At 59.3% G+C, this 56,601-nt stretch carries 53 protein-coding genes (1 of these 53 only partly in view); 44 read left to right on the top strand and 9 right to left on the bottom strand.

Features of this window, described 5'->3' with window-relative positions:
- From acnD to prpD, 3 genes are all read left to right on the top strand, one after another.
- On the top strand, nt 1-1,323 hold the 3' portion of the coding sequence (gene acnD / locus AC1Q8Q_RS04655) for a Fe/S-dependent 2-methylisocitrate dehydratase AcnD (protein WP_020800451.1). Its footprint begins 1,272 nt before the window's first position; only the last 1,323 of its 2,595 coding nucleotides appear in the window; its start codon lies off the left edge, out of view; it ends in the stop codon at nt 1,321-1,323.
- A gap of 56 nt (nt 1,324-1,379) precedes the next feature.
- The gene (gene prpF / locus AC1Q8Q_RS04650) at nt 1,380-2,570 is read left to right on the top strand and encodes a 2-methylaconitate cis-trans isomerase PrpF (protein ID WP_020800449.1); all 1,191 of its coding nucleotides are present in this window, start codon (nt 1,380-1,382) and stop codon (nt 2,568-2,570) included.
- A 179-nt stretch (nt 2,571-2,749) separates the two neighbouring features.
- Entirely contained in the window at nt 2,750-4,234 is a 1,485-nt protein-coding gene (gene prpD / locus AC1Q8Q_RS04645) for a 2-methylcitrate dehydratase (protein WP_033044496.1), read from the top strand.
- 134 nt (nt 4,235-4,368) lie between these two features.
- On the opposite strand, the gene ppsR is transcribed toward prpD, so the two are convergent.
- Nucleotides 4,369-5,187: a posphoenolpyruvate synthetase regulatory kinase/phosphorylase PpsR gene (ppsR, locus tag AC1Q8Q_RS04640; protein WP_020801102.1), complete on the bottom strand. Its 819-nt coding sequence runs from the start codon at nt 5,185-5,187 to the stop codon at nt 4,369-4,371.
- A gap of 174 nt (nt 5,188-5,361) precedes the next feature.
- On the opposite strand from ppsR, the gene ppsA reads away from it, so the two are divergent.
- From ppsA to AC1Q8Q_RS04600, 8 genes are all read left to right on the top strand, one after another.
- Nucleotides 5,362-7,737, top strand: coding sequence for a phosphoenolpyruvate synthase (ppsA, locus tag AC1Q8Q_RS04635; protein ID WP_033039437.1), 2,376 nt, complete (start codon nt 5,362-5,364; stop codon nt 7,735-7,737).
- A 204-nt stretch (nt 7,738-7,941) separates the two neighbouring features.
- Nucleotides 7,942-8,931 carry an alpha/beta fold hydrolase gene (locus tag AC1Q8Q_RS04630; RefSeq protein WP_033043617.1) on the top strand — a complete coding sequence of 330 codons (990 nt, stop codon included), beginning with the start codon at nt 7,942-7,944 and terminating at the stop codon, nt 8,929-8,931.
- A 137-nt stretch (nt 8,932-9,068) separates the two neighbouring features.
- On the top strand, nt 9,069-9,560 hold the full coding sequence (gene rraA, locus AC1Q8Q_RS04625) for a ribonuclease E activity regulator RraA (protein ID WP_110749526.1): 492 nt from the start codon (nt 9,069-9,071) through the stop codon (nt 9,558-9,560).
- Nucleotides 9,561-9,594: 34 nt separating this feature from the next.
- Nucleotides 9,595-10,590 carry a zinc transporter ZntB gene (locus AC1Q8Q_RS04620; protein WP_020801097.1) on the top strand — a complete coding sequence of 332 codons (996 nt, stop codon included), beginning with the start codon at nt 9,595-9,597 and terminating at the stop codon, nt 10,588-10,590.
- 63 nt (nt 10,591-10,653) lie between these two features.
- Nucleotides 10,654-10,902, top strand: coding sequence for a hypothetical protein (locus AC1Q8Q_RS04615; RefSeq protein WP_020801096.1), 249 nt, complete (start codon nt 10,654-10,656; stop codon nt 10,900-10,902).
- Nucleotides 10,903-10,904: 2 nt separating this feature from the next.
- Nucleotides 10,905-11,729, top strand: coding sequence for a mechanosensitive ion channel family protein (locus AC1Q8Q_RS04610; RefSeq protein WP_008048604.1), 825 nt, complete (start codon nt 10,905-10,907; stop codon nt 11,727-11,729).
- 90 nt (nt 11,730-11,819) lie between these two features.
- Nucleotides 11,820-12,410, top strand: a complete 591-nt coding sequence (gene sigX, locus AC1Q8Q_RS04605) for an RNA polymerase sigma factor SigX (RefSeq protein ID WP_075949123.1) — start codon at nt 11,820-11,822, stop codon at nt 12,408-12,410.
- 107 nt (nt 12,411-12,517) lie between these two features.
- Nucleotides 12,518-13,549 (top strand): OmpA family protein, encoded by a 1,032-nt coding sequence (locus AC1Q8Q_RS04600; protein WP_020801095.1) that lies wholly within the window; start codon nt 12,518-12,520, stop codon nt 13,547-13,549.
- 104 nt (nt 13,550-13,653) lie between these two features.
- Here AC1Q8Q_RS04600 and cobA read toward each other — a convergent pair whose 3' ends face one another.
- From cobA to AC1Q8Q_RS04575, 5 genes are all read right to left on the bottom strand, one after another.
- On the bottom strand, nt 13,654-14,421 hold the full coding sequence (gene cobA / locus AC1Q8Q_RS04595) for a uroporphyrinogen-III C-methyltransferase (protein WP_151142973.1): 768 nt from the start codon (nt 14,419-14,421) through the stop codon (nt 13,654-13,656).
- Nucleotides 14,422-14,472: 51 nt separating this feature from the next.
- Nucleotides 14,473-16,143 carry a bifunctional protein-serine/threonine kinase/phosphatase gene (locus AC1Q8Q_RS04590; protein WP_168758733.1) on the bottom strand — a complete coding sequence of 557 codons (1,671 nt, stop codon included), beginning with the start codon at nt 16,141-16,143 and terminating at the stop codon, nt 14,473-14,475.
- Between the two features lie 7 nt (nt 16,144-16,150).
- Entirely contained in the window at nt 16,151-17,362 is a 1,212-nt protein-coding gene (locus tag AC1Q8Q_RS04585; RefSeq protein ID WP_020801092.1) for a nitrate/nitrite transporter, read from the bottom strand.
- A 275-nt stretch (nt 17,363-17,637) separates the two neighbouring features.
- A complete protein-coding gene (locus AC1Q8Q_RS04580) occupies nt 17,638-18,213 on the bottom strand; it encodes an ANTAR domain-containing response regulator (protein ID WP_008056396.1) in 576 nt (191 codons plus the stop codon).
- Between the two features lie 15 nt (nt 18,214-18,228).
- Complete coding sequence (locus tag AC1Q8Q_RS04575; RefSeq protein WP_492614860.1) at nt 18,229-19,440, bottom strand: CmpA/NrtA family ABC transporter substrate-binding protein; 1,212 nt, start codon at nt 19,438-19,440, stop codon at nt 18,229-18,231.
- 225 nt (nt 19,441-19,665) lie between these two features.
- Here AC1Q8Q_RS04575 and AC1Q8Q_RS04570 point away from each other — a divergent pair, with 225 nt between their 5' ends.
- The 29 genes from AC1Q8Q_RS04570 (at nt 19,666) to AC1Q8Q_RS04430 (ending at nt 46,036) form a co-directional block, all read left to right on the top strand.
- A complete protein-coding gene (locus tag AC1Q8Q_RS04570; RefSeq protein ID WP_033045170.1) occupies nt 19,666-20,400 on the top strand; it encodes a helix-turn-helix domain-containing protein in 735 nt (244 codons plus the stop codon).
- A 4-nt stretch (nt 20,401-20,404) separates the two neighbouring features.
- Entirely contained in the window at nt 20,405-22,060 is a 1,656-nt protein-coding gene (gene sctC / locus AC1Q8Q_RS04565; protein WP_492614859.1) for a type III secretion system outer membrane ring subunit SctC, read from the top strand.
- The gene (gene sctW, locus AC1Q8Q_RS04560) at nt 22,057-23,163 is read left to right on the top strand and encodes a type III secretion system gatekeeper subunit SctW (RefSeq protein WP_020795883.1); all 1,107 of its coding nucleotides are present in this window, start codon (nt 22,057-22,059) and stop codon (nt 23,161-23,163) included. Before sctC ends, sctW begins: the two co-directional genes overlap by 4 nt.
- A 23-nt stretch (nt 23,164-23,186) precedes the next feature.
- On the top strand, nt 23,187-25,238 hold the full coding sequence (locus AC1Q8Q_RS04555; RefSeq protein WP_033045165.1) for an EscV/YscV/HrcV family type III secretion system export apparatus protein: 2,052 nt from the start codon (nt 23,187-23,189) through the stop codon (nt 25,236-25,238).
- A gap of 11 nt (nt 25,239-25,249) precedes the next feature.
- Nucleotides 25,250-25,657, top strand: a complete 408-nt coding sequence (locus AC1Q8Q_RS04550; RefSeq protein ID WP_033045164.1) for an InvB/SpaK family type III secretion system chaperone — start codon at nt 25,250-25,252, stop codon at nt 25,655-25,657.
- Complete coding sequence (gene sctN, locus AC1Q8Q_RS04545) at nt 25,654-26,940, top strand: type III secretion system ATPase SctN (protein WP_033045163.1); 1,287 nt, start codon at nt 25,654-25,656, stop codon at nt 26,938-26,940. The genes AC1Q8Q_RS04550 and sctN overlap by 4 nt, the downstream gene beginning before the upstream one ends.
- Nucleotides 26,937-27,392 carry a SpaM family type III secretion system protein gene (locus tag AC1Q8Q_RS04540; protein WP_033045162.1) on the top strand — a complete coding sequence of 152 codons (456 nt, stop codon included), beginning with the start codon at nt 26,937-26,939 and terminating at the stop codon, nt 27,390-27,392. Before sctN ends, AC1Q8Q_RS04540 begins: the two co-directional genes overlap by 4 nt.
- Nucleotides 27,389-28,282, top strand: a complete 894-nt coding sequence (locus AC1Q8Q_RS04535; protein WP_492614858.1) for a SpaN/EivJ family type III secretion system needle length determinant — start codon at nt 27,389-27,391, stop codon at nt 28,280-28,282. Before AC1Q8Q_RS04540 ends, AC1Q8Q_RS04535 begins: the two co-directional genes overlap by 4 nt.
- Nucleotides 28,279-29,208 carry a FliM/FliN family flagellar motor switch protein gene (locus AC1Q8Q_RS04530; protein ID WP_168758729.1) on the top strand — a complete coding sequence of 310 codons (930 nt, stop codon included), beginning with the start codon at nt 28,279-28,281 and terminating at the stop codon, nt 29,206-29,208. Before AC1Q8Q_RS04535 ends, AC1Q8Q_RS04530 begins: the two co-directional genes overlap by 4 nt.
- The gene (locus AC1Q8Q_RS04525) at nt 29,205-29,864 is read left to right on the top strand and encodes an EscR/YscR/HrcR family type III secretion system export apparatus protein (protein WP_020795891.1); all 660 of its coding nucleotides are present in this window, start codon (nt 29,205-29,207) and stop codon (nt 29,862-29,864) included. Before AC1Q8Q_RS04530 ends, AC1Q8Q_RS04525 begins: the two co-directional genes overlap by 4 nt.
- Before the next feature lie 9 nt (nt 29,865-29,873).
- The gene (locus AC1Q8Q_RS04520; protein WP_168758728.1) at nt 29,874-30,128 is read left to right on the top strand and encodes an EscS/YscS/HrcS family type III secretion system export apparatus protein; all 255 of its coding nucleotides are present in this window, start codon (nt 29,874-29,876) and stop codon (nt 30,126-30,128) included.
- A gap of 4 nt (nt 30,129-30,132) precedes the next feature.
- Complete coding sequence (gene sctT, locus AC1Q8Q_RS04515) at nt 30,133-30,939, top strand: type III secretion system export apparatus subunit SctT (RefSeq protein WP_168759217.1); 807 nt, start codon at nt 30,133-30,135, stop codon at nt 30,937-30,939.
- Complete coding sequence (locus AC1Q8Q_RS04510; protein WP_168758727.1) at nt 30,914-31,948, top strand: EscU/YscU/HrcU family type III secretion system export apparatus switch protein; 1,035 nt, start codon at nt 30,914-30,916, stop codon at nt 31,946-31,948. Before sctT ends, AC1Q8Q_RS04510 begins: the two co-directional genes overlap by 26 nt.
- A 114-nt stretch (nt 31,949-32,062) precedes the next feature.
- Nucleotides 32,063-32,545 carry a type III secretion system translocator chaperone SicA gene (gene sicA / locus AC1Q8Q_RS04505; RefSeq protein ID WP_168758726.1) on the top strand — a complete coding sequence of 161 codons (483 nt, stop codon included), beginning with the start codon at nt 32,063-32,065 and terminating at the stop codon, nt 32,543-32,545.
- Between the two features lie 2 nt (nt 32,546-32,547).
- Complete coding sequence (sctE, locus tag AC1Q8Q_RS04500; protein ID WP_492614857.1) at nt 32,548-34,311, top strand: type III secretion system translocon subunit SseC family protein; 1,764 nt, start codon at nt 32,548-32,550, stop codon at nt 34,309-34,311.
- Nucleotides 34,312-34,336: 25 nt separating this feature from the next.
- Entirely contained in the window at nt 34,337-35,440 is a 1,104-nt protein-coding gene (locus AC1Q8Q_RS04495; protein WP_168759216.1) for an IpaC/SipC family type III secretion system effector, read from the top strand.
- Nucleotides 35,441-35,453: 13 nt separating this feature from the next.
- Nucleotides 35,454-36,551: an IpaD/SipD/SspD family type III secretion system needle tip protein gene (locus AC1Q8Q_RS04490; RefSeq protein WP_168758724.1), complete on the top strand. Its 1,098-nt coding sequence runs from the start codon at nt 35,454-35,456 to the stop codon at nt 36,549-36,551.
- Nucleotides 36,552-36,590: 39 nt separating this feature from the next.
- The gene (locus tag AC1Q8Q_RS04485) at nt 36,591-36,836 is read left to right on the top strand and encodes an acyl carrier protein (protein ID WP_168758723.1); all 246 of its coding nucleotides are present in this window, start codon (nt 36,591-36,593) and stop codon (nt 36,834-36,836) included.
- 127 nt (nt 36,837-36,963) lie between these two features.
- Nucleotides 36,964-38,667 carry a winged helix-turn-helix domain-containing protein gene (locus tag AC1Q8Q_RS04480; RefSeq protein WP_492614856.1) on the top strand — a complete coding sequence of 568 codons (1,704 nt, stop codon included), beginning with the start codon at nt 36,964-36,966 and terminating at the stop codon, nt 38,665-38,667.
- Nucleotides 38,664-39,116, top strand: a complete 453-nt coding sequence (locus AC1Q8Q_RS04475; RefSeq protein WP_033040152.1) for a transglycosylase SLT domain-containing protein — start codon at nt 38,664-38,666, stop codon at nt 39,114-39,116. Before AC1Q8Q_RS04480 ends, AC1Q8Q_RS04475 begins: the two co-directional genes overlap by 4 nt.
- A 126-nt stretch (nt 39,117-39,242) precedes the next feature.
- On the top strand, nt 39,243-40,415 hold the full coding sequence (locus AC1Q8Q_RS04470; protein WP_168758722.1) for a PrgH/EprH family type III secretion apparatus protein: 1,173 nt from the start codon (nt 39,243-39,245) through the stop codon (nt 40,413-40,415).
- Between the two features lie 10 nt (nt 40,416-40,425).
- Complete coding sequence (sctF, locus tag AC1Q8Q_RS04465; protein WP_168758721.1) at nt 40,426-40,686, top strand: type III secretion system needle filament subunit SctF; 261 nt, start codon at nt 40,426-40,428, stop codon at nt 40,684-40,686.
- A 60-nt stretch (nt 40,687-40,746) separates the two neighbouring features.
- Complete coding sequence (gene sctI, locus AC1Q8Q_RS04460; RefSeq protein ID WP_020795903.1) at nt 40,747-41,055, top strand: type III secretion system inner rod subunit SctI; 309 nt, start codon at nt 40,747-40,749, stop codon at nt 41,053-41,055.
- Nucleotides 41,052-41,774 (top strand): EscJ/YscJ/HrcJ family type III secretion inner membrane ring protein, encoded by a 723-nt coding sequence (locus tag AC1Q8Q_RS04455; RefSeq protein WP_020795904.1) that lies wholly within the window; start codon nt 41,052-41,054, stop codon nt 41,772-41,774. The genes sctI and AC1Q8Q_RS04455 overlap by 4 nt, the downstream gene beginning before the upstream one ends.
- 37 nt (nt 41,775-41,811) lie before the next feature.
- Nucleotides 41,812-42,327: a secretion system protein gene (locus tag AC1Q8Q_RS04450; protein ID WP_492614855.1), complete on the top strand. Its 516-nt coding sequence runs from the start codon at nt 41,812-41,814 to the stop codon at nt 42,325-42,327.
- On the top strand, nt 42,299-43,018 hold the full coding sequence (locus AC1Q8Q_RS04445) for an oxygen-regulated invasion protein OrgB (RefSeq protein ID WP_168758720.1): 720 nt from the start codon (nt 42,299-42,301) through the stop codon (nt 43,016-43,018). The genes AC1Q8Q_RS04450 and AC1Q8Q_RS04445 overlap by 29 nt, the downstream gene beginning before the upstream one ends.
- Nucleotides 43,008-43,445, top strand: coding sequence for a hypothetical protein (locus AC1Q8Q_RS04440; RefSeq protein WP_168758719.1), 438 nt, complete (start codon nt 43,008-43,010; stop codon nt 43,443-43,445). Before AC1Q8Q_RS04445 ends, AC1Q8Q_RS04440 begins: the two co-directional genes overlap by 11 nt.
- Before the next feature lie 53 nt (nt 43,446-43,498).
- Nucleotides 43,499-44,893, top strand: a complete 1,395-nt coding sequence (locus tag AC1Q8Q_RS04435; protein ID WP_168758718.1) for a hypothetical protein — start codon at nt 43,499-43,501, stop codon at nt 44,891-44,893.
- 123 nt (nt 44,894-45,016) lie between these two features.
- Nucleotides 45,017-46,036 carry a quinone-dependent dihydroorotate dehydrogenase gene (locus AC1Q8Q_RS04430; protein ID WP_020795909.1) on the top strand — a complete coding sequence of 340 codons (1,020 nt, stop codon included), beginning with the start codon at nt 45,017-45,019 and terminating at the stop codon, nt 46,034-46,036.
- Between the two features lie 247 nt (nt 46,037-46,283).
- Here AC1Q8Q_RS04430 and rmf read toward each other — a convergent pair whose 3' ends face one another.
- On the bottom strand, nt 46,284-46,499 hold the full coding sequence (gene rmf, locus AC1Q8Q_RS04425) for a ribosome modulation factor (protein WP_003223300.1): 216 nt from the start codon (nt 46,497-46,499) through the stop codon (nt 46,284-46,286).
- Nucleotides 46,500-47,026: 527 nt separating this feature from the next.
- Between rmf and rlmKL the strand changes: the two genes are divergently transcribed.
- Both rlmKL and AC1Q8Q_RS04415 read left to right on the top strand, forming a co-directional pair.
- Entirely contained in the window at nt 47,027-49,297 is a 2,271-nt protein-coding gene (rlmKL, locus tag AC1Q8Q_RS04420; RefSeq protein WP_492614854.1) for a bifunctional 23S rRNA (guanine(2069)-N(7))-methyltransferase RlmK/23S rRNA (guanine(2445)-N(2))-methyltransferase RlmL, read from the top strand.
- Nucleotides 49,298-49,576: 279 nt separating this feature from the next.
- Nucleotides 49,577-51,976 carry a sensor domain-containing diguanylate cyclase gene (locus tag AC1Q8Q_RS04415; RefSeq protein ID WP_083349573.1) on the top strand — a complete coding sequence of 800 codons (2,400 nt, stop codon included), beginning with the start codon at nt 49,577-49,579 and terminating at the stop codon, nt 51,974-51,976.
- 127 nt (nt 51,977-52,103) lie between these two features.
- Here the strand turns inward: AC1Q8Q_RS04415 and dacB are convergent, their stop codons facing one another.
- Entirely contained in the window at nt 52,104-53,564 is a 1,461-nt protein-coding gene (dacB, locus tag AC1Q8Q_RS04410; RefSeq protein WP_020795914.1) for a D-alanyl-D-alanine carboxypeptidase/D-alanyl-D-alanine endopeptidase, read from the bottom strand.
- Between the two features lie 232 nt (nt 53,565-53,796).
- Between dacB and AC1Q8Q_RS04405 the strand changes: the two genes are divergently transcribed.
- Entirely contained in the window at nt 53,797-54,141 is a 345-nt protein-coding gene (locus tag AC1Q8Q_RS04405) for a YggL family protein (RefSeq protein WP_008056407.1), read from the top strand.
- A 128-nt stretch (nt 54,142-54,269) separates the two neighbouring features.
- Here AC1Q8Q_RS04405 and AC1Q8Q_RS04400 read toward each other — a convergent pair whose 3' ends face one another.
- Nucleotides 54,270-55,460 carry a benzoate/H(+) symporter BenE family transporter gene (locus tag AC1Q8Q_RS04400; protein WP_033045248.1) on the bottom strand — a complete coding sequence of 397 codons (1,191 nt, stop codon included), beginning with the start codon at nt 55,458-55,460 and terminating at the stop codon, nt 54,270-54,272.
- A gap of 223 nt (nt 55,461-55,683) precedes the next feature.
- On the opposite strand from AC1Q8Q_RS04400, the gene AC1Q8Q_RS04395 reads away from it, so the two are divergent.
- Nucleotides 55,684-56,448 carry a GntR family transcriptional regulator gene (locus AC1Q8Q_RS04395; protein ID WP_007971481.1) on the top strand — a complete coding sequence of 255 codons (765 nt, stop codon included), beginning with the start codon at nt 55,684-55,686 and terminating at the stop codon, nt 56,446-56,448.
- Nucleotides 56,449-56,601 lie beyond the last annotated feature (153 nt).

The raw sequence follows: 56,601 nt of genomic DNA, 5'->3' as shown, positions 1-56,601 counted from the left end.
GCCAACAAGCTGGGCCTGACCCGCAAGCCATGGGTCAAGTCGTCCCTGGCACCGGGCTCGAAAACCGTCGCCCTGTACCTCGACGAAGCCGGCCTGACCGATGAGCTGGAGCAGCTTGGTTTCGGCGTCGTGGCCTTCGCCTGCACCACCTGTAATGGCATGTCCGGCGCACTGGACCCGGTGATCCAGCAAGAGATCATCGACCGCGACCTGTACGCCACCGCCGTGTTGTCCGGCAACCGCAACTTCGACGGGCGGATTCACCCATACGCCAAGCAAGCGTTCCTGGCTTCGCCGCCATTGGTGGTCGCTTACGCCATCGCTGGCACCATCCGCTTCGACATCGAAAAAGACGTGCTGGGCGTGGTCGATGGCAAGGAAATCCGCCTGAAAGACATTTGGCCGAGCGACGAAGAAATCGATGCCGTGGTGAAAGCCTCGGTGAAGCCGGAGCAGTTCCGCCAGGTCTACATCCCGATGTTCGCCATCCACGAAGACACCGGCCCGAAAGTCGCGCCGCTGTATGAATGGCGCGAGATGAGCACCTACATCCGCCGTCCGCCGTACTGGGAAGGCGCACTGGCCGGCGCGCGTCCGCTCAAGGGCATGCGCCCGCTGGCGGTGCTGCCGGACAACATCACCACCGATCACCTGTCGCCGTCGAACGCGATCATGCTCGACAGCGCCGCTGGCGAATACCTGGCGAAAATGGGCCTGCCGGAAGAGGACTTCAACTCCTACGCGACTCATCGGGGCGACCACCTGACCGCGCAGCGAGCGACCTTCGCCAACCCGAAACTGTTCAACGAAATGGTTGTGGAAAACGGCAAGGTCAAGCAGGGCTCCCTGGCCCGTGTTGAGCCGGAAGGCAAAGTGATGCGCATGTGGGAAGCCATTGAGACCTACATGGATCGCAAGCAGCCGCTGATTATTATCGCGGGTGCCGACTACGGTCAGGGTTCATCCCGCGACTGGGCAGCCAAAGGCGTGCGGCTGGCGGGTGTGGAAGCGATCGCGGCCGAAGGTTTCGAACGTATCCACCGCACCAACCTGGTGGGCATGGGCGTGTTGCCACTGGAGTTCAAACCGGGCACCAACCGTCACACCCTGGCCATCGACGGCAGCGAAACCTACGACGTGATCGGCGATCGCACCCCACGTGCCGAGCTGACGCTGGTGATCCATCGCAAGAACGGCGAGCGCGTCGATGTGCCGGTGACCTGCCGCCTCGACACCGCTGAGGAAGTGTCGATCTACGAGGCCGGTGGAGTGCTGCAACGCTTTGCCCAGGACTTCCTCGAAGAATCGGCGGTTGCCGTTTAACACACGCTGCATGGACACGGGACTTTGAGTCCCGTGTCTGTTTTGAAGGAGCACTCATGTCTCACGCACCGCAAATCAAAATTCCCGCCACCTACATGCGCGGCGGCACCAGCAAAGGCGTGTTCTTCAGCCTCAAGGACCTGCCCGAAGCGGCACAGGTCCCAGGCCCGGCTCGCGATGCATTGCTGCTGCGCGTGATCGGCAGCCCCGATCCCTACGACAAGCAAATCGACGGCATGGGCGGCGCGACGTCCAGTACCAGCAAAACCGTGATCCTGTCGAAAAGCACCAAGGCCGATCACGACGTCGACTACCTGTTCGGCCAAGTGTCGATCGACAAACCATTCGTCGACTGGAGTGGCAATTGCGGCAACCTGACCGCTGCAGTCGGCTCGTTCGCCATCAGCAATGGCCTGGTGGACGCCAGCCGCATCCCGCACAACGGCATCGCCGTGGTACGCGTATGGCAAGCCAACATCGGCAAGACCATCATCGCCCACGTGCCGATCACCAACGGTGAAGTGCAGGAAACCGGCGATTTCGAACTCGACGGCGTGACCTTTCCAGCGGCGGAAGTGCAGGTCGAATTCCTCGATCCGGCAGCAGAGGAAGAGGGCGGTGGGGGTTCGATGTTCCCTACCGGCAATCTGGTGGATGACCTGGAAGTGCCTGGCGTCGGGACCTTGAAGGCAACCCTGATCAACGCGGGCATCCCGACCATTTTCGTCAATGCCGAAGACATCGGCTACAAGGGCACTGAGTTGCAGGGCGCGATCAACGGCGATCCAAAAGCATTGCTGATGTTCGAAACCATTCGTGCCTACGGCGCACTGCGCATGGGCCTGATCTCCAACATCGACGAAGCGGCCAAGCGCCAGCACACGCCGAAGGTGGCGTTCGTCGCCAAGCCTGCGGACTACGTGTCGTCGAGCGGCAAAGCGGTTGCGGCGGGCGATGTCGACCTGCTGGTGCGCGCGCTGTCCATGGGTAAGTTGCACCACGCGATGATGGGCACGGCGGCAGTCGCCATCGGCACGGCAGCAGCGATTTCCGGGACGCTGGTGAACCTCGCGGCAGGCGGTGTAGAACGCAATGCGGTGCGCTTCGGTCACCCTTCAGGCACCTTGCGCGTCGGCGCCGAGGCCAGCCAGGTGAACGGTGAGTGGACCGTGAAAAAGGCCATCATGAGCCGCAGTGCGCGGGTGTTGATGGAAGGTTTTGTCCGCGTGCCAGGCGACTCGTTCTAACTCACACAACCCCCTGTAGGAGCTGCCGCAGGCTGCGATCTTTTGATCTTGATCTTAAAAAGCAAGATCAAAAGATCGCAGCCTGCGGCAGCTCCTACAGGGGATCGCATTTCCATAATAAGACTGAGATTGCCCTGAACCGAGGTCCCATCAACGAACCACCGCCGAGTGAATCGAACATGAGCGCCAACGTCGACCTCAACAACCGTCCCGACTACGACCAGGTCCTGCAGGACATTGCCGATTACGTCCTCAACTACAAAATCGAATCCGAAGAGGCGCTGGATACCGCGCGCAACTGCCTGATCGATACCTTGGGCTGCGGCTTGCTGGCCCTGCGTTTTCCCGAATGCACCAAGCACTTGGGGCCCTTGGTCGAAGGCACCTTCGTGCCGTTCGGCGCCCGCGTACCAGGCACCAGCTATCGACTTGATCCGGTCAAGGCCGCGTGGGACATCGGCTGCATCGTGCGCTGGCTCGACTACAACGACACCTGGCTCGCCGCTGAATGGGGCCATCCGTCGGATAACCTCGGCGGGATTCTCGCGGTGGCCGACCACCTGTCGCAAAAGCGCCTCGCCAATGGCGAGACGCCGCTGACCGTTCGTACGGTGCTCGAAGCAATGATCATGGCCCATGAGATTCAGGGCGTGATTGCTCTGGAAAACTCGTTCAACCGCGTGGGCCTCGATCACGTCATCCTGGTGAAAGTCGCTTCGACCGCGGTCACCGCCAAACTCATGGGTGCCAATCGCGGGCAATTGCTCTCAGCGTTGTCCCATGCGTTCGCCGATGGCCAGGCATTGCGCACCTACCGCCATGCACCGAATGCCGGCTCGCGCAAATCCTGGGCGGCGGGCGATGCAACCAGTCGTGGAGTGCGCCTGGCGGACATTGCCATGCGTGGCGAGATGGGCATCCCCGGTGTGTTGAGTGCCAAACAGTGGGGCTTTTACGACGTGCTGTTCAGCCACACCAACGATGACTTGGCGCTCAAGCCTGGAGACCGGCGCGAGTTCAGCTTTTCGCGGCCGTACGGCAGTTATGTGATGGAAAATGTGCTGTTCAAAATCAGTTTTCCTGCCGAGTTCCACGCGCAAACCGCCTGTGAAGCCGCGGTAATCCTGCACCCCCAAGTGCGTAATCGCCTGCATGACATCGACCGGATCGTCATCACCACCCAGCAATCGGCGATCCGCATTATTTCCAAGGTCGGTCCGCTGGCCAATGCCGCCGACCGCGATCACTGCATCCAGTACATGACCGCGGTGCCGCTGGCCTTTGGCAACCTGGTGGCCGAGTACTACGAAGATGATTTCCACAAGGCGCATCCGATCATCGATGTACTGCGCGACAAGATGGTCATTGTCGAAAACCCGGATTACACCCGTGAATACCTGGAAGCCGACAAGCGGTCGATCGCCAATGCCGTGCAGGTGTTTTTCAAGGATGGGTCCAGCACCGGGAATGTGGTGGTGGAGTACCCGATAGGCCATCGTCGGCGCCGTGCCGAGGGCATTCCGTTGTTGGAGGACAAGTTCAAGGCGAACCTGCTGACACGCTTTACCGCGCAGCGTAGCGAGGAGATTTTCGAGCTGTGCAAGGATCAGCAAAAGCTTGAGGCAACACCGGTGAACCGGTTTGTAGACATGTTTCTTATCTAGGAGACCGCGTTATCGTTCCTTCGCGAGCAGGCTCGCTCCCACATGGGATTCGTGTCGTTCACAAATGCGGTGTTCAACGAGATCTACTGTGGGAGCGAGCCTGCTCGCGAAGACGTCCGAATAGGCGCTACAGGTTATTTGAACCGCCGCTCGACACCTTTCTCCACCAGGATTTTCGCGGAAATTTCTTCCACCGAAAAATGCGTGGAGTTGATATTGGGAATGTTCTCGCGGCGAAACAGGTTTTCCACCTCGCGCACTTCGAATTCGCACTGGGCGTAGCTCGAATAGCGGCTGTTGGGCTTGCGTTCGTTGCGGATGGCGGTGAGGCGGTCTGGGTCGATGGTCAGGCCGAACAGCTTGTGCTGGTGGGCACGTAGCGCGCTAGGCAGTTGCAGGCGTTCCATGTCGTCTTCGGTCAGCGGGTAGTTGGCCGCGCGGATACCGAATTGCATGGCCATGTACAGACACGTCGGCGTCTTACCACAACGCGACACGCCCACTAGTATCAGGTCGGCCTTGTCGTAATAGTGCGTGCGGGCACCGTCGTCGTTGTCGAGGGCGAAGTTCACCGCCTCGATGCGCTCCATGTAATTGGTGTTGGCACCGATGGAGTGGGATTTGCCCACGGTATAGGAAGAATGCTCGGTCAGTTCCTGTTCAAGCGGCGCCAGGAAAGTCGAGAAAATATCGATCATGAAACCATTGGAGGTTGCGAGGATCTCACGAATGTCCTGATTGACGATGGTGTCGAAGATAATCGGACGGAAGCCGTCGGTTTCGGCGGCTTTGTTGATTTGTTGTACCATGGCCCGCGCTTTTTCCACGCTGTCGATGTATGGCCGCGTGAATTTGCTGAAGGTAATGTTTTCGAACTGCGCCAGGAGGCTTTGACCCAGGGTTTCGGCGGTAATGCCGGTGCCATCGGAGATAAAGAAAGCAGATCGTTTCATTTGCACCTTGGGCCTTAAGCTAATGAGCATTCTTGGATATGATAGGCGCGATTTGTCGGCCGCCAATGGCCCGCATTCTCACTTATTTTCCAGGTCCAGGCCATACAGCTGGCAAATGCTCCCCCGAGCAGCCGGCTTCTGAGCTTTTCCAACACAGTTAGTGGAGAGATCACCTTGGTAGAGTACGTAGTTTCCCTCGATAAGCTCGGCAAACACGATGTTGAGCATGTGGGGGGCAAGAACGCATCCCTGGGCGAGATGATCAGCAATCTTGCGGGTGCCGGTGTATCGGTACCCGGTGGCTTCGCCACGACCGCTCAGGCATATCGTGATTTCCTGGAACTGAGCGGCCTGAACCAGCAGATTCATGACGCCCTGGATGCCCTGGACGTCGACGACGTGAATGCCCTGGCCAAGACCGGCGCCCAGATCCGCCAATGGATCATGGAAGCCGAGTTCCCGGAAAAACTGAACACCGAAATCCGCACCGCGTTCGCCGCGCTGTCCGCAGGCAACCCTGACGTGGCCGTGGCCGTGCGCTCTTCCGCTACCGCCGAAGACTTGCCCGATGCGTCCTTCGCCGGTCAGCAGGAAACCTTCCTGAACATCCGTGGTGTCGAAAACGTCATTCGTGCCGCCAAGGAAGTATTCGCCTCCCTTTTCAACGATCGCGCGATTTCCTATCGCGTGCACCAGGGCTTCGACCACAAGTTGGTAGCCCTGTCGGCCGGCGTACAGCGCATGGTCCGCTCCGAAACCGGCACCGCCGGCGTGATGTTCACCCTCGATACCGAGTCGGGTTTCCGTGACGTGGTGTTCATCACCGGCGCCTACGGCCTGGGTGAAACCGTCGTACAAGGCGCGGTGAACCCGGATGAATTCTACGTCCACAAAGGCACCCTGGCCGCCGGTCGCCCGGCGATCCTGCGCCGCAACCTGGGCAGCAAGGCCATCAAGATGATCTACGGCGACGAGGCCAAGGCCGGTCGTTCGGTCAAGACCGTCGATGTCGACAAGGCTGAGCGTGCGCGTTTCTGCCTGACCGATGCCGAAGTCAGCGAGCTGGCCAAGCAGGCGATGATCATCGAGAAGCACTACCAGTGCCCGATGGACATCGAATGGGCCAAGGACGGTGACGACGGCAAGCTGTACATCGTGCAGGCCCGTCCGGAAACCGTGAAGAGCCGCACCCAGGCCAACGTCATGGAACGTTACCTGTTGAAGGAAACCGGCACCGTGCTGGTCGAAGGCCGTGCCATTGGCCAGCGCATTGGCGCCGGCAAGGTTCGCATCATCAAGGACGTGTCCGAGATGGACAAGGTCCAGCCAGGCGACGTACTGGTATCGGACATGACCGACCCGGACTGGGAACCGGTCATGAAGCGCGCCAGCGCCATCGTCACCAACCGTGGCGGTCGTACCTGCCACGCGGCCATCATTGCCCGCGAGCTGGGTATCCCGGCCGTGGTCGGTTGCGGCAATGCCACCCAGCTGTTGAAAGACGGCCAGGGCGTGACCGTTTCCTGCGCTGAAGGCGACACCGGTTTCATCTTCGAAGGCGAACTGGGCTTCGACATCAAGAAGAACTCCGTGGACGCCATGCCGGATCTGCCGTTCAAGATCATGATGAACGTCGGCAACCCGGACCGCGCCTTCGACTTCGCACAGCTGCCGAACGCCGGTGTGGGCCTGGCCCGCCTGGAGTTCATCATCAACCGCATGATCGGCGTGCACCCTAAAGCGCTGCTGAACTACGACGGCCTGCCGCAAGACATCAAGGAAAGCGTCGACAAGCGCATTGCTGGCTACGACGACCCGGTCGGCTTCTACGTCGAGAAACTGGTCGAAGGCATCAGCACCCTGGCAGCGGCGTTCTGGCCGAAAAAGGTCATCGTGCGTCTGTCGGACTTCAAGTCCAACGAATACGCCAACCTGATCGGCGGCAAGCTCTACGAGCCGGAAGAAGAGAACCCGATGCTGGGCTTCCGCGGCGCCTCGCGTTACATCAGCGAATCGTTCCGTGACTGCTTCGAACTCGAATGTCGCGCCCTCAAGCGCGTGCGCAACGAGATGGGCCTGACCAACGTCGAAATCATGGTGCCGTTCGTCCGTACCCTGGGCGAAGCGAGCCAAGTCGTGGATCTGCTCGCCGAAAACGGCCTGGCCCGTGGCGACAACGGCCTGCGCGTCATCATGATGTGCGAGCTGCCGTCCAACGCGATCCTGGCGGAAGAGTTCCTCGAATTCTTCGACGGTTTCTCCATCGGCTCCAACGACCTGACCCAGCTCACCCTGGGCCTGGACCGTGACTCCGGGATCATCGCGCACCTGTTCGACGAGCGAAATCCTGCGGTCAAGAAGCTGCTGGCCAACGCCATTGCCGCCTGTAACAAGGCTGGCAAGTACATCGGCATTTGCGGCCAGGGTCCTTCGGACCACCCTGACCTGGCCAAGTGGCTGATGGAGCAGGGCATCGAGAGCGTTTCGCTGAACCCTGATTCCGTACTGGAAACCTGGTTCTTCCTGGCGGAAGGTCAAGCGCAGGCTTGATGGTGTGTGAACGGCTCGCTCACGTGCCTTTGTAGGGGCGAGCATGCTCGCGATGGACGTCAACGATAACGCGTTTGTCATGGATGAACGTGGTGTCTTGACGTTTTTCGCGAGCATGCTCGCTCCTACAGGGGTGGGGCGGAGCCTTTGAGATTCAAGTAGGGCGGGCTCCTCTGGAAGCCGCCCTTTTTTGTGCAAGAGATTATGCAAAGCAGCAGCAACCTGTTTCCTGTCGCCCTGATCAGCGCCGAGCGCCGCGGTGATCTGAGCGAAGATGTCTACCGCTTGAAACCCGGTAACAGCCCGGACGGCACCGTAGAACTGGCGGTGACGCGCCTCGGCATGGCCGATGAACCGGCATCCCGTGGCGTGCCGGTGATCCTGTTGCACGGCAGTTTTTCCAATCGACGCTTCTGGTTCTCCCCCAAGGGGCTGGGCCTGGGTGCCTATCTGGCGCGCCAGGGGTTCGATGTCTGGATTGCGGAAATGCGCGGTCACGGCCTCTCCCGGCGCAACCAGAGCTATCGCAAGAACCGAGTTGCCGACTATGCACGATACGACCTGCCAGCCATCGGCGCCTTCGTACGCGAGCAAAGCGGCCAGGTTCCGCACTGGATCGGCCATTCGCTGGGCGGCATCACCCTGGCGGCCGCGCTGGGTGGCCAATACATAGGCGAACCCGTGGTGGCGTCCGCGGCGCTTTTTGGCACGCAAGTCAGTCGCACTTACTGGCCGCTGAAGATTCCACCGGTGGAATGGAGCGGTCGTTTCATCCTCAAGCGCTTTGCCCAGCTCTCCGGTTCACGGCTCAAGCGTGGCCCAGAGGACGAGCCGATTGGCCTGGCCTTGGAAAGCATGCGCTGGTACGGTCTGTTCGGGCGCTTTGGCGATGCCGACAAAGACTGGTGGGCGGGCCTGGCCGAGGTCAGGATGCCGGTGCTGGCGGTGAGCGCCGCGGGCGATCATCAGGACCCGGCCTGGGCTTGTCGCAAGCTGTTCGATCAGTTGGGTTGCGAGCACAAGCAATTCATTAACCTGGGGCGTGAGCAGGGGTTTGCCGATAATTTCGGTCATGTCGAGATGTTGGTCAGCAAAGCCGCCCAGGCTGAAGTCTGGCCGTTAGTCGCTCGCTGGCTGTCAGATCAGCAGACGCCGTTGCTCGGTGATCAAGCGGATTTGGCCGCGGCGATCTAAGCTGGACGCTCTATCAAGGGCATTTCGCTCTGGTCGGGTTGCAGTTAAGATATGACGCATTGAGCTGTTCTGGTCATTTTCTGTGACTAAATCAGTAGTGATGTTCGTGCTTTCTTCCTAATTACAGGAGTTTCTCGATGAACCATTACCTCACCCCTGACCTGTGCGACGCCTACCCGGAATTGGTGCAGGTGCTGGAACCGATGTTCAGCAATTTCGGTGGCCGGGATTCCTTCGGCGGCGAGATCGTGACCATCAAGTGCTTCGAAGACAACTCGCTGGTAAAGGAGCAAGCCGAGCTCAAGGGTAATGGCAAAGTGTTGGTGGTCGATGGTGGTGGCTCCCTGCGTCGCGCTTTGCTGGGCGATATGATCGCCGAGAAAGCCGCGAAGAACGGCTGGGAAGGGATGGTGATCTACGGTTGCATCCGTGACGTCGACGTCATCGCGCAAACCGACCTGGGGGTCCAGGCGTTGGCCAGCCACCCGATGAAAACCGACAAGCGTGGTATTGGCGACCTGAATGTTGCCGTGACCTTCGCCGGCGTGACCTTTCATCCCGGTCATTACCTCTATGCGGACAACAACGGCGTGATCATCTCGCCGAGCCCGCTTGCGATGCCTGAGTAAGTCCTGGCCGATTTTTTTGAAGAATGGAATGCGGATGTTCGAGGAAGAAAACGCGCAGTGGGGGCTGGTACATGCCCTGGTGCTGGATGGTAAAGGCGGTGCGCGTTCGATAGCCCGGACAGAACTCGACGAATTGCAGCTGCAGGCTCATGAAAGCCTGTGGCTGCATTGGGATCGCAGTCACCCGCAAACCCAGACCTGGCTGCGCAAGTCCAGCGGCCTGAGTGAGTTCAGCTGCGATCTCTTGCTGGAAGAAAATACCCGCCCGCGTCTCCTGCAGCTTTCGGACAGCGAACTGCTGCTATTTTTGCGTGGCGTAAACCTTAATCCGGGCGCCGAGCCTGAAGACATGGTGTCGGTACGCATCTTCGGTTCTGCCCAGCGAGTCATCTCCCTGCGTCTGCGTCCGCTGCGTGCCACTGAAGATTTGCTGGTGCAACTGGAAGCAGGCAAGGGGCCGAAAACCGCCTCCGAACTCATTCTCTACATGGCTCAGTACCTCACCAACAAGGTGCAGGATCTGGTCAGTTGCCTGTCGGAAGTGGTCGATGAGGAAGAAGAAAAGCTGGATTCCGACGAGCGGTATACTCCTGAGCACGGTGCTGTTTTGCAGATCCGGCGCCGGGCTGCTGCGTTGAAGCGATTCCTCGCTCCGCAGCGGGACATTTTTGGTCAACTGACGCGCATCAAATTGCCCTGGTTCGTCGAGGACGATGGCGATTACTGGAACGAATTGAACAACAGCCTGACCCGCTATCTGGAGGAGCTGGAATTAACCAGAGAGCGCGTGGGGCTGGTCCTGGAGACTGAAGACCGGCGATTGAGCGTGCGCATGAACCGCACCATGTATCGCTTTGGCATCATCACCGGGATTTTTTTGCCGATGAGTTTTCTGACCGGTCTTTTGGGAATCAACGTCGGGGGCATTCCATTTTCAGAAAGCCCCTATGGCTTCCTCGTCGCCTGCCTGCTGATGATCTCGGTGGCGCTCGGGCAGTGGTGGTTATTCCGACGTTTGCGCTGGGTTTGAACGTGCGCCATGTGACCCGAGCAAATTTGACCGCGTCTTTCACAGACATCACGAGAGGTGCGTATGCACGATCCGTTTGAACAGTCTTTGCGCGACATGCTCAAGGCATCACCGTCCACCCGGGATGACGATGCATGCCTGGGGCGTGTCCTGAAAACCGCCAATCGCCAGGTTGGCGCAGGTGATTTGTTCAGCCTGCTGGGCCGCTGGTTGCCCGCCCTGATGATCGCCCTCAATAATGGCTCGGCCCATGTCGCGCCGGTCTCCCGTCTTCGTAAACCTACCGCTCGCACTGCTGATAAGGCTGATTGAATATGGAACTTGATCTCTGGACACAGAGCCTCGTCACTGCAATGACTGCGTTATGGACCAAGGTTGCGAACTTCATCCCGAACCTGTTCGGCGCACTGGTCGTGCTCCTGCTCGGTTTTGTCGTGGCCAAGCTGTTGGACACCTTGCTGTCCAAGTTGCTCGCCAAACTCGGTCTGGATCGCCTGATGGGTGGTACCGGCCTGACGAAATTGTTGTCCCGTGCCGGCCTTCAAGTACCTATCTCAACGCTGATCGGTAAAATCGTCTATTGGTTCGTTCTGCTGATTTTTTTGGTTTCTGCCGCAGAATCACTTGGACTTGAACGAGTTTCAGCTACGCTGGATATGCTTGCGCTATATTTGCCGAAGGTATTCGGTGCGGCGCTGGTGCTGTTGGTGGGTGTCTTGCTGGCGCAATTGGCCAATGGGCTGGTGCGCGGAGCGGCAGAAGGCGTAGGCCTGGACTACGCTTCGGGACTTGGGAGAATTGCCCAGGGCCTGGTGATCATCATCAGTATCTCGGTCGCGATCAGTCAGTTGGAGGTCAAGACTGACCTGCTTAACCACGTGATCGTGATCGTTTTGATTACCGTTGGTCTGGCGGTTGCACTGGCCATGGGGTTGGGAAGCCGGGAAATTGCCGGTCAGATTCTTGCGGGAATCTATGTGCGTGAGTTGTACCAGGTTGGGCAACAAGTGCGTGTTGGAGAGGTCGAAGGGCAGATCGAAGAGATCGGCACGGTTAAAACTACATTGCTGACGGATGAGGGTGAGCTAGTCTCTCTTTCCAATCGGATCCTCCTCGAGCAGCATGTGAGTAGCCGCTAACCCGGCAAACCCTGCTAATGTATGCCGCCGCGAAATGCCGCCTGATGCTGGCTGCGGCGGACATTGACCTGACTGTCGGCACGACTTGTTTTGAATAAAGCCCAATCGTTATCCATGCGCTACGACCCCCGCGAGCTCTCTGATGAGGAGTTGGTCGCGCGCTCGCATACCGAGCTGTTTCACGTGACGCGCGCATATGAAGAACTGATGCGGCGTTACCAACGAACATTATTTAATGTCTGTGCAAGGTATCTCGGGAACGATCGCGACGCTGACGATGTCTGTCAGGAAGTCATGTTGAAGGTGCTGTACGGCCTGAAGAACTTCGAGGGCAAATCGAAGTTCAAGACATGGCTATATAGCATCACGTACAACGAGTGCATTACGCAGTATCGGAAAGAAAGGCGAAAGCGTCGCTTGATGGACGCCTTGAGTCTTGACCCCCTCGAGGAAGCGTCCGAAGAAAAGGCGCCGAAACCCGAGGAAAAGGGTGGACTTGATCGCTGGTTAGTGTATGTGAACCCGATTGACCGAGAAATTCTGGTGCTACGATTTGTCGCAGAGCTGGAGTTTCAGGAGATCGCAGACATCATGCACATGGGCTTGAGCGCTACAAAAATGCGGTACAAACGCGCTCTAGATAAATTGCGTGAGAAATTTGCGGGCATTGCTGAAACTTAGTTCGGCGCAAATATCTCTTACGTGTAGGCAAGTTCTGATAGACTTGCCGCCGAGTTGTCCCCCGGTTTGCGGGACTGCTTCACAATCACCAGATGGGGATTTAACGGATGAAACTGAAAAACACCTTGGGCTTGGCCATTGGTTCTCTTATTGCCGCCACTTCGATCGGCGCTCTGGCACAGGGCCAAGGCGCAGTTGAAATCGAAGGCTTCGCCAAGAAAGAGTACTTTGACAGCACCCGTAACTTCAAAAACGACGGTAACCTGTTCGGTGGCTCTGTTGGTTACTTCCTGACCGACGACGTTGAGCTGCGTCTGGCTTACGACGAAGTTCACAACGTACGTTCCGACTCTGGCCAGAACATCAAGGGCGCGAACACCGCTCTGGACGCTCTGTACCACTTCAACAACCCAGGCGACATGCTGCGTCCTTACGTCTCGGCCGGTTTCTCCGACCAGAGCATCGACCAGAACGGTTCGAACGGTCGTGACCGTTCCACCTTCGCCAACGTTGGCGGCGGCGCCAAGCTGTACTTCACCGACAACTTCTACGCCCGTGCTGGCGTTGAAGCTCAATACAACATCGACCAGGGCAACACCGAGTGGGCTCCTAGCGTCGGTATCGGTGTGAACTTCGGTGGCGGCTCCAAGCCGGCTCCTGCTCCAGTTCCAGCACCAGAAGTCTGCTCCGACAGCGACAACGATGGCGTTTGCGACAACGTAGACAAGTGCCCGGACACCCCAGCCAACGTAACTGTTGACGCTGATGGCTGCCCAGCAGTTGCTGAAGTTGTTCGTGTAGAGCTGGACGTGAAATTCGACTTCGACAAGTCGGTAGTCAAGCCTAACAGCTACGGCGACATCAAGAACCTGGCTGACTTCATGAAGCAGTACCCATCCACCAGCACCACTGTTGAAGGTCACACTGACTCCGTCGGTCCTGACGCTTACAACCAGAAACTGTCCGAGCGTCGTGCAAACGCCGTTAAGCAAGTTCTGACCAACCAGTACGGTGTTGAATCGTCCCGCGTTCAGTCTGTTGGCTACGGCGAATCCCGCCCAGTTGCCGACAACGCTACTGAAGCTGGCCGTGCTGTAAACCGTCGCGTAGAAGCGCAGGTTGAAGCTCAAGCTAAGTAATTAGCCCACAGCTACGAGAAAAGCCCGGCTCATGCCGGGCTTTTCTTTGTCTGCGATTTGAGATTTGTGTGGTGACTTGAAAAGATCGCAGCCTGCGGCAGCTCCTACATTGGTACTGCGCAAATCCCTGTAGGAGCTGCCGCAGGCTGCGATCTTTTGATCTTCTCGCCAACCGCCACTGCACCGATGACCAATATCGCCGGGCTTTTCAGCTCAAAGACGTAGGCATCTTCCTCCATAGCCGTCAGATCGCTCCGACATTCTCGCTGTTGCGGTAATGAAGCGTTTTCGATCATCGCCACCGGCGTATCCTCCGCCATCCCCCCGGCCAACAACTGCTCGCGGATTTCGCTGAGCTTGGCCACCCCCATGTAGATCACCAGGGTCGTACCGCCTTGGGCCAGTGCCTGCCAATTCAGGCTGCTGCCGTCCTGGGTATGGGCGGTGACCAGTGTCACACCCCGCGCGACACCGCGCAGGGTCAGCGGAATATCGCACTGGGTGGCGCCTGCAAGCCCGGCCGTGATGCCATTGACCAGTTCGACCTCAACCCCGCGCTCGCGCAACCACTGGGCCTCTTCGCCTCCGCGCCCGAAAATGCACGGGTCACCCCCTTTAAGCCGCACCACGCATTTGCCCTGCCGGGCATAACGCAGCATCAGGCGATGGATGAACGCTTGTGGCGTGGAGCGGCAACCGCCGCGTTTGCCCACCGCCACGATCCGCGCTGCAGGGCAATGTTCGAGTATTGCGCCGTTGACCAGGTCATCGATCAGCACCACGTCGGCTTCTTTCAATGCGCGCACCGCCTTGAGGGTCAGCAATTCAGGATCACCGGGACCCGCACCCACCAGCCAGACTTTTGCGTTCATAGTGTTGTTCCTCACGAAATGACGATGATCGGTTTTAAGGGCAATGCAGGCTCAGCCATGGAACACCAGGAACAGCAACGCCAGGTTCGCCAGCAGCGACATCAGGGCCAATGTCCGCCACACCTTCAGCGGTTCGCGCTCCAGCAAAGGCCTGGGACGTACGCTTAAACTGCGTCGCTCCCCCTGTTCCAGCAGGCGCAACCATTCCTCGGCGGTTTCAAAGCGCTCAGCCGGGTCTGCGGCAACCGCACGTTCCAGACTTTGCGCCAGCCATTCGGGCAGGTCAGGGCGGTAGCGGCTGGCACTGACCGGAACGCCGAACCGGGGGCGCTGGAAGGCTTCGATTTCGCCGTAGGGAAAATGCCCGGTGAGCAGAAAGTACAAGGTCACCCCCACCGCATACAGGTCCTGCTGCGGCGTCGGTGACTCCCCGCGGAAGGCTTCCGGGGCGATATAGCTTGGAGTTCCAGGCAGTGTACTGGGCTGATCTTCAGACAGGCCGGGGCAGTAGGCGAGGCCGAAGTCCAGCAGGCGCAACTCGCCGTCGTCCCCTGACAGCAGGTTCTGCGGCTTGATGTCGCGATGCAGGATCTGCCGTCGATGGAGCATGCCGACCGCTCGCAGCAGGCGTTCAGCCACGTCCTGCCATTGGGCCAGGGGCATGGGTCCGATCTGTTCATGCACTTGAGCAAGGGTCGAGCCCGAATATTCGCGCATCACGTAGTACAGATGCTGACGCTGGCTGGCCGCATGCACTTCAGGAAAGTGCCGCCCGGCTACGCGCTTGAGGAACCATTCTTCGGACAGCAACGCTTGCCCGGCCTGATGATCGTCATGCAGGCGAGGGGTCAGGGTTTTCAGCAACCAGGGCTGCTGCTGGCTGTCGAATACCCGATAGAGCAACGACTGCTGGCTCTGGCTGAGAATCCCTTCAATCTGCCAGCCCTCGAAAACCTGGCCCGGTTTCAGCGCCGGGGGCAGTGGCCATTGCTGCAGATGGATCAATGCATCGCCGATATTGGATTCACCCAGGGCATCGACCCGCACCAGCAGTGCGCTGGCGTTATCCTGGCTGCCCGCCAGGTGTGCGGCGTTGACCAGGGTTTGCGCGGCGCTGTCCAGGTCCGGCTGGTCACGCAGGATCGCCGCAATGGCGGTGTCGCCCAAGGCCGCCCAGACACCGTCGCTGAGCAGCACAAAGCTTTCGTCGATACGCAGTTCGCCATCGAGAAAGTCCAGTACCAGGTGTTGATCCAGGCCCAGTGCACGCTTGAGTACATGCTGCATGCCCGGTTGGTCCCAGACGTGATCTTCGCTGACCCGCTGCAACTGCTCGGCGTGCCAGCGATACACCCGGCAATCGCCGACATGGGCCAAGGTAAAACGCCGACCGCGCAGGACCAGGGCGCTGACGGTGGTCAGCAGCGGCTGGCCTGCGCCGTTGGCTTGCAGCCAGCGGTTTTGCGCCAGCAGCAAGCGATCCAGCGCCTGGGCAACCCCCCAGGTTTCCGGCGTGGCGTAGTAGTCCAGCGCCAGGGCCTGCAATGTCGAGCGAGCCGCCAGGCCACCGTCGGCGCACTGGCTGACGCCATCGGCGATGGCGAACAGGTAGCCCTTGCTGGCTGCCAGCGCCGGGGCCGGCGTGACGAGGCGCAAGGCGTCCTGATTCTCATCGCGCGGGCCGATGGCGCTGGCTTGCGCAAAACTTAATTGCAGGCTCATGGCGGCGTCAAACCCGTGCAGCCGTCACGGCGGCCGAACCCCAAGTGGTCCTCCAGCGGCGTTTTACGCCGTGCAGGCCGAACCAGGCGAGCACCCCCAGGCTGGCGAACAACCACAATGCCATCTGGTAGCTGCCGGTGCTTTGCTTGATCGCACCCATGCCTGCCGCCAGGGCAAATCCACCGATGCCGCCGGCCATGCCGATCAGGCCGGTCATGACGCCGATCTCGCGACGGAAACGCTGGGGCACCAACTGGAACACCGCACCGTTGCCTGCACCCAAACCGAGCATGGTGCACACGAACAGGGCCAGCGCGGCATAGGAGCTGGGCAAGTTGAAACCGACGGCAGCGATACAGATGGCCGCCACGGTGTACATCGCGAGCAGGGTGCGAATGCCGCCGAAACGATCGGCCAAGGCGCCTCCCAGCGGGCGCATCAGGCTACCGCCGAACACACAGGCTGCCGTGTAGTAACCGGCGGTCACGGGGCTCAGGCCGTACTGGTCGTTGAAGTAACCGGGCAGGGCGCTGGCCAGGCCGATGAAGCCACCGAAGGTCACGCTGTAGAAAAACATGAACCACCAGCTGTCGCGGTCGCCCAGGGCCTTGAAGTAGTCAGTCATCGACTTGGCTTTCGGCCGCTCAGGCGCATTCTTGGCCAGCCAGGCGAAGACAATCAGCGTCAGGATTAGCGGGATCAGCGCAAAGCCGAACACATTGCTCCAGCCAAAGGCAGCCGCCAGAACCGGTGCAATCAGCGCCGCGAGTACGGTGCCGGAGTTTCCGGCCCCGGCGATGCCCATGGCCTTGCCCTGGTGCTGTGGCGGATACCATTGCGATGCCAAGGGCAGGGCCACGGCGAAGGAGGCGCCGGCCATGCCGAGGAACAGCCCCAGCAGCAAGGCTTGCTCGTAGGTATGGATGCCGAGTTTCCAGGCGCCGAACAATGCGCAAATGACGATCACCTGGCCGATCAGGCCGGCAGTCTTGGGTGACAGGCGATCAGCCAGCATCCCCATTACGAAGCGCAGTACCGCCCCGGCCAGAATCGGCGTGGCCACCACCAGTCCGCGTTGTTGTGTGGTCAGGTGCAGGTCGCCAGCGATCTGAACGGCCAGCGGGCCGAGCAGGTACCACACCATGAAACTCAGGTCGAAATAGAGGAAGGCTGCGAACAGTGTCGGGGTATGGCCGGATTTCCAGAAGCTTGAATTCATCGCGCACCTCAGATGATAGGAGTCTCGAACGGGAGCCAAAACAAAAAAAACGCCGCCACCTGATTCGCCATGGGGCAAATGAGGTGAGCGACGTCTTTGTCGTAGGTGGGGCAACCGCCGTTGGTTACCTGTAGGGATTACTTAGCCAGATCTGTGCCAACAGTTGGGACCGAGTTGCGGCCATTCGCGAGCAGGCTCGCTCCCACAGGGGGAATGCATTTCAAATGTGGGAGCGAGTCTGCTCGCGAAGAGGCCTTCAACGGCACCAGAAAAACTCAGCCAAGCAACTCACTCATGGCAATGATCTGCTCCGCCACCTGGATCAGCTTCTGCTGGCGGCTCATCGCCTGGCGACGCATCAGGGTGTAGGCCTCTTCTTCGTTGCAGTCCTTCATCTTCATCAGCAGCCCCTTGGCCAGCTCGATGCGCTTGCGCTCGGCCAGTTGCTGGTCACGGGCGTGCAGTTGGGCGCGCAGGGCCTGGTCGCTTTCGAAACGCGCCATGGCCACGTCGAGAATCGGTTGCAGGCGCTGTGCGTGAATGCCTTCGACAATGTAGGCACTGACCCCGGACTTGATCGCCTGGCGCATCACATCGGGGTCGTGTTCGTCGGTAAACATCACAATCGGCCGTGGCTGGTCGCGGCTGACCAGCACCACTTGCTCCATGACATCGCGGCTCGGTGACTCGGTATCGATCAGGATCACGTCCGGGCGCACCGTTTCGACGCGTTCGGGCAAGTCGATGGTCAGCCCGGATTCGTCGATAACCTCGAAACCGGCCTCGGTCAGGGCGGCTTTCAAGCGGCCGACTTTTTTCGCGGTGTCGTTGATCAGCAGGATACGCAACATGTCTGCAGTCTCCTGTCAGCGGCTGGCGAGTAGAGGCAAGCTGTCGCTCATGGCGTGCAGCTTGAAGCTGCGGGCATAACTGGCCGGGTCCGAACCGTCCCAGACCCTGCCGTCGATCAATTGGCTGCTGCGCATCTCATTGCCTGGGATGGCAACACCGACGGCGCTGGCAGCCTCTCGGTATAAGTCTAGTTGTTGAACCTGACGGGCCACGGCGAGGTAATCGGGGTCGTCGCGCAACAGCCCCCAGCGACGAAACTGGGTCATGAACCACATGCCATCGGACAGGTAGGGCAGGTTGACCGCCCCCTGCCCATGGAAACGCAGGGCGTGCGGGTCTTGCCATTCGTTGCCCAGGCCGTCGGCATAGTCGCCCAGCAGCCGTGGTTCGATACACGACAACGGCGCATCGAGGTACTGCGCAGCGCTGAGCAATTGCGCGGTACTGCGGCGATTTTCGACACTGTCGTCGATGAAGCGGCTGGCTTCGAGGATCGCCATCACCAAAGCTCGGGCGGTGTTGGGGTATTGCTCGACGAAAGCGCGCGTACAGCCGAGGATTTTTTCCGGGTGATCGGGCCAGATGGCCTGGGAGGTCGCCAGGGTAATACCGAGGTTTTGCTTCACCGCGCTGTCAGCCCAGGGCTCGCCAACGCAGAAGCCGTCGATACGCCCGGCTTGCAGGTGCGCCACCATTTGCGGCGGCGGCACCACGACGCTGTCGACGTCGTGCAGCGGATGAATGCCCTGGCTTGCCAGCCAGTAGTACAACCACATGGCATGGGTGCCGGTGGGAAAGGTCTGGGCGAAGGTCAGTTTTGGGCGAGTTTGGTGCACGTGACGGTCCAGTGCTTCAGGACTGGTCACGCCGACGGCCTGCAAGCCATGGGAGAGGTTGATGCTCTGGCCGTTCTGGTTCAGGCCCATGAGCACCGCCATGTCGGTGGGGGCCACGCCGCCGATGCCCAGGTGCACGGCGTAGATAAGGCCGTAGAGGCTGTGGGCGGCGTCGAGTTCGCCGCTCACCAGTTTGTCCCGCAGGTTGGCCCAGGACGACTGGCGCTTGAGGTTCAAGGTCAGTCCGTAGGGCTGGGCGAAGCTTTGGGTGGCAGCGACCACCACCGAAGCGCAGTCGCTCAGGGCCATGAAGCCTAGGTTGATTTCGGTCTTTTCCGGGGCATCGCTGCCATTGACCCAGGCCAAGGGGCCGATTGAGGGTTCGTTCATCGATTTCGCACCTTCCAAAAAAAACGTCGTCCCGGACCCCGTATGAGCAGGGGCGGCTGACGACGCCGTTGTCCTGGCACGCATTCCGCCGTTGGCCTGCGTGCTGATGCGTGAACCGGTGCAAGGCATATGCCAGCCCGGATTTCATCACATTTACATCAGGATTCGACACGCCCCACCCAGCATCCTGCCGACCTACATCGTCAGGACGCAAAGGAGGTTGGCGTGCCCATCGAATCACTACACGCCACACGTGCCTCTAATACCCGCTCCTGTGAGCGGCTGTTGCATCTGCGTGTCAACCAAATCGCCGTTTGTCTGGCCCCGGCGCAGTGCGTCTCGACCTGCTGCCTACCGATGGGCTGGGAAGGGCTGATTGCAGTCACCAGCGGATTTGAGGTCAACGGCAGTGTGTCGATCCTGCCAACTGGCCTGGCACCGCTGGTGAAATTGCAGGTGTTCATCGATCTGGGCCATGCGCCGATCACTGCGCGAGATCGTCAGGCACCTTGGGCGGCATTGCCAGTGCCTTTTTCCCAGGTTCAGTCGGAGCAGGCACTAGAGCGCTGGTACCTCGAACAGGCGATGGCTGGCGGAACGGCCTATCAGGCCTTTGCCAGTGTGTTGCGCCAGACTGAGAGTTACGGGCTTGTGCGCTTTCTGCTGGAACAGGGTACCCACAGTGAAAAACTCACGACTCTGGCGCATCGCTATGGGGTGTCGGTATCGCATTTTCGTCGATTGTGCTGGCAGGCGCTCGGTACGGCGCCCAAGCCCGCATTGCGCGGTTGGCGGACGGCCCAGGCGCTGTTGAACATGAGTCTGCAGGACTGTTCCCTGACAGATCTGGCGTTGGAGTTCGGTTTCTCCTCTTCTTCGCATTTCTCCAAGGAAATTCGCGAGCTGGTGGGCTTCACACCCAGCAGCCTGGCGGACATTACCTACCTTCCAAGTAAGTGAAACGATGAATCGCGCAGTTCAAACCTTGTATGTTTTGCCCTTCTGGCTGGCTGCCATACTGATGCTGGTGCCGTATACGGTGCGGGCCAATGCCGACGAATACGTGGCTCGCGAACAGAGTGTGCGCACGTTTTTTTCGGAGTTGTCCGGGCCGTTGGGCAAGCCGGTGATCATCAGCAAGGCTGCCTCGGCCAAGCGGATCTCCGGCAGTTTTGACCTGCGCTCACCGCAACGGACCTTCGAGCGGGTCAGCGCACAGATGGCGTTGATCTGGTACAGCGATGGCCAGGCGATCTACCTGTATGACGCCGCGGAAGTGAAAAGCTCGATGATGTCGCTGCAGACCCTGACCGTGGCCAGGCTTCAGGCGTTTCTCGAACGGTCCGGGCTGCTCGATGGCCGTTATCCGTTGCGCCATGACGGCCTGCGTACGTTCCATGTGTCGGGGCCGCCGATGTATGTCGATCTGGTGGTGCAAGCGGCCGGTCTGATGGATAACCAACGCTCGGAGCTGTTGCTGGGCAGACAGCAGATTGGCGTTATCCAGGTGCACAACACCTTTGTCAGCGACCGTAAATACGAGCTGCGCGATGACAAGGTGACCATCCCCGGGCTGGCAACCGTGATCGAGGATTTGTTGCGCGGGGAGAAGCGCGAGGTCGAGCCGGCCGTGGCGCAAGCCGGGGCACAGCGAGTGCAGGGGGCGATGCCAGCGTTTCCCCTGGAAGGCCTGGCGACCACATCCCCTGATCAGGACCCGGCTGCGCCGCGAATCATTGCCCGGGAGATGGCCGCCGGAAACATTCGCGTGGTGGCCTATCCGGACACCAACAGCCTGCTGGTCAAGGGTTTGCCGGAGCAGGTGCGCTTTATCGAGAATCTCGTGAGTGCACTGGATACGCCGAAACGACATGTGGAGTTGTCGTTATGGATCATCGATTTGCATAAGGACGAACTCAACCAGTTGGGCATCAATTGGCAAGGCACGGTGAATTCGGGCGGGAAATTTTCCGCATCGCTCAATGCTGGCTCGGCGACCACCCTCGATGGGGCATCATTCGTCGCCCAGGTCATGGCGTTGGAGCGCACCAACCGGGCGAATGTGGTCTCGCGGCCGGTCATCCTGACCCAAGAAAACGTGCCGGCGATCTTTGACAACAACCGCACGTTTTATGCGCCACTGGTGGGGGAGCGCACTGTCGATCTGCAGCACGTGACCTATGGCACGCTGGTCAGCGTATTGCCCCGTTTCGCCCGGGCGGACGAGGTCGAAATGTCGCTCAATATCGAAGACGGCAACCAAATCGAAAACCCTGGTGAGGGAGAGCGTCCGAGCACACTGCCGATGGTCGGCCGTACGCGTATCAGCACGGTGGCGCGAGTGCCCCAGGGCAAGAGCCTGTTGGTCGGCGGTTTCACCCGCGAGGACAACAGCGAGCAAATCGGACGGATACCGGTGTTGGGTTCGATTCCGTGGATCGGCCGATTGTTCAGCTATCGGCAGAGCCGCTCGGCCAATACGGTGCGGGTGTTCCTGATTCAGCCCAGGGAAATTCTCGACGCCCTTGAACCCACCACGGTGGAGCCGGATGCGCGACTGCTGAGCCCGCAGCAGCATGAACGGGTGCGTCGATCCTTTTTCCGGAGCTCAGAAAAATGATCCTGCCACCGATTTCTTCCGGTGGGCGAGCGGCCCAGGCACGCTTGAATGCCGAGAAGGCTGCCCAGCATCCGCAACCGCAGGTCGATGCAGAGGTTGATCTTGACGACGGCATAACGGTCGACGTGGCCCGGCGCTTTGTGCAGATCAGCGATGAAATGTCTGCAGCCTTGGCCCAGTTCCGTGGCCGGCGGCAGTTCGAGCTCAAGTCCGACGCGATGACCGACTCCTTCGAAAGAGTCCTGGAGGACGATACCGTGCCCAAGGCGCGGCAGGTACTGAGCCTGGCGCGGCTATCGGACAAGTCCGACAGCTGGTTGCTGCAGATGGTACGCAACCTGTTTCCCGACGATAGCGACCTGGCATTGGTGCTGCGCGAATTGCTGCGCCGGAAAAAACTCGAGACACGGACTCGTCAGCGGCTTGAAATGTTATTGCAGACGGTGGTTGCCCAAGGCTCCCCCAAGCGCATGAGTGCCGGGATCAATACCGCCCTCAAAGCCAGAATGTTCGGTGCGAGCATGACGGTGCGTGCAGGCCTGTTGCGCGAGACCTACCGGGATTTTATTGAGTTCGACTGCGGACCGGTCAGTTGTTATCAGGACTGGATCGCCCTCTACGGTCCGTCGCAACGCCACGCTGTGCTGGCCTTCATTGAAGCGGCATTACTCACCGACATCGGCGCCCAGGATCCCAGTTGTGCACACGTGGAGTTCGGTCAACTGCTGGCCCGGGTGAACGACCTCAAACGCCTGCGTTCAGCAGATGAACTGTTTATCCGCGGCCTGCTCGGTGATGCACTCATCTGCCGGCACAACCCCGATGAACCCGACTGGCTGGTGTTCCTGATCGGTGTGCTGACCTACCCCGATGATCTCGACCAGTTGTTGCTCGGCGTCTTGGGCGAGCGCCTGCTGTTGAGTGCGCACCATGAGCGTTCGACGGTGCTGCAGAAGGTGCGTCGGCTCAGCCTGCAATTACCGACGCCGCTGTTTGCCGATGAACAGGCACCGCTGCGTCTGGCAGAACAGTTTATGCGCCTGGCTGACATCGCCTATGCCCTCGAATGTATTGAGCAGCGTCGTCCCGGCGGCACCTCATGACTTTTTCCCGGAACTGACCCGCCATGTTCAATGTGTTTTTGCGCAACGTCAGCGCTCGCCCGGAGCTGCTGATCCTGTCGCTGATGGTGATGATCATCGCGATGCTGATCATTCCCCTGCCGACGGTGCTGGTGGATTTTCTCATCGGCCTGAACATCGTGATTTCGCTACTGGTATTCATGGGGTCGTTCTACATCGAACGCATCCTCAGTTTCTCGACCTTTCCGGCGTTGCTGCTGCTGACCACCCTGTTTCGCCTGGCGCTGTCGATCAGCACCAGCCGGCTGATCCTCAGCCAGGCTGATGCGGGGGAGATCATCGCCTCTTTCGGTGAGTTCGTGATCGGTGAAAACCTGGTGGTGGGCTTCGTGATTTTTTCCATCGTCACTATTGTCCAGTTCATCGTGATCACCAAGGGCTCGGAGCGGGTGGCCGAAGTCGCGGCGCGCTTCTCGCTTGACGGCATGCCCGGCAAGCAGATGAGCATCGACGGTGATCTCAAGGCTGGCGCCATAACGGCCGAGGAAGCCAAGGAAAAACGCAGTGTGCTGGAGCGCGAAAGCCAGTTGTACGGCTCGTTCGACGGCGCGATGAAGTTCATCAAGGGCGACGCCATCGCCGGCATCATCATTATCTTCGTCAACTTTATCGGCGGCATGGCCATTGGCGTCGGGCAGATGGGCATGGACCTGTCCACAGCTTTGTCGACCTACACCCTGTTGACCATCGGCGATGGTCTGGTGGCACAGATTCCAGCCTTGCTGATCGCCATCGGCGCGGGCTTCATCGTCACCCGCGTCAACGGCGATGATGCGAATCTGGGGCGTAACATGCTCGCCCAAATGCTGGGGCATCCGTTCGTGCTGGGGGTGACGGCGCTGCTGGCAGTGGGCGTTGGACTGTTGCCCGGTTTTCCGCTGCTGACCTTCCTACCCATCGCCGCGGCCCTGGGACTGCTGGTGTACTTTCGCCGGCGCAAGGCCTCCCGGGGCGAGGGGCAGGGAGACAGTCGGTCAGCGTCGACGCAGGGTGAAGCCTTGCAGACCGGCCCGGGCCTACTCGAGGACATCGATAACGTTGCCACCGAAACCATCCCGCTGATGTTGTTGGTGCCCACCGCGCGCCTCGATGAGTTGACCAGGGCCCGTTGGGCGGCGCGTTTTCGCAGCCAGTTTTTCGTCGATTACGGGCTGCGCATTCCCGAGCCGCAACTGCGCGGCAGCGAAGCCTTGCCGGCCCATCAAGTGGCGGTGCTGATCAACGAAGTGCGCGCGGAGCAATACGATATCCATTTCGATCACTGGCGGTTGCTCGACTACTCGCCGGAACTGGAACCCATGGGCTTTGCCCTGGTGCACGGCAGCGACAGCAATCGCCTGCGCGGGGTGTGGGTCAACGCCACCGACCAGGAACGGGTGCAGCAGTTGGGCTATCACCTGAGGCCGGCGGACGAGGAATGCTACCGCTGCCTGGTCACCTTGCTGGCGCGCAACATCCAGGAGTTTTTCGGCGTGCAGGAAACCAAGCAACTGCTCGACGAAATGGAAACCCGCTGCCCCGATCTCCTCAAGGAAGTCTATCGCCACGTCACGGTGCAGAAGATCGCCGAAGTGCTGCAGCGCCTGATCGGCGAGCGTATTTCCGTGCGTAACATGAAGCTCATTCTTGAGTCCCTGGCCCATTGGGCGTCCCGGGAAAAAGACGTGCTGGTGCTGGTCGAGCACGTTCGTGGCTCGCTGGCCCGCTACATCAGCAACAAGTTTGCCCAGGGTAATGACTTACGGGTGTTGCTGTTGTCGGCTGAATTCGAAGAGGTGGTGCGGCGCGGGATTAGGCAAACCTCGGCCGGCAGTTTCATCAACCTCGAGCCGGCCGAATCCGAAGAGCTGATGGATCGCCTGAGCGTCGCCCTGGACAGTGTGCACATTGCTCAAAAGGACATGGTGCTGCTGTGTTCGGTCGATGTTAGGCGCTACATCAAGAAGCTTATCGAGGGGCGTTGTCGCGAGTTGGACGTGATGTCGTTCGGCGAAGTCAGCGAGACCGTCTCCGTCAATGTGATCAAAACCTTGTGAGGAACCCCGCAATGATGTCAATGGATATAGCCGACCTGTTACGCGAAGCGCTACGTTTTAGTGGCTGCAAGGACAGCCAGATAGGACATTTTGATAGTCACAGCACCATTGAAATGCAGATGAAGAATCTGCCCGATATCAACGTGGCGTTGGTCGATGGCGATGCCTGGATCTGGACGACGGTTGCAGAAGCGAGCCCGGGTGCAATGAGCCGTTGTGCCTTCGATTTGATGCAGTTCTTACTTGAGGGCAATGCTTTTTCCCGCACCGGGCAATTGCACCTTTGCGTGGTTCAGGAACGGCTCGAACTGCGTTTGATGGCAAATGCCCATGCCCTCGGCGACGCTGAGCACTTCGCGCAAGCCCTGGATGCTTTCGTGCAGGCAATCGAAACGCTGTGCGAACTTTTACGTCGATGAACATGCGGTTGGAAAGGCATGCGGCCCATCCTTTGCGCTTGAGCGGACCCTTGATCGAAGCCGCCTTGGGCGATGTGGTAGTTGGCGAGGTCTGCGAAGTACGGCGGCATTGGCGCCTGCCTCAGGTCGTTGCACGGGCGCAGGTCATCGGCTTCAAACCCGACGCTGTTCTGCTCACCTTGCTGGGTGATGCGAAAGGTTTGTCCAGGGAATCGATGATTGTGCCTACGGGCTCGACCCTGCAACTGTCGTGCAGTGATGCCTTGCTCGGCAGCGTAGTCGACCCTCAGGGCACTATCGTCGAGCGTCTGGTACCGTCTACGGCGCTGGCGCAACAGGACTACCCGGTGGATGCCGATCCGCCGTCGTACCAGCAGCGGCGCCCGGTAGACACCCCGTTGCGCACCGGTATTCGGGTCATTGACGGCTTGCTGACCTGCGGTGTCGGCCAACGCATCGGCATTTTCGCCGCCGCCGGCTCCGGCAAAACCACCTTGATCAATATGCTGATCAACCACACCGACGCTGATGTGTTTGTCATCGGTCTGATCGGCGAGCGCGGCCGCGAAGTAACCGAATTCATCGAGCACCTGCGCCAGTCGGAAAAACGCGCGCGCTGCGTGGTGGTGTATGCCACGTCGGATTTTTCCTCGGTGGACCGCTGCAATTCGGCCCTGCAGGCAACCGCCATCGCCGAGTATTTTCGCGACCAGGGGCAACGCGTGGTGTTGCTGCTGGATTCATTGACACGCTACGCCCGGGCGCGTCGCGACCTGGCCCTGGCGGCCGGTGAAGCGCCGGCGCGACGGGGCTATCCGGCCTCAGTGTTCGATGCCTTGCCGCGCCTGCTGGAAAGACCGGGTGTGACCGCTTCCGGCAGCATTACTGCCTGGTACACGGTGTTGTTGGAAAGCGACGACGAGCCGGACCCGATCGCCGAGGAGATTCGTTCGATTCTCGACGGACACATCTACCTCAGCCGAGCCTTGGCGGCCAAGGGGCACTACCCGGCAATCGATGTGTTGCGCAGCGTCAGTCGCGTGGCGACGCAAGTCACCCCGCCCCAGGTGCAGCAACTGGCGGCGGCGACCCGGGATACGCTGACGCGGATTGAGCAGCTGCAGGTTTTTCTCGACATGGGTGAGTACAGCCCAGGCGCGGACGCCGGCAACGACCAGGCGCTGCAGCGCCGCGCAGCCCTCGACCAGTGGTTGCGCCAGCCCACGGGTGAATGCTGTGAGCCGGACGAAGCCCTGGGCCAATTACAGGGGCTGATGGCATGAATCCATTAGCCGATCGTCTTCGCCTGTTGGCACTCGGCCAGTTCCGTCGGCAACGCGCTGAACTGCTGATAACGCGTACCCGGCAGCAACTGCAGCCGCTGGTGCAGGAGCGGGCCGCTTTCGACGCACAAAAAGCGGAGCTACACAGTTTGTTGGCCAGCCATCGCGCCAATGACTGTGTGCTTGATCACGGGCAACTGTTGGCGCTGTTGCGAAGGCAGGCGGTCATCCGGCGGCAGATCGATCTGATGCGCTTTGAGCGTGACCGGGTCGATCAGCAGTGCCGGGAGATTGAGCAAGCGTTGCAGGAGCAGCGCGAGCAACTGCGGTTAGCACAGCGCAAGCACGACAAATACGAAGGGGCTGTTCAGCTTCTGTTACGCAGGCAACGGCTGGAACAGGTGCGCCGGGATGAAAGAGAAGTCGAAGAGATGAACGGAGTTTCGCGATGAGCACTGTATCTGTAATTTCACCCTTGCCGGTTCAACCCCTGGAACCCGTCATCGAACGGCCGATGGATGAGTTGCACGACAGGCTGGTATCGGTGCAGGAGGATGAACTGCCCCAAGGTGTCCTGGCGCTGATGGTGCCGTTGATCCTGCGTCATCGGCCTCAGATGGACGCTGGTCGTGCAAGCACTTTGCAGGCGATGGTCACGCTCCCGGAAAAGCTGGCTGCTGAAGTCGACGAAGTACGGCCGCTCACACCGTCGTCTCATCCCCCAGCGCAGCCGCTTTTGAGTAAACCTGTGCAGCCCCGGTTGTTGTCACCTTTGGTTGACGTTGCGCCTGTTGTCGCCAGGGCTGTCGCGTCGGCACCGATAAACCTGGCGACTCCCATCATTGTTGAATCAGGGCCGATCCAACCGCCGTCAAACATCGTCGAACCGCTGTCGGTCGAAGTTACCACTCGTCCAGGTGCATCCCCGATACCTGAGTTCGAAGGGCAAAGGCCCGAAGCCTTATCGAGCCTCCCCACCGTACGCCATGTGCACATAGCTGCCACACCTGCGGCTTCGGCGCCCGTGATGCCGCCAGTACCTCCTGTCATCGATCCGATCATCGAAACCTTGTCGGTTGCCGACCGGGGCTTGTTTCAGGTTCCGTTCAATAAAGGAGCCGTCAGCGGGCAAGTGACAGTCAGCCGCGTGGCCGATGAGCCTGCCCGCAACCTGCAACTCAGCCCGAGCAATGCCCTGGTTTTCGAACAACTCAAAGTGTCGCTGGAGCAGGTCCGCGAACCCACGTGGCGCCTGACCAATAGCGAAGGTGAACAGCAGCGCCAGGGCTCGCGGCAGCCGCCGGACGACGAGCAGACCGAAGACGCCGGGCAGGGCGCATGAGCGCACTGAAGTTGCGCCGGATCAACGCCCAGGCACGTGCCGGCGCGCAAGCGATACGGCGCTGGCGGAGCGCGAATGTCGTCGCCGGTTCAGGCCATCCGCCAGGGCAATCGGGCTACCTGTGTTTTCGCGCATCAGGTGAGGGCGGGGAATGGCGGGGTTTGATCGACGCCCGCGACTGGTTGCATCAATCACTCCCGGGTTTGCGGTCGTTACTGACAGTCGAGTGCTCGCTGATGAGCATCGCCGAACTGTTCCGCGCGGTGCCGCAACCCTTGCTGCTGGAGGTAGACGACTTGCACTACCAGCAATTATCCGACGTCGATGTGGTGCTTCCCGGGCAATTGCCACCGCAAGAGCTGCCTTGGCTCGACACGCGTCGTGGGCGCTTGTGGTTGACCCGATTGCCATCGGCACGGGCCGCCAGCGCGCCCCTGTACACCGACTCATGGCTGAGCGATTTGCCGCTGTGCCTGGAGCTGATGCTGGGGTCGAGTCACCTCAGACATGGGATACGGCTGAAGGCGGGCGATGTCCTGCGAATCATTCAGCGTTCGCAACGATGCTGCCTGGGGCATCTATGCCTCGGCGTTTTCACTTTTACTGAACAGGGGATACACATGCAATTGACCGAGCCCGACGCCCAAGGCTCCGCAGACTCCGCACCGGAGCCCGATGTTGACCTCGGCGCTATGTCGGTGTGTCTGCAGTTCGTGCTCGCGACCCAGGAAATCGACCTGGCCACGCTGTCGCAGTTTATCGGGGGACAACTGATCCCGCTGGCGGGCGATGCGGCGCGGCACATCGAAGTGCGAGCCAATGGCAAGCCGGTGGCCCGTGGCGAACTGGTGCAACTGGAAGAGCAGCTGGCTGTGGAGTTGCTCGAGGTCTATCGCAACGACTCAATGGACGCAATGCCGCGATGAATGACGTCTCGTTGATTGCGCTGCTGGCATTCGCTTCACTGCTGCCGTTCCTGGTGGCGGCCGGCACCTGCTACATCAAGTTTTCCATCGTCTTTGTCATCGTGCGCAACGCCTTGGGCTTGCAGCAAGTGCCCTCGAACATGACCCTCAATGCGATTGCCCTGATGCTGGCGATTTTCGTGATGACGCCGGTGATGAAGCAAGGCTATGGCTATTACAAGGAAGAACAGGTGGCTTTTACCGACATCGAGTCGGTGGTGAATTTTGCCGAGAACGGGTTGGGGGGATACAAGGAATACTTGCGCAAATACACCGACCCGGAACTGGCGCTGTTCTTTGAGCGGGCGCAAGCGGTGCAGAGTGAGTCCGACCTCGGTCTGCCCGCCGATGAAGAGCTCACGCCGTCGTTGTTTTCCCTGCTGCCGGCCTACGCATTGAGTGAAATCAAAAGCGCCTTCAAGATCGGCTTTTATTTGTACCTGCCGTTCGTGATCGTCGATCTGGTGATCTCCAGCATTCTGCTGGCACTGGGCATGATGATGATGAGCCCGGTGATCATTTCGGTGCCGATCAAACTGGTGCTGTTTGTGGCACTGGATGGCTGGGCGTTGCTGTCGACCGGGCTGGTCAAGCAATACCTGACCTTGCTGGCGTAGGAGCGGCTCATGAACGATCTGGTCTATGCCGGCAATAAAACCCTGTACCTGATTCTGTTGATGGTGGCCTGGCCGATCATTGCCGCCACGGTGGTCGGCCTGGTGGTGGGTTTGATTCAAACGGTGACGCAACTTCAGGAGCAGACCCTGCCGTTCGGTTTCAAGCTGTTGGCTGTTGCCGCATGCCTGTTCCTGTTGTCGGGCTGGTACGGGGAAACCCTGCTCGATTTCAGCCGTGAAGTCATCCGCCTGGCGTTGGGTTAGCGCGATGTCGGTCACGTTGTTTTTTGACCTGTACGCCTGGTTCGCCGCCGCCATCCTGGGGGTGGCTCGCTTGGCGCCGATTTTTTTCATGTTGCCCTTTCTCAACAGCGGTGTGCTCACGGGGGCGCCACGCCAGGCAGTCATTGTGCTGGTGGCGACGGGGTTCTGGGCCTATGTGGGTGTGCCGTTGCCGGCTCTCGACGGCTTGGCATTCTTCGGCCTGGTGTTGCGTGAGGCCGGCATTGGCGTGCTGCTTGGATGCCTGCTGTGCTGGCCGTTCTGGGTGTTGCACGCCATGGGCAACCTGATCGACAACCAGCGCGGGGCAATGCTCAGCAGCACCGTGGACCCGGCCAATGGCGTCGATACGTCGGAGTTGGCAAATTTTCTCCAGTTGTTCGCCGCAGCGGTCTATCTCGAAGGTGGCGGCATGTTGCTGATGCTTGAAACCGTTGGGCACAGCTACCGCATTTGCGCGCCAGCCAATGGTTGCGAGATACACCTGTCCGCGATTGTTGGCCTGTTGGATGCACTGGTGAGCAAGACCCTGGTAATCAGCGCCCCGGTGGTGGCCACGTTGTTGGTCAGCGAAGCGCTGCTCGGTTTGCTCTCGCGGTATGCGCCGCAAATGAACGCGTTCTCGGTGTCGCTGACGGTCAAGAGCCTGGTGGCGCTGGTGGTGTTGATGTTGTATTTCGGCGTGCACCTGCCGGACGAAGTCCTGCGCATGGGCGGCAAATCCCAAGGGCTGGAACACTATCTGGGCCGTGAAGGGGAGGCCGCCGATGTCGTCCAGCGCCTCGAAGACTGAGAAGCCCACCGCCAAGCGTCTGCGCGACGCCTCACGCAAAGGCCAGACGTTCAAGGCCAAGGACCTGGTGGTCACCTGCCTGACTCTCTGCGGCATCACCTACATGGTGTTCAACAGTTCGCTGGTGGAGGTCATGGAAGTCTATCGACGCATCATTGCCAGTGATTTTGACACGGATATGCAGGCGTACTCGGCGATGCTGGTGCTGGTCGGGCTCAAGGCATTGCTGCCGTTGCTGCTGGTGTGCGTCTTGACCAGTGCACTACCTGCGTTGTTGCAAAGCGGCTTTGCACTGGCCAGCGAGGCCCTGAAGCTCAATCTCGGTGCGCTGAACCCGATCAATGGCTTCAAAAAACTGTTCAGCCTGCGCACCGTCAAGGACACGGTCAAAGCGCTGCTGTACCTGGGCAGCTTTGCCATGGCGTTGTGGATAGTCTGGATCACGCAGCGGCAACTGTTGTTTGCCCAATTGTTCGCCCAGGCCCCGGAGCTGTTCTCGATCTGGGGGCACTTGTTGCTGGTTCTGGTGTTGGCGTTCCTGGGATGCGTGCTGCTGATCGTCGTGCTGGATGCGTTGAGTGAATACTGGTTGTTCATGAAAGATCAAATGATGGACAAGGACGCCGTCAAGCGCGAGCACAAGGAGCAGGATGGTAATCCCGAGATCAAGGGCCGCCGTCGCGATTTGCACAGGGAACTCCTGTCCGAGCAGGTCAAATCCGACGTGCGCAGCTCGCGGATGATCATCGCCAACCCCACCCACATCGCCATCGGTGTGTATTTCCGCCCGGAAATCACCCTGCTGCCGTTCATCTCGCTGATGGAAACCAACCAGCGCGCCCTGGCCGTTCGAGCGTATGCCAAAGAGGTTGGCGTGCCCGTGATCAATGACATCGCACTGGCCCGACGGATCTTCAAGACCCACCAGCGCTACAGCTTCCTCCAGGTGCAGGAGGTCGAAGAAGTCCTGCGCCTGTTGATCTGGCTCGAGCAAGTCGAGCAGGCCTGATCCCCTTCTTAATCTATCCAGCGTTGGCATGAGCGCAATTTGGCAGCGTGCCTGCCAGCGCTTTGGCTCAATGCATTCGTCAGCGGCGCTGACGTTTTTTCAGGAGTGTGACTGATGAGTCGCAACAACCAACAAGACGAGCAAATCGCTCTGGATATCGTGGATGCCGTGATGGCGGGTGCGCCGTTAAAGGACGTGCAGGGCATCAGCGATGAGCACATGGACGGTCTCTATGCCTTTGCTTTCCAGTTTTATGAGCAGGGACGGCTGGACGATGCCGAGAAGTTCTTCCACTTCCTGTGCATCTACGACTTACACAATAGCCAGTATTGGCTGGGACTGGCGGCGGTGCACCAGCTCAAGCAAAACCATCAGAAAGCGATCGACCTGTACGCCATCGCCTTTGCCCAGGGCAAGAACGACTACCGCCCGATGTTCTACAGCGGTCAGTGCCAGCTCGCCCTGGGCAAGATCGGCAAGGCCCGATTGTGTTTCGAGTACGTACTCGAGCAGGCCACGGAAGAGGAACTGCGCAAACAGGCCCGGGTGTATCTCGACACCCTGGCTCACATTGAAAAACATTGTTCGGAGGACTGAACATGAGTGAAATCAGAAGTACATTCAACCCGGGTTATGCCGGAGGGCTCAGCCGTAACGAAGCCTTTGAGATTTACGGCAAAGCCGCCAGCCAGGCGGCCAGAACGGTGGATTTTCAGAAAGCGGGCCAGCAAGCGCTGGCCGGATTGATGTCGGTGAACTACGACAACGAGCACGGTAAATCCACGGCAGCTACGGGGCGTCCACAGTTGCATCTGCCGCAGGCACGCACGAGCGGCAAAGAGTCGGAAGGCGATCTGTTCACGCTGCTGATGGCGATGATCAGCGAGCTGATCGGCGAGGTCGACGTCAACAAGCTGAAACACCGCCTGGCGATGTTGCAGAGCATGGCCGGGGCTAAGCAACAGGGTCATGAAAAACTGGCGGTTGAATATGCTGAGGCCGTCGCGGCACTTGAGGCCGCTGAGGGAACCGTTGGCGGTAGTCAGCAAAATCTGGAGAAGCTGCGCGAGAAAGTCCAGCAGTGTCAGGGCTTGCTGGACGAAAGCGAGGCGCGTCTGACGAAGCTGGACCCTGAATCACCCGAATATGCGAGCGAATTGGCACTTCGTAATCATCTCAAGGGCGAGCTGGCGAATCATACCCAGGCTTTTGAAAAATCCACCAGTGCCCATCTCAAACTGATCGAAATCGCTAATGCCGCCGTTAAGGTCCTCGCGATCGTGACCGCAAAAGTCCTGGAGGCAGGCGTTGGTGGACCGCAGGTTAAACAATCGGATGAAAAGGCGCTGAGCAGCAGTGCACTGGCACTGTTGAACCGCTTGAAGATCATCGAGCTGCTCGGCGAGTCGGCGCAGAACAAGGAAGAGCTCAGTCAAGAGTTGTTTCTGGAATTGCAGGCCAAACTGCAGGAAAAAATGCAGCTCGAGTCGGACAAGTACCTGGAAGAAGTCCGAAAAGCCGAAGCGTTGCAGAAGACCATGGGCTGTATCGGCAAAATCATTGGCGCGCTGGTGTCCATCGCCACCATTGCGACCGGTGTTCTGACCCTCAACCCTGTGCTCGTAACGGTGGGGGTGATCGGGGCTGCAGTCATGATCGCGGACGAGGTGGTCAAGGAACTTACAGGTGTGTCGTTCATGGCGGAAGCGATGAAGCCGCTGATGACGGTCATGCAGGAAGCCATCAGCTTCTTTACCGATCTCTACACCAAGGTGCTGGTCGCGGTGGGCGTTGATCCCGAAACGGCGAAGGACATTGCGCAAATCGCCGGCATGATCGCGGGCATCGGCGCCACCATTGCAGCCATCGCATTGGCGGCCATCGTGGGTGCTCAGGTGATTGGGCCGATGATCGGCGCGGTCGCGTCAAAACTGGCAACTGTGGTGTCGCAGGCTGCACCTGCGGCGGTGCAGGCCGTGAAGCAGATGACCACATCGGCTGCCAACACGGCGACCCAGATGCTGACTCAATTGCGCAGTTTCATCACCAACGGTGCTGATCCTGTAGCCCTGGCACGTTACGCCACCAATCTCGAAATCGCTCGAACCCTTACCGAGTTCGTCGGCGTGGGGATGGAAGTTGGATGTGGCATTAAAAGCAGCATGCATCAGGCCCAAGCGGCAGAACACCTGGCGGACGTGAAGGTGCGCATGGCGATCAGCGAATCAATTGCCTCTTACCTCACTCAAGTGGTCGAAGACTACGGCAAGGCCATGCAAGACCGGACCCGACATATCGAACATGTTTTTTCCGATCTGCAACGCAGCCATTCCGTCAGCCTGCAAATGGCTCGGTACATCTGAACCTGCTCATAAAAAGGAATTCGTCATGTCTCAAATAAACGCAACGCCTGTGCGCACGCCTGTGGTCCCGGCGTACGATCCGCTCAACGATGCGGGCTTGAGCGAGTTGGTTGCTCAGGAACAGTTCTCCAAAGACCTCCAAGGAAAAAGGCTTTTACAACCGGCCCTGTCAGACGGGAGCGTTGCAAAGCAAATACTCCAGAGCAGTAACTCGACATTTCCTGCGGTGCAGGCGCTTGAGAACGATATCGATGCCTATCAACCCACCGAATCCGATTGGCAAGACTTCACTGCGGCCCTGGTGTTGGTCAGCGATGAAGTGCGTAACGATCTGATCTTCGATCCGGGGGCCTGGGAAAAACACGCCAACGTGCTGATCGCCGCGATCATCGCGGTCAACATTGCGCGGGTCGCCAACGCAGCACTGCGCGGGCATTTCAGTGTGATGCAGGCCGAGGCCAGCAAACTCCAGGGCGAGGCCATCATGGAATCCGGCAGGGCGGCGATCTACAGCGCCTTCTCGGCTGCGGTGGTCTCCGGTGCAATCGCCGGCTTTGCCATGGTCAAGTCCTTTCAAGGGCTTGCGCAAAAACATACTGATATCAGCCTGCATAAACGCAACGCCCTGGACGCTGGCAACATCGAACGTGACCTTACACGTGATCGCAACCGCACTGACTGGAACCCGGAAACGACCTACAAGATAACGGTGTTCGATGATTTCGGCCGGATGAAACCAGTGGATTTCAAACCCGAGGGCTCGACCCTTACACCCAAGGAGCAGCAATGGTTCAACGAGGAAATTTCCAAGGCACAGAAGGTTGGCCAAGCGTCGGATTGGCTCAGCCAGATGGGCAGCAAAGGCATTGAAAGGAAACTCGAAATCGGTCGAGCGCTTAACGCGATGTCGACGGGCATGAGTCAGGTGGTCTCCACCATGGTTCGCATGGCCGAGCATGCGGCGCGGCAGGAACAGGTGTTGCAAGAAAATGTGCAAAGCACACAAAAGAGCTTGAGCGATGAAGTCGGGGCAAAAGACTCGGCCGATGCGGCGCTCTTGCAAAAACTCATGGACATAGTGATGCAGTTATTTCAATCGCGGATTGAAGTCATTGGCAGAATGGCTTGAGTAGGGAAATGCAATGATAATTTCCAACTACACACTGCAAGCCGTTAAATCGTCGGTCAATTTAAACGTTGTTACCGACGCACCTTTACCACCCGAAATTCCTTTCGAGAATCAATCCGCTTCTTCCGTCGGGCAATTGCTGGATCGTTCGGCAAAGGAATTGAGTCGCAACCTTGGAACCATGCTCAAGCTCCAATCGGGCGCTGAAAGAATGGTCGAGAAACTGTTAGCGGGCGCAGCGGAGCAAACCCTTATTGCAGAGCTTGGTGATCTGGTTCAAGCCAAAGCCGAGCGCGGGCAAATGTGGGCGCAGCAGTTGCGCCAGTGTGGCGCGGTGATGACGCATTGCCAAGAAACCCTGCCGCCGGAACAGCGCCAATGCCTGGACGTTGCTCAGGAGCATATTCAGCTCGATCTGCAAGAAAGGTTCTCGCCGCCGACGGAAGTAGCCGAAGCGTTCGAACAGAGCATCAGTTCATCGAATGATTTCTTTGACAAACTGCTGGAGTTGATCAACCTGATCAAAAACGGCTATCTGGCCGGCTATGAACATATCATTGCGGCTTACTCGGAATTCTTTAAAGACTTCAACGAAGAGGTCAGCGCAAAGTTAAAGGACTGGATCAAAAGCGCGAACGAAGGTAAGGAGGTCGAATTAAATGCGGGCGAAATCAGGCATGCGTTGAATGCGCTGATTAAAAAATACTCACCCCCAAACGCTGCGGCAGTATTGTTTCCCGCTCCAGGCATGTTTCCCCCTCCAGGCGCTTCCAGGGAGGAAGCGGAAAAATGGCTCAAGGCGTTAGGCCTGCCTGCCACCAGCCTTCGCAATAACGGGAACGGTACGTTCAGTGTGGTCATGGACCTCGGGCCGTTGACGACGATGATGAACGGTTTACCGCCCAATGTTTATTGGATTACTTGGGATAACGCGAAATTCCAGTACTGGCAAACCGGCTTCAATGCCCAGGAAGAACGCATGAAGAACACACTGCAATCATTCACCCAGAAATATTCAAACGCCAACTCCTATCACGATAACTTCAATAAGACCTTGTCTGCACATCTGAATCAGTACGCAGATATGTTGAAGGCTATGTTGAATTTTTGAAGCGAAGCTGCCGCACCGAATTTTTTGTTGGAGGTAATAATGCCGGGTTTAATGAATGATGATCTTGAACGTCAGGTTATACAGATGCTGTCGGGTTATCTACAGGTTGATCGACGGACGATCAAGGCGGACTCACGACTGGTGGAAGATTTGTGTGTTGATTCCCTGGGTGTTGTAGAAATTGTTATGTCTGTCAATGAGGCGTTTGGTGTCGATCTACCGGCTGCTGCTGTGAAGGAGTGGCGGACGGTTGGTGACATTTGTCGTTTGGTGAGGGGGGCATGATTTTTAAAGAGAGCTTACAGTTATTGTCGTAATTTCCTACGCCATTGAGGTGATAGTCCTACGGAATCCTCCTGCTCAATTTCCTATAGTCAAGCGCTTGTTATCTTGAGCCTGATCACTCACAGGCTTGATTACGCTTGAGCAACTTTCTATAGAGAAATTTCAAAGTATGGACATTGCAACTGATCTATCGCCGGTCAAGTCATTCGTTTTTGACCACTGGCTATTGCAAAGCGATGGAACGCTGATGCGAGATGGAGAGGGGGTTCACGTCCCACCCAAAGAGTTAAACGTACTGCGCCTGCTATTGAAGTCAACGGGGACGGTGGTCAGCAAGGATTATTTGCTGGATCATGTATGGCCCGAAATGGATGCCGCCGAAGAATCGTTGACCCGCTGCATTTATGCATTGCGCAAGCTGCTCAGGGAAAACAAGGATTTCATTACGACCGTGTACGGCCATGGTTATCGATTTACCTGTGCGGTTGTTGAACTCGACACGACGGGTGAGGCGAGTACCGTGGCGCCTTCGCTGGCTGTTCTGCCGTTTCGCAATCAGGGGGAGACAGCAGCGCTGGATCTGCAGGATCTGATGATCCGTCAGTTGACTTTGGCGTTCGGCGAGGTGTTGCACGTCATTCCCTCGGGATTGATGGCGGCCTATGCTCAACCGGTCGATGTGCGGTCGCTGGTCGGGCAGTTGTCCGCGGACTTCTGCTTGAGCGGGCGCTGTAGCGGCTCGGCCGATCAGCAACAATGGTCGGTCGAGTTGATCCGTGGCCGCGATCACGCTCTGCTGCATGGTCAGACACTGGATGCAAGTGATCTCGGGGCGTCGCTTGGGGCATTGACGTGTGTGGTTGCGCAGCGTATTCCCGGCTTGCATATTGTTGGTGATGCGTGCGCGTCCTACCCGGCCGCGGTGGCGTACCTGCGTGGTTTGTGCAGCGTGCAGCAGCACACTCCGCAAAGTCTGCGCGATGCGCTGGTACAGTTTCGCCAGTGCCTGAAGCTCGATGGCGGGCACACACTGTCCTGGTACGGTTTGGCGGATGCATGGCTGGGGCAGGCAATGATCGGATTGTGTGATCAGGGCCGGGCAATCGATGAGGCACAATCGGCGATTTCCAGTGCCTTGGCATTGGACCCAGGCAACATCCCTGCATTGGCCCGCCAGGCTTTGCTCACCAGTCTGCGAGGCTGCGAGCACGCGGCCCAGGTGCTTTTCCGACGCTGTTTGCTGACTGCCGATCAGGCTGACGTTCATTACTTTCATGCCTGGCATCACTGGTTCTGGCGGCGCAACGAGCAGGCCGCGCTAAGCATCGACAACGCTCTGCGGCATGATCCTGATTGCGTAAGGACGCAGGTCTTGCGTATGCGCATTGCGCTTGCCGCAAGTCCCGAGTCGGCCTTGCTGATGGCTCGTCGAGCCCTGCAACAAGGCGCGTCGGGCAATTCTTTGCTGGTGATTCTCTATGCCGTGGTATTGGCTTATTTTGACCAGCACGCGGCAGCCTGGGACGAGCTCGAACAAGCCGGGCTTTGCGAAAGCGCAATCGGTGAACAGGGACTGGCCGCCTGGAATGTGCTGTTCGGCGTCAATCCATTCAATGCCCGCGACCTGTATGCGAACTGGCGGACTCTGGCCAGACTGCGATCCGTTGATGGCATTGCGTCGTCACGTTGGTCCGGACTGTCAGGTGGTCCGGTGGCTGAGCCGCTCTGGAGTTCTTTGCAACGATCGCCTCATGTGCCCTATCAGGCCTTGACCCAGGAACATCCTGTCCGCAAGCGACCGACGCTGGTCAGCGAGCGGCGCTTGGCATGATACCGCGCAGAATCAAGTGGCTAACGGTGCTGGTGTGCCTTGGCGCGGGCCAGGCGCAAGCCTGGTGCTGGAGTCAGGCGGGGGCGCGACATGCGATTGAACCCGAACTGCTTCGAGCGATTGCCGATGTCGAGTCGGGACAGAATCCGAACGCAATGAACTACAACAAGGACGGTTCTCGAGACATCGGGTTAATGCAGATCAACAGCCATCATTTACCCCGTTTGAGCACCCAGGGCATCACTGAGCAGCGCCTGCTGGCTGATCCTTGCCTGTCAGTTGAAGTCGGTGCGTCGGTGCTTGCCGATTTTATCGCGCGTTATGGCTACAACTGGACGGCAGTGGGTGCGTATAACGCCGGCAATTCTGCGCATCGGCAAGCTGAGCGCCTGCGCTATGCGCGCAAGGTCTGGCAGCGTTATCAGGTGTTTTCCCTGGCTCGACAATGAGGGTGTCATGAGCGCTGGCGCCAGATTCTGATGCTCTGCAGGGCACAATCAGCAGAATTCGATCATGAAGCCTGCAGCCAGCCTTTCTACCATGCCCGTTCATTTCATAGCCCTGGAGCTTGAACGGTGACAGTTCTGACGGCACCTGACCCACAACCTTGCGTTCTACGGATACTCAATGGCGCGCTGCAAGGTTGCGAATTCCCCCTCGGCGCAGGCACAACCCTGTTCGTGGTAGGGACTGTGGATCTACTAGGAGAAGGGGTACTGATTGCCAGTGTCCCAGCGGATGCCATCTTCGTTCCCCTGGAGTCGGGGGGATGCAACTTTGAGGTATTGGCCGGTCAAGTCACGCCGCAAGGCCTGCCGCTGCGGGTGCTCGATGAGTCAACGGAAATACGCCACTGTGCTTTCCAGACCAAGGTGCAGATCGGCAGCCTGCAAATAGCCGTGCGACCTGAAGACCAGCCCTGGGCACCCGAACTTCTCGGGCTGCAACCTGACGCTACCTTTGACGCCGTGGCTGTCGCGTGGTGGCGTGCCCGTTGGTCTGGATGGCTCGCCAGCGGATTGGCGCTGGCTGCCCTGGTCACCGTGGTCGGCATCTGGTCGATGCCTGGACCCACACCTGAAACCGATGTTCGCGCGTTGATCATTGGAGCCAGTGACGAGGCCAAGGTGTTGAGCGGTCGTGACAATGCGATCTATGTGTTCGTGACTTCCGAACGGGATGCCGGCTGGAGTCGGCAAGTGCTGGTGCGCCACAACACACTGAGCGGCAAAGTGCTGGTGATGGATCAGGAGCGTCGTCGGCTTGAGCAACTGCTGGTCGACCATGATCCGCAACTGGCCTGGCACTCCATAGACCTGAAGGATCCTTCGGTACCGCGCCTGTTGCTGAGTGCACAACGCAATCTGCTCACCCCTCTAAAGCAGGCAAAACTGCTCGATGTACTGCTCTTGGCCGCGCCTTATGCCCAGGACATAACGGTGCAAATGCAGGAGGACAAGCAGCTCGTCGATCTGGCGCAAGAGGGTTTGCAGCGGCTGTCGCTGGCCTACAGCCGCATTGAGCACGAGGACAGTGTCACGTTTGCCGTTGCAGGCAATTTGCAGGATTCCGAACTGGCGAACGCCCGCCGGTACATCGACAGCTTTTACCGGCAGTGGGGTGATCGCTACGTGCACTTCACCGTCGAGCTCAAGGACGACTTGCTCGGGGGCAAGTCGTTCCAGACCGGCCCGCAGGGCTACATCAAGATGACTTCGTCATCATGGCATTTTCCTACACAACGCTAAAAGGTGATTCATGGCTGACATTGCTATCCCCATCGACTTTTCCGATGACTTTCTCGGGCGTCAGGCCGAGGCATTCGAAAACGGCGCCGCCTCCCTCAAGACTGCGCTGGACAAAGCGCTGGATGACTTGAAGAAGGATGCATCGGACCCTGGTCTGCTGGCGGCTTATCAGGCCGCGTTTTCGTCCTACACGGTGTTTCGAAACGCTCAGACCAACACGATCAAGGGCTTCAAGGATATCGACATGGCGATCATCCAGGCCGCTCGCTGACTCTTCTTTTTTTGACCGGCCATCGGTACGTGACGATGGCCATTTTCATGAGTACATCGCATGGCTATTCAAAACATTTCTCTGTCTGGTATTGACCGGGCAGTCTTTACGGAACTGCGCGGCCCACACGAAGGCCCGATCGTATCCCTTGAGTCCCGATTGATCGAGGCATTTGCCGGTTCTGCGGTCAGTAGCGAGCAGGACGTTTCAGCCATCAATCAGATGATGCAAAGCCCGAATATCACCAGTCCCGAAGTATTGGCCCAGTTGCAGGAATTGACTGGGCAATACAACGTGGACATCAACCTGCTCAACGTACTGGTCCGCAAAGCGGTAGGTACTGCCGAAACCCTGTTGCGTGCGTCATGAAGCCAGGCATTTTGCTGATGCTGTTGTGCCTGGCGCTGTCGGGGTGTCGCCAACCCGATCTGCTTGAAGGGCTGGATCAGCAGCAGGCCAATGAAGTGCTGTCGGTGCTGCTGCGCAACAATATAGCGGCGGTGAAAGTCGATGCCGGCAAAACTGGTTACGCGGTGAAGATCAATCAGGTCGATTTTTCCGCGGCGGTTGATTTGCTCAACCTCTATTCCTTGCCTTCGCGGCCGCGCCTGCAAGTGGCAGAGATGTTTCCTGCCGACACGTTGGTGGCCTCGCCCCGCGCTGAAAAAGCCCGGCTTTATTCGGCGTTGGAGCAGCGAATCGAACAGTCGCTGGGTGTGCTCGAAGGCGTGGTTTCGGCGCGAGTGCATGTCAGTTACGACCTGGAGGCCGGCGAAGGCGGGCGCAAGACGCCGCCTGTCCACCTCTCGGCAGTGGCGATCCATGAACTCGACGTCGACCCGCAATTGCTGATCACCGACATCAAGCGTTTTCTCAAGAACAGTTTTGCGTCGGTCGAGTACGAGAACATCTCGGTGGTACTGTCCAGGCGCTCGCCGACCCAGCATATCGCGCCGTCCGTGGCCGCCACGCAAGGGGATTCGCACTGGACGTGGTTGTTGTCCGCGTTGACCGGATTGCTGTTGGCCAGTGGCGCAGCCTGGGCTTACCGCCAATCAAGCGCAGGACAGCGTAATGTCGCACGTTGAGTCTTTATCGCAGATTCTCGCCGAGCCCCTGAGTTACTTGCATCCGCAGCGCCTGCTTTTGCCAGAGGAATTTACCTGGCCTGAAGCACGAAGTCTGCTCAACCGAATACTGCTCGAAGGGCTTGAAAAACAGGGGGCATCACCTGCGACGCCGCCGACGGCGGTGGCGCAGCAGTGGGTTCGCCATTGGCGACAGTTACCTTATATCGCAAGGCTGATGGGCGCTCATCGCTTGATGCCCGATCTGGCGCGAGGCGCGACGTTGCTTCGCCTGCCATTGCCCCTGCGTCGGTTCGCCGGTTACAGCCTGGGTGTTCGATGCGCCCTGACGATCGGGAGCTCGCCTGTTTCGATGGAGCAGGTCGAAGCCGCCGGCCTAAATGCGTTATGGAGTTTGTACGCGCAGGTACCGCAAGCCTTGCTCGAACGCCTGCCCCTGCAATTTTCCGAACCGGTTGTTCGCCTGCACAGGCAATGGCCAGTCACGCAACCCGATACAGCGCTTTTCTTTTTGGCGGTGCAGCATGCTCGACTCTATCCGAACCCTGACTGACCTTCCCGCGGCGAGCGATGCGCTTGTATCCCGCGAAGACATCGCCGCCGCGCGTCGACGTCGAGTGTTGCAGCAACAGGCCCAGCGCTGGGCCCGTGATTGTGTAGAGCAGGCTCGGCGTGACGCCGAAGCGCTTCACGCCCATGCCTTTTCGCAAGGCTACGCCAACGGCATCTTGCGCGTCATCGAGCATCTGGCTGACAGCTTGCTGGGATCGCAGGCGTTGGGGCAGCGATTGCGCAGCGACCTTGCGCAGTCCGCTCGTGATTTGCTCGCAGACGCGTTGAAGCGACCCGAATGGCTGGACGAAATGTTCGAGCGTTGGCTAACGGCACAACCGGCCGGCTCGGGCGCAGTGTTGCAAGTGCTGCTGCCGATGCATTGTCGGCCCCAGGGCAATGAACTTCGCGAGCGCCTGAGCCGGCTCTGGTCCGGCGAACTGGTCCTCGACTATCACCCGCAAGAGCGCTATGTGGCACGGCTTGCGGATCAGTTGCTCGAATTCGATCTTGAAACGACGAGGCAACGTCTGGAACCGCGCTTGCTCGCGTGCGTGGCGAACCTGCCAGAGTCGGTTCGCACCCTGGACCGGGCCTCCATGCAGGCGCTCACGGATCTGTATTCGACCTTTGCCGAGCGCTCGGCCGATGCCACGCAAACTGCCCCTACCGAGGTCCCCCATGAAGATTGAAAGCGGTTTGAGTCTGCGCACGACTGAGAGCGGGGGGCGCGCAACGGTCGAGTCGATTGAGTCGCATATACGTGCAGCCAACCGGAACGTGCCTGAAAACAAGCGTCCGGACCCCGAATTCGAGCGCCTGTATGAGTTGCTGTCAGCCATGGAGGGGCAGGGAGAAAAGGTCATCCATGCGTTTCTCCGTTCACTTCGAGGCGCAGATGGCGAATCACCAGCGTACCCCACTGCCAAGGCGTTGATGGCAGTTACGCTGCAGGTGCTGGTTCGATTGAAGGACGACGGGCTGGAAAAGTCGCTGCTTTATGAGGAAATCGAAGGCGCCAACGGCCTTGCATTCAGCATGGACGTCTTCGTCAAGGGCTTCATGCGTGAGGTGTTTCAACCGATGGAGGATGAAGCTTGGGAGAAGAGTGAATGGTGAGGTGAAAGGAGCAACCCTGAGAGAACTTTTGTTGTTTAAAAAAGGATACGACGATGGCTTTACCTATCGCGGGAAATTTCGGAAGAGTAATTACGCTACCTGGACCTTTGACGGAACCCTCAACTGCGGCCAGTCGCAGTTCGGACTTGATGTTGAGCTCATCAAGACTTGAAGGATCGTCGGCTTTTCATCTGGCCATGTTGGGAACACCCAGGCAAGTCGCAGTGGCCATGGAAAGCATGGACCGTCGTGTAGCGTTTCAGGTAGAGGAGAGCTATAGGCAATTAGGCGAGACAGACCGAACTGTAGTGGGACGGGTGAGCGACTTCATTGACCATGGAGGCTTACCTGAAGAGTTGGTCAATGAAGACTTTTTTGCTCGGGCCACCGAGTTAAATCAAGCGGATAACGAACAAACCCGCGAAAGTCGAATGCGCACGGTGCTTGAAGCCGGTCTGGAGTTGTTGGGGAAAGCCGGGGAGCCCGCTCGCAATTTATTGAACATCACGGCGCGTACAGGCCTGGTCGTCGCGCTGACCACGGTATTGCGCCAGATCGTCGGTTATTACGTGGAAAAAGCTATCCGGGAGGGTGATTCACCCGAGGCATCTCGCGCATGGGAGGTGACTGCTATAACGATGATTGGACCCGCGATGAGTCTGATGGGCGCCATCCGCGACGAGTGCGCGGGCACGGCCAGTCTTCAGTCACGACTGGGGCGCGTTTGCATGGCCAGCATTACGATGGGCGCTCTGATTGCCGCGCACGTGACCGGTGCTTCGAACACCATGCTTTCGAGCATCATCAATACCAATATATATACGGTGGCTCGAGATCTGAGCAACGCCTTCTTCCCTTTGCAGGACAACGCAGGCGCAGCCAGTGCCGGAGCTACCGGGGTAACCACGGTAGCTTATGGCACATTGCAATATTTACTGGCTGAATTGGGAGCCTTGATGCCGCTGAGTGGTCCGGGTCGATACGCGGCCGACCTTGGCTACAGCCTGGGCGCGGATATCATCCAGGGTGCAATGAATGCCACGGGCGCGGTCTTTGACGATTTCATCTTTATCCTGTGCAGAAGCTGGCCCTTGCTGTCTCCTTCGGCTGGACTGGATTCAGTGTTGTCCGACCCGGAGTCACTGCAGCAAAGTGTGCTGCAAGTACGGGCCGGGGCACGTCTGCCCTCACGGGAGCAACTGACTGATGCGCTGTTGAATGTCAACGCGTCCCGAACTTCGGCATTTCAGGCCCTCAATCTTGCAGTATCCGCGGCGGCCGTCGAGTTGGCTTTGACTGATATGGGTGAGGAGACTCAAGGCCATGTTGTGAATGTCTGTGTAATGCTGATGCTGATGCTCATCTACTTTCCGTTTATCTGGAGTTGTTCCCAGCGTACTGACAATCAATGGTCGCCAGAGCAATTGCGCGAGAATCCTGCGCCGTAAAGGCTTTGCGTGGTGTCGTCAAGAATGTGGAGTGGGGCAGGTCTAGCACAGGTCCTCGCCTGTCCCCCTCCACCCGGCTATAATCGCCGGCTCAATTCGCCGCCAATCGAGTCAAACCCACCCATGTACACCCTGGCCCGTCAGCTGTTGTTCAAACTTTCCCCGGAAACCTCCCACGATCTGTCCCTGGACCTGATCGGCGCGGGCGGGCGTCTGGGGCTCAACGGTTTGCTGTGCAAGGCCCCGGCGAAACTGCCGGTGAATGTCATGGGCCTGGATTTCCCGAACCCGGTAGGCCTGGCCGCCGGCCTGGACAAGAATGGCGCGGCCATCGACGGCTTTGCGCAACTGGGTTTTGGTTTTGTCGAAATCGGCACCATTACCCCGCGTGCGCAACCGGGCAATCCGAAACCCCGGTTGTTCCGGTTGCCGGAGGCCGAGGCGATCATCAACCGCATGGGCTTCAACAACCTTGGCGTCGATCACCTGCTGGCCCGCGTGGCGGCCGCCAAGTACAAGGGCGTACTGGGTATCAATATCGGCAAGAATTTCGACACCCCGGTCGAGCGCGCGGTCGACGACTACCTGATCTGCCTGGACAAGGTCTATGCCCATGCCAGCTACGTGACGGTCAACGTCAGCTCGCCCAACACCCCGGGCCTGCGCAGCCTGCAATTTGGTGACTCGCTCAAGCAGCTGCTGGCAGACCTCGCCACGCGCCGGGCGGAACTGGCGCTGCGTCACGGCCGACACGTTCCACTGGCGATCAAGATCGCACCGGACATGACCGACGAAGAAACTGCGCAGGTCGCACAGGCGTTGATCGAAACCGGGATGGACGCGGTCATCGCCACCAACACCACCTTGAGCCGCGTGGGTGTCGAAGGCATGGAACATGGGGACGAGGCGGGCGGCCTGTCCGGCGCGCCGGTGCGTGACAAGAGCACGCACACCGTGAAGGTGCTGGCCTCGGAGCTGGGCGGTCGCTTGCCGATCATCGCGGCGGGCGGCATCACCGAAGGCAGGCACGCAGCGGAAAAAATCAGCGCGGGTGCGAGCCTGGTGCAGATCTACTCGGGCTTTATCTACAAAGGCCCGGCACTCATCCGCGAGTCGGTAGACGCGATCGCAGCCCTCAGGTAACCCGCCCCCTGTAGGAGCGAGCATGCTCGCGATGGTCGTTAACGATAACGCTGGAAACCTGACACCCCGCGGCGCTCTCAGGTTTATCGCGAGCATGCTCGCTCCTACAGGTATTGGGTTGGCCATGAAACAGGCATAAAAAAGGGCCCCTTCAAAGGAGCCCCTGGGCCGTAGCCCGCCGTCCGGATGGGACGTGCGTGGTTAATTCGCTATATATCAGATTGTATGTCGGAGTGTGTGCCCTGTGTTAGCCGACGGCGTGAAGTTCGTTGAGTCTGTGGATTCCCGCAGTGCCGGTCATACCGTCCCAGTTGTCGCCGCGTCCTTCGCGCCAGCCGTTAATCCAGGCTTGGCGTACCGACGGTAGAGTAAATGGGCAAAGCTCACGGGATTTGCCACCAACGCCATATTGATATCCGCGCAAAAATGCTCTTTCCAACGGATCACGCTTAAGTCTTCTCATAGGGTGTTGCCCTCACTTGTTGACTGTATTTATCGCGTAGACCTCAATCGAGGTCTGGCAGAAAAACTCTGCCGTTGGGGCTCGTTGCCGGCGTGACGAGCCAAGGTGTTGGCGTCATTGCGGCGCCAACCTGTATTGAGTTCTAACCAATGCGTCACATCGAGGGAATGATCGTTTTGTCATAAGGACGTAACCGTTAATGTGCTATGGCACTAAGTAACATGATGTTTGTAGCGTATTTCTTGACCAAACCCCGGTATGATCGGCCCTGCGTTGGATGATCAGGTTAATCCTTTGCTGAGAATGCCTCCCGTTGGCGGGGTGGACTATTCGACGAAGGGTCAACTTATGTCATTTTATTGCATCAACTTTTTTATCTGTCCTTGCATCTAAGCTCATTTAACCCGGGCAGCAAGGGTGGAACGGCACACCTTCGTGCCACGCGGGCGCTCTTCGAGAAAAGCGCCTGATTGAAAACCGGGCCGGCAATGCGTTGCCGCTCCACTCAGCAAAGGCTCCGAATTCTCATGTCCGATCGTTTCGAACTCTTCCTCACTTGCCCTAAAGGCCTTGAAGGCCTGCTCATCGAGGAAGCCGTCGGGCTTGGCCTTGAGGAAGCACGTGAGCACACTTCCGCCGTGCGTGGCATGGCCACCATGGAAACCGCTTATCGCCTGTGCCTGTGGTCGCGCCTGGCCAACCGGGTCCTGCTGGTGCTCAAGCGTTTTCCGATGAAAGACGCCGAAGACCTCTACCACGGTGTGCTGGACATCGAGTGGCAAGACCACATGCTCAATGACGGCACGCTGGCCGTCGAATTCAGCGGCCACGGCTCGGGTATCGACAACACCCACTTCGGTGCCTTGAAGGTCAAGGACGCCATCGTCGACAAACTGCGCACCCCACAGGGCGACCGTCCGTCCATCGACAAGCTCAACCCGGACCTGCGCATCCATCTGCGTCTGGACCGCGGTGAAGCGATCCTCTCCCTCGACCTGTCCGGCCATAGCCTGCACCAGCGTGGCTATCGCCTGCAGCAAGGCGCGGCGCCGCTGAAGGAAAACCTGGCGGCGGCGATCCTGATCCGTTCCGGCTGGCCACGCATCGCCGCTGAAGGCGGAGCCCTGGCTGACCCGATGTGCGGTGTCGGCACCTTCCTGGTCGAAGCGGCGATGATCGCTGCCGACATCGCGCCGAACCTGCGCCGCGAACAATGGGGTTTCACTGCGTGGCTCGGTCACGTACCGGCGCTGTGGAAAAAACTCCATGAAGAAGCTTCCGAGCGTGCAGCTGCCGGCCTGGCCAAGCCACCGTTGTGGATTCGCGGTTACGAAGCCGATCCGCGCCTGATTCAACCGGGGCGCAACAACGTCGAGCGTGCCGGCCTGAGCGAGTGGATCAAGATCTACCAGGGCGAAGTCGCGACCTTCGAGCCGCGTCCGGACCAGAACCAGAAAGGCCTGGTGATCTGCAACCCCCCTTACGGCGAGCGTCTGGGCGACGAGGCGAGCCTGCTCTACCTCTACCAGAACCTTGGCGAACGTCTGCGCCAGGCTTGCCTCAACTGGGAAGCCGCGGTATTCACCGGTGCGCCGGACCTGGGCAAGCGCATGGGCATCCGTAGCCATAAGCAATATTCGTTCTGGAACGGCGCCTTGCCGTGCAAGCTGTTGCTGATCAAGGTGTTGCCGGATCAATTCGTCACCGGCGAGCGTCGTACCCCGGAGCAGCGTCAGGCCGAGCGTGAGCAGGCGGCCTACGATCAGGCGCCGAGCGAGCCGCAAGAGCGCCAGTACAACAAGAACGGCAACCCGATCAAACCTGCGCCAGCCCCGGCACCGGTGATCGAGCAGCCGCGCCTGAGTGAAGGCGGGCAGATGTTTGCCAACCGCCTGCAGAAAAACCTCAAGGCGCTGGGCAAGTGGGTCAAGCGTGAGGGCATCGACTGCTATCGCGTCTACGATGCCGACATGCCGGAATACTCCATGGCCATCGACCTCTACCACGATTGGGTCCACGTCCAGGAATACGCCGCACCGAAATCCATTGATCCGCAAAAGGCCTCGGCGCGCATGTTCGACGCCCTGGCGGCGATCCCGCAGGCCCTGAACATCGACAAGAACCAGGTGGTGGTCAAGCGCCGCGAGCGTCAGAGCGGTACCAAGCAATACGAGCGCCAGGCGGCCCAGGGCAAGTTTATCGAGGTTAATGAAGGCGGCGTGAAACTGCTGGTCAACCTCACCGATTACCTCGACACCGGGCTGTTCCTCGACCACCGGCCGATGCGCATGCGCATTCAGAAAGAGGCTGCCGGCAAGCGCTTCCTCAATCTGTATTGCTACACCGCCACTGCCAGTGTGCACGCGGCCAAGGGCGGCGCGCGCAGCACCACCAGCGTCGACCTGTCGAAAACCTACCTGGACTGGGCGCGTCGCAACCTGTCGCTGAACGGTTTCTCCGACAAGAACCGCCTGGAGCAGAGCGATGTGATGGTCTGGCTGGATGCCTGCCGTGAAGAGTACGACCTGATCTTCATCGATCCGCCGACTTTCTCCAACTCCAAGCGCATGGAAGGCATCTTCGACGTGCAACGTGACCAGGTGCAGCTGATCGACCTGGCCATGGCGCGGCTGGCACCGGGTGGGGTGTTGTACTTCTCCAACAACTTCCGCAAGTTCGAACTCGAGCCTAACCTCAGCGAGCGCTACGCGATCGAAGAGATCACCGCCCAGACCATCGATCCGGATTTTGCCCGTAACGCCAAGATCCATCGCGCGTGGAAGATCACTGCTCGCTGACAGGCGAGCCGGACGCGGGGGGGCATCTGCCACACCGCGTCATCGTTCTTCGCTTTGTAGGAGCCAGCGGTGCGGCGATCCGACTTGCCGGCGAACCAGCCGCCGCGGTGTACCCTGCTACACCGCTGCGTCTGGTTCGCGGGCAAGCCTCGCTCCTACAGGAGGGGAGGCGCACCAGATGTTGTTGGTCCCGCACCACTGGTCAAATTAGTGGCTAATAGCTATAACTCAACTCACGGCCAATGGGCTTTCCCGCACATGGCGTTTTGAGTTGCGTCTATGTCGTTGTACGCCGTGCGCCCCAAGATCCTGGGTTTTATCAGCGAAGATGTCTCGGCCGGGCTGGTCGCGCTCATGGTCTTGCTCGTCGGCGCGATTCTCACGGCACTGCTCGCCTGGTCGACGCTAAACCTGTTTCACAATCAATTGCGTCAACGCTTCCAGTTACTGGCCAGCGAACGCTACAGCCGTATCGAAGAACGTTTCCAGGATCAGGAGCAGCGCCTCGATGGCCTGCGCCGCTTCTTTGCCAACTCCGATACGGTCTCGCACGCGGAATTCAACGGCTACACCCAACCCCTGTTGCACCGGACCCAGGCGTATTCGTTCGCCGAGCGGGTCAGCCGCGACCAGCGGGCGGCCTTTGAGCGCCGGGCGCGCGAGGAGGGCCTGAGCGGGTTCACCCTGCGCGAACTCAATGCCGCCGGCCAACTGCAATTGGCCGGCGAGCGGGATGAGTACGTTGCGGTGCTGTATAGCCAGACGCAAAGCAAGCTCGGTGCGCCGCTGGGTTATGACTTGCTGGCTCAGCCCTTGCGTCGGGCCACCTTGGAGCGGGCCGACCAGCATCAGGGCATGGCCGTGTCGCAACCGATGCACCTGGTCAATATCGAGCCGGCTTATGCGCGAGGCGTACTGTTGGTCGCGCCGGTCATGCCGCACAGCAACAAAGGCGGCGCAACCGGCAAACCGTTCGGGTATGTCATGGCGGTGATCAGCATGCGCCAGTTGCTGGCGGACGGGTTGCCGGAGGCGGGTCGCGATTATCTCTCGGTGCGTATCCTCGACCTGTCCACCGATGAGCAGCACGAGGTGCTGTTTGAATCGCCCAATGCACCAGCGCACAGTGACTTGTCCACGACGCGCTTGTTACGTCTCGCCGATCATGATTATCAGGTCGATATCCGGCCCAGCGAGGCTTTTCTCCAAGCCAACCACTCTTCAGTGACCACGCTGGTCGTGCTCGGTGGCTTGCTCAGTGTGTTGCTCAGCGCCTTGCTGTATGTACTGGTCAGTCAGCGGCAGCGGGCGCTGAAAATGGTCGAGCAAAGGACCGCGGAGCTGCGCGCCCGCGAACAGGAACTGCGCGGCACCCATGGCCAGTTGCGCGGGGTGCTGGATGCCGCGACCCAGGTAGCCATCATCGCCACGGACCTGCGCGGGGTGATCAGCACTTTCAATGCCGGCGCCGAGCAGATGCTCGGTTATACCGCCGCCGACGTGGTCGGGCACATGACCCTGGAAAACCTGCACTTGCCCCGGGAGCTCGCGGCACGCTCGGCGGAATTGAGTGCGCGTTACGGCAAGCCGGTACCGGCCTGTCACGCGATGCTGGTCGAGGGCGGCGAGGAGGGTGGCCATGAGGCGCGGGAGTGGACGTTGGTACGCGGCGATGGCAGCCATCTGATTGTCAACATGCTGGCGACCCCGGTCCTCGACGAGCAGGGGTTGTGGGTCGGGCACCTGGCGATCTGCATCGACATCACTGAACGCAAGCGCGTGCACGAGGCCCTGGCCGCGCGGGACCTGTTGTTGAAGAAGCTCAGTGCCCATGTGCCCGGCGGGATCTACCAGTTCAAGATGGAGTTCGACGGGCGTTTCAGCGTGATCTACGCCAGCGACGGTATTCGCGAGATCTATGAGCTGGAGCCGGACGTGCTGTTGCTCAACGCCGAAGCGATTTTCACGCGGATTCATCCTCAGGACACCACCCGCGTGCGCGCCTCGATCCGCGCCTCGGCCAACAGCCTCAGCCACTGGCGCGAGGAGTACCGCGTGCAATTGCCCCAGCGCGGCCTGCGCTGGGTCCGTGGCGAGGCGACCCCGGAGGAACTGCCCGGCGGCGGCGTGCTCTGGCATGGCTACATTTCCGACATTACCGACACCAAGCGAGTGGAAGAGGAACTGCGGGCGCTGTCGGTCACCGATTCCCTGACCGGTATCCACAATCGTCGCTATTTCCAGGAACGGCTGACCACCGAGATGGCGCGGGTGGAGCGCGGTGGTGGCGAACTGTCGGTGATCATGCTCGACATCGACCACTTCAAGCGTATCAATGACCAGTACGGCCACGCCGTCGGCGATCGGGTGTTGCAGGCGGTGTGCGAGCGCATTGGTCATCGGCTGCGGCGTTCGGATGTGTTCTGCCGCCTGGGTGGCGAGGAGTTCATGGTCCTTTGCCCGGACATCGGTGGCGAGCAGGCCCATCTGTTGTCACTGGAGTTGTGGCAAAGCCTGCGCAGTGCGCCGATCGATGAAGTAGGCGTGGTCACCGCCAGTTTCGGCATTGCCAGCTGGCGACCCGGAGAAGGTGCGGATGCGCTGTTGTTACGGGCGGACTCGGGGGTGTATGTGGCGAAGCAGGAAGGCAGGGATCGGGTGCAGGGGGAGATGAACTGATCCGGAGGTTCTACACCATCACTGTGGGAGCGAGCCTGCTCGCGAAGACGGCAGTACATTCAACATCGATGTGACTGATAAGCCGCTTTCGCGAGCAGGCTCGCTCCCACAGTTGATTGAGGTGGGGTTAGAGCACCGAAGCGGTCTGCGCCAGTTTCGGCTGGCGATACAGGTCCAGCAGCACCTGGTCGAGCACCGACGATGCGCCAAACGGTGCCTTGTCGTTGAGAATCGCTACCACCGCCCAGGTGTTGCCGTTGATGTCGCGGCTGAAGCCGGCGATCGCCCGCACAGTGTTCAAGGTGCCGGTCTTGACGTGGGCTTCACCGCGCATCGCGGTGGTCTTCAGGCGTTTGCGCATGGTGCCGTCGGTACCGGCAATCGGCATTGAGGCGATGTACTCGGCGGCATAAGGGCTGCGCCAGGCGGCCTGCAGCATCGACGCCATTTCCCGGGCACTGACACGTTCGGCACGAGACAGCCCGGAGCCGTTCTCCATCACCAGGTGCGGCGCGGTGATGCCTTTCTTCGCCAGCCACTGGCGCACAACGCGCTGGGCGGCCTTGGCGTCGTCGGCGTCGGCGTCGGTGCGGTACTTCTGGCCCAGGCTCAGGAACAGCTGCTGGGCCATGGTGTTGTTACTGTATTTGTTGATGTCGCGGATGATTTCCGCCAGATCCGGCGAGAAGGCCCGGGCCAGTACCTTGGCGCCCTTGGGCGTTGCCGCCAGCACGTCCTTGCCCTGGATGCTGCCGCCCAGTTCTTTCCAGATCGCGCGCACGGCACCGGCCGTGTAGGTCGCGTGGTCCAGCAATGACAGGTAGGTTTGCGAGCTGCAGCCATCACCCAACTGGCCACCGACGGTCACGGTCACGCTGCCATCGGCCTGGGGCACCGGGTTGTAGCGCACGCCGCCGGTGCATTGCTTGGAATTGATCGCCTTGACCTGGTTTTCGATGCGGATGCTGGCAATCGGTGGTTCCACGGAGACCAGCACCCGGCCGCCATCGTTGCGCGCCACGAAACGCAGGGCCTTGAGGTTGACCAACAACGCATCGGGCTTGACCAGGAACGGCTTGTTCTCGTCGTTGCCGTCGTCGTTGAACTCGGGCAGTTGCGGTTGCACGAAGAAGTTCTTGTCCAGGACCAGGTCGCCGGTCACCTGGGTCACGCCGTTGGCGCGCAGGTCGCGCATCAGCAGCCAGAGTTTTTCCATGTTCAGCTTCGGATCACCGCCACCCTTGAGGTAGAGGTTGCCGTTGAGGATGCCGCCGCTCAGGGTGCCATCGGTATAGAACTCGGTTTTCCACTGGTGATTGGGGCCGAGCATTTCCAGGGCCGCGTAAGTGGTGACCAGCTTCATGGTCGACGCCGGGTTGACCGAGACGTCGGCGTTGAAAATGGTCGGGGTGCCGGGGCCGTTGAGCGGAATCATCACCAGCGACAGGGCGTTGTCCTGCAATTTGCTGGCCTTGAGGGCTTTTTCGACATTGGGCGACAGGCTGGTGTTGATCTGATCAGCGGAAACGGGGAGGGCCAGGGGGAAAAGCAGGCCGGCCAGGAGCAATGGACGCAACGATTTGATCATGTAAATAAAACCCTACAGCCGAGGGGGAAAAAGACGAGGGCATGAAGATAAATTCCCTCAGTAGTCATGAAAGTGTCGGCATTATGCCCCAAGGTGCTACAGCGTGTGCCGTGCGTGGGGCCTCCAATCGGCTATTTTTTACCGACGGTAGGCATCGCGGCCCAGAGAATCGGGCAATTGGCGGCTTAAACTGCTAAAGTGCGGCCCGTTATTACTTAAGAGGATTGTTCCAATGGCGACTAACCGTTCCCAGCGTCTGCGCAAAAAATTGTGCGTCGATGAATTTCAAGAGCTGGGTTTCGAACTGAACCTGGATTTCAAGGAAGATCTGTCCGAAGAAGCCATTGATGCCTTCCTCGAGGCCTTCCTTAAAGAAGCCATGGAAGCCAACGGTCTGGGCTATGTCGGCGGTGATGACTACGGTCTGGTTTGCCTGATCAAGCGTGGCTCGGTCAGCGCTGAACAGCGCGCTGCCGTTGAAGCCTGGCTCAAAGGCCGCACCGAGCTGACCAGTGTTGAAGTCAGCCCGCTGCTGGACGTCTGGTACCCGGAAAAGCCGATCAATCCGGTAGCTTGATGTTCTGAAAAAATCGGCGACCCTTGAGTCGCCGTTTTTTTTGGATCAAAAGATCGCAGCCTCGTTTCACTCGTCAGCTCCTACAGGGCCACGCGTTCAATGTAGGAGCTGCCGAAGGCTGCGATCTTTCAGCTTTTACTCCAATTCAGAATCACCAGCGTCACCACCCCCGCCACAATTCCCCAGAACGCCGAACCGATGGAAAACAGCGTCAGCCCCGATGCCGTGACCATGAAGGTAATCAGCGCCGCTTCACGCTCCTTCGCCTCGCTCATGGCGATGCTCAAGCCATTGATGATCGAACCGAACAACGCCAGTGCGGCAATCGACAGCACCAGCTCCTTGGGCAAAGCGGCAAACAACGCTGCCAGCGTCGCGCCGAACACACCGGCGATGCCATAGAAAATCCCGCACCAGACCGCCGCCGTGTAGCGTTTGTTGCGATCCTCATGGGCATGTGGCCCGGTGCAGATCGCCGCGCTGATGGCAGCCAGGTTGATCCCGTGGGAACCGAATGGCGCCAGCAACAACGAGGCGATGCCGGTGGTGGTGATCAGCGGCGAGGCCGGCACGTTGTAACCGTCGGCGCGCAGTACGGCGATGCCCGGCATGTTTTGCGAAGTCATCGCGACCACGAACAACGGGATGCCGATACTGATGGTCGCGGCCAGGGAGAAATGCGGTGTGGTCCACACAGGCGTGGCCACTTCCAGGTGGAACGCGCTGAAGTCCAGAAGCCCCATGACCCCGGACAACGCCGTGCCGATCAGCAATGCGCCCAATACTGCATAACGCGGCGACAGGCGCTTGACCACCAGGTAGGTAAAGAACATGCCCAGCACCAGCGCGGTGCGATGCTGGGCCGCGACGAAAATCTCGCTGCCGATCTTGAACAGGATCCCCGCCAGCAAAGCCGCCGCCAGGGACGCCGGAATCTTTTTCACCAGGCGCTCGAAACTGCCGGTCAGCCCGCAAATGGTCACCAGCACTGCGCAGGTGATATAGGCACCGATCGCTTCACCGTAGGTCACGCCCCCCAGGCTGGTGATCAGCAGAGCCGCGCCCGGGGTGGACCAGGCAATGGTGATGGGGGTGCGATAGCGCAACGACAGGCCGATCGAGCACACCGCCATGCCGATGGATATCGCCCAGATCCACGAGGAAATCTGCCCGCTGGTCAGCCCGGCTGCTTGCCCGGCCTGGAACATCAGCACCAGTGAACTGGTGTAGCCAGTCATCATGGCGATGAACCCGGCGACGATGGCCGATGGCGATGTGTCGGCCAGGGGGCGCAGTTGCGTGTGCGTGGCGTCTGTCATGACAGCGTTGTTCCTTGTTCAGGCTGCGAATTCTGCTTTAAAGCCTAAACTCAAACGTAATGGATCGTTGCGATACAGCGGAAGTGACAAACAGCCGTACAGTCGTGTTGGCACCAACCATTGTGTACAATCGCAGTGTTTTTTACGCGATACTTGCCAGCGACCCACTGTGCCGTATTACAGTCACCGTCAATTCGCCGCAGTTCTCCCGACTCGAGTGCCCATGAACGAACAGTTGCAACCCCTAAAGAAACAGCCGCGCGCAGGCAAAGCCGGCCGCAGCGGAACCCAGGACGATATTGTCTACGCGCATATCTTCGAGGCTATCCTCGAACAGCGCCTGGCGCCCGGCACCAAGTTGAGCGAAGAAGCGCTGGGGGAAATTTTCGGGGTCAGCCGCACCATCATTCGCCGCGCGCTGTCGCGCCTGGCCCATGAAGGCGTGGTATTGCTGCGTCCCAATCGCGGTGCTGTCGTTGCCAGCCCGAGTGTCGAAGAGGCGCGCCAGGTGTTCATGGCCCGGCGCCTGGTGGAACGTGCGATCACTGAACTGGCGGTTCAACACGCCACCGCCGAGCAAATTGCCGAATTGCGCCAGATGGTCAACGACGAGCGCGACAGTTTCTCCCGTGGCGATCGTGGTGCCGGCATCCGCCTGTCTGGCGAGTTCCACCTGAAGCTGGCCGAAGCGGCAAAAAACGCCCCGCTGATCAGCTTCCAGCGCAGCCTGGTGTCCCAGACTTCGCTGATCATCGCCCAGTACGAAAGCGGCAACCGTTCCCACTGCTCCTACGACGAACACACCCAACTGATCGACGCCATTGAAAAGCGCGACGCTGAACTGGCGGTGAACCTGATGATGCATCACATGGATCACATCGACAGCAAGCTCAATCTCGATGAAGAAAGTGCGTCAGATGATTTGCATGCGGTGTTCTCGCATTTGCTGCAGACCAAGAAGCCTGGGCGTTCGCCAGCGAAAATCTGAGAGAGTCGATGAAAAAATCCCCCGGACCGAAAGGTCGCGGGGGGGTTTTTTTGAGTCTGGATCGTTCCCATGCTCTGCGTCACTAGTGTCCGGTAAACATGTTTCATAGCTGAAGGCTGCCTTGGGCAGCCTTCAGCTTTTCTCGCTCCTGCC

The organism is Pseudomonas sp. GW823-FHT06B06 (assembly GCF_058795195.1).
This window is presented reverse-complemented; position numbering and strand designations above follow the sequence as displayed.

What these genes read in the sequence shown, in the direction of transcription:
- prpF (WP_020800449.1), top strand. Translation starts at nt 1,380, where the DNA reads ATGTCTCACGCACCGCAAATCAAAATTCCCGCCACCTACATGCGCGGC.
- prpD (WP_033044496.1), top strand. Translation starts at nt 2,750, where the DNA reads ATGAGCGCCAACGTCGACCTCAACAACCGTCCCGACTACGACCAGGTC.
- ppsR (WP_020801102.1), bottom strand. Translation starts at nt 5,187, where the DNA reads ATGAAACGATCTGCTTTCTTTATCTCCGATGGCACCGGCATTACCGCC.
- AC1Q8Q_RS04630 (WP_033043617.1), top strand. Translation starts at nt 7,942, where the DNA reads ATGCAAAGCAGCAGCAACCTGTTTCCTGTCGCCCTGATCAGCGCCGAG.
- rraA (WP_110749526.1), top strand. Translation starts at nt 9,069, where the DNA reads ATGAACCATTACCTCACCCCTGACCTGTGCGACGCCTACCCGGAATTG.
- AC1Q8Q_RS04620 (WP_020801097.1), top strand. Translation starts at nt 9,595, where the DNA reads ATGTTCGAGGAAGAAAACGCGCAGTGGGGGCTGGTACATGCCCTGGTG.
- AC1Q8Q_RS04615 (WP_020801096.1), top strand. Translation starts at nt 10,654, where the DNA reads ATGCACGATCCGTTTGAACAGTCTTTGCGCGACATGCTCAAGGCATCA.
- AC1Q8Q_RS04610 (WP_008048604.1), top strand. Translation starts at nt 10,905, where the DNA reads ATGGAACTTGATCTCTGGACACAGAGCCTCGTCACTGCAATGACTGCG.
- AC1Q8Q_RS04600 (WP_020801095.1), top strand. Translation starts at nt 12,518, where the DNA reads ATGAAACTGAAAAACACCTTGGGCTTGGCCATTGGTTCTCTTATTGCC.
- cobA (WP_151142973.1), bottom strand. Translation starts at nt 14,421, where the DNA reads ATGAACGCAAAAGTCTGGCTGGTGGGTGCGGGTCCCGGTGATCCTGAA.
- AC1Q8Q_RS04590 (WP_168758733.1), bottom strand. Translation starts at nt 16,143, where the DNA reads ATGAGCCTGCAATTAAGTTTTGCGCAAGCCAGCGCCATCGGCCCGCGC.
- AC1Q8Q_RS04585 (WP_020801092.1), bottom strand. Translation starts at nt 17,362, where the DNA reads ATGAATTCAAGCTTCTGGAAATCCGGCCATACCCCGACACTGTTCGCA.
- AC1Q8Q_RS04580 (WP_008056396.1), bottom strand. Translation starts at nt 18,213, where the DNA reads ATGTTGCGTATCCTGCTGATCAACGACACCGCGAAAAAAGTCGGCCGC.
- AC1Q8Q_RS04575 (WP_492614860.1), bottom strand. Translation starts at nt 19,440, where the DNA reads ATGAACGAACCCTCAATCGGCCCCTTGGCCTGGGTCAATGGCAGCGAT.
- sctC (WP_492614859.1), top strand. Translation starts at nt 20,405, where the DNA reads ATGAATCGCGCAGTTCAAACCTTGTATGTTTTGCCCTTCTGGCTGGCT.
- sctW (WP_020795883.1), top strand. Translation starts at nt 22,057, where the DNA reads ATGATCCTGCCACCGATTTCTTCCGGTGGGCGAGCGGCCCAGGCACGC.
- AC1Q8Q_RS04555 (WP_033045165.1), top strand. Translation starts at nt 23,187, where the DNA reads ATGTTCAATGTGTTTTTGCGCAACGTCAGCGCTCGCCCGGAGCTGCTG.
- AC1Q8Q_RS04550 (WP_033045164.1), top strand. Translation starts at nt 25,250, where the DNA reads ATGATGTCAATGGATATAGCCGACCTGTTACGCGAAGCGCTACGTTTT.
- sctN (WP_033045163.1), top strand. Translation starts at nt 25,654, where the DNA reads ATGAACATGCGGTTGGAAAGGCATGCGGCCCATCCTTTGCGCTTGAGC.
- AC1Q8Q_RS04540 (WP_033045162.1), top strand. Translation starts at nt 26,937, where the DNA reads ATGAATCCATTAGCCGATCGTCTTCGCCTGTTGGCACTCGGCCAGTTC.
- AC1Q8Q_RS04535 (WP_492614858.1), top strand. Translation starts at nt 27,389, where the DNA reads ATGAGCACTGTATCTGTAATTTCACCCTTGCCGGTTCAACCCCTGGAA.
- AC1Q8Q_RS04530 (WP_168758729.1), top strand. Translation starts at nt 28,279, where the DNA reads ATGAGCGCACTGAAGTTGCGCCGGATCAACGCCCAGGCACGTGCCGGC.
- AC1Q8Q_RS04525 (WP_020795891.1), top strand. Translation starts at nt 29,205, where the DNA reads ATGAATGACGTCTCGTTGATTGCGCTGCTGGCATTCGCTTCACTGCTG.
- AC1Q8Q_RS04520 (WP_168758728.1), top strand. Translation starts at nt 29,874, where the DNA reads ATGAACGATCTGGTCTATGCCGGCAATAAAACCCTGTACCTGATTCTG.
- sctT (WP_168759217.1), top strand. Translation starts at nt 30,133, where the DNA reads ATGTCGGTCACGTTGTTTTTTGACCTGTACGCCTGGTTCGCCGCCGCC.
- AC1Q8Q_RS04510 (WP_168758727.1), top strand. Translation starts at nt 30,914, where the DNA reads ATGTCGTCCAGCGCCTCGAAGACTGAGAAGCCCACCGCCAAGCGTCTG.
- sicA (WP_168758726.1), top strand. Translation starts at nt 32,063, where the DNA reads ATGAGTCGCAACAACCAACAAGACGAGCAAATCGCTCTGGATATCGTG.
- sctE (WP_492614857.1), top strand. Translation starts at nt 32,548, where the DNA reads ATGAGTGAAATCAGAAGTACATTCAACCCGGGTTATGCCGGAGGGCTC.
- AC1Q8Q_RS04495 (WP_168759216.1), top strand. Translation starts at nt 34,337, where the DNA reads ATGTCTCAAATAAACGCAACGCCTGTGCGCACGCCTGTGGTCCCGGCG.
- AC1Q8Q_RS04490 (WP_168758724.1), top strand. Translation starts at nt 35,454, where the DNA reads ATGATAATTTCCAACTACACACTGCAAGCCGTTAAATCGTCGGTCAAT.
- AC1Q8Q_RS04485 (WP_168758723.1), top strand. Translation starts at nt 36,591, where the DNA reads ATGCCGGGTTTAATGAATGATGATCTTGAACGTCAGGTTATACAGATG.
- AC1Q8Q_RS04475 (WP_033040152.1), top strand. Translation starts at nt 38,664, where the DNA reads ATGATACCGCGCAGAATCAAGTGGCTAACGGTGCTGGTGTGCCTTGGC.
- sctF (WP_168758721.1), top strand. Translation starts at nt 40,426, where the DNA reads ATGGCTGACATTGCTATCCCCATCGACTTTTCCGATGACTTTCTCGGG.
- sctI (WP_020795903.1), top strand. Translation starts at nt 40,747, where the DNA reads ATGGCTATTCAAAACATTTCTCTGTCTGGTATTGACCGGGCAGTCTTT.
- AC1Q8Q_RS04455 (WP_020795904.1), top strand. Translation starts at nt 41,052, where the DNA reads ATGAAGCCAGGCATTTTGCTGATGCTGTTGTGCCTGGCGCTGTCGGGG.
- AC1Q8Q_RS04445 (WP_168758720.1), top strand. Translation starts at nt 42,299, where the DNA reads ATGCTCGACTCTATCCGAACCCTGACTGACCTTCCCGCGGCGAGCGAT.
- AC1Q8Q_RS04440 (WP_168758719.1), top strand. Translation starts at nt 43,008, where the DNA reads ATGAAGATTGAAAGCGGTTTGAGTCTGCGCACGACTGAGAGCGGGGGG.
- AC1Q8Q_RS04435 (WP_168758718.1), top strand. Translation starts at nt 43,499, where the DNA reads ATGGCTTTACCTATCGCGGGAAATTTCGGAAGAGTAATTACGCTACCT.
- AC1Q8Q_RS04430 (WP_020795909.1), top strand. Translation starts at nt 45,017, where the DNA reads ATGTACACCCTGGCCCGTCAGCTGTTGTTCAAACTTTCCCCGGAAACC.
- rmf (WP_003223300.1), bottom strand. Translation starts at nt 46,499, where the DNA reads ATGAGAAGACTTAAGCGTGATCCGTTGGAAAGAGCATTTTTGCGCGGA.
- rlmKL (WP_492614854.1), top strand. Translation starts at nt 47,027, where the DNA reads ATGTCCGATCGTTTCGAACTCTTCCTCACTTGCCCTAAAGGCCTTGAA.
- AC1Q8Q_RS04415 (WP_083349573.1), top strand. Translation starts at nt 49,577, where the DNA reads ATGTCGTTGTACGCCGTGCGCCCCAAGATCCTGGGTTTTATCAGCGAA.
- dacB (WP_020795914.1), bottom strand. Translation starts at nt 53,564, where the DNA reads ATGATCAAATCGTTGCGTCCATTGCTCCTGGCCGGCCTGCTTTTCCCC.
- AC1Q8Q_RS04405 (WP_008056407.1), top strand. Translation starts at nt 53,797, where the DNA reads ATGGCGACTAACCGTTCCCAGCGTCTGCGCAAAAAATTGTGCGTCGAT.
- AC1Q8Q_RS04400 (WP_033045248.1), bottom strand. Translation starts at nt 55,460, where the DNA reads ATGACAGACGCCACGCACACGCAACTGCGCCCCCTGGCCGACACATCG.
- AC1Q8Q_RS04395 (WP_007971481.1), top strand. Translation starts at nt 55,684, where the DNA reads ATGAACGAACAGTTGCAACCCCTAAAGAAACAGCCGCGCGCAGGCAAA.